At 74.3% G+C, this 49,619-nt stretch carries 44 protein-coding genes; 32 read left to right on the plus strand and 12 right to left on the minus strand.

Going from position 1 to position 49,619, the window contains the following annotated elements; all coding sequences use genetic code 11:
- Positions 1 to 185: 185 nt before the first annotated feature.
- The 3 genes from ACFU9E_RS28475 to ACFU9E_RS28485 all read right to left on the minus strand — a co-directional run bounded on the left by ACFU9E_RS28475 (position 186) and on the right by ACFU9E_RS28485 (position 3,092).
- Entirely contained in the window at positions 186 to 1,106 is a 921-nt protein-coding gene (locus ACFU9E_RS28475; protein WP_355370890.1) for a lytic polysaccharide monooxygenase, read from the minus strand.
- A gap of 269 nt (positions 1,107 to 1,375) precedes the next feature.
- Complete coding sequence (locus tag ACFU9E_RS28480) at positions 1,376 to 1,783, minus strand: hypothetical protein (protein WP_380687756.1); 408 nt, start codon at positions 1,781 to 1,783, stop codon at positions 1,376 to 1,378.
- A 79-nt stretch (positions 1,784 to 1,862) separates the two neighbouring features.
- Positions 1,863 to 3,092, minus strand: a complete 1,230-nt coding sequence (locus ACFU9E_RS28485; protein WP_380687754.1) for an amino acid deaminase/aldolase — start codon at positions 3,090 to 3,092, stop codon at positions 1,863 to 1,865.
- Between the two features lie 99 nt (positions 3,093 to 3,191).
- Here ACFU9E_RS28485 and ACFU9E_RS28490 point away from each other — a divergent pair, with 99 nt between their 5' ends.
- Positions 3,192 to 3,965 carry an SseB family protein gene (locus ACFU9E_RS28490; protein ID WP_380687752.1) on the plus strand — a complete coding sequence of 258 codons (774 nt, stop codon included), beginning with the start codon at positions 3,192 to 3,194 and terminating at the stop codon, positions 3,963 to 3,965.
- Positions 3,966 to 4,023: 58 nt separating this feature from the next.
- On the opposite strand, the gene ACFU9E_RS28495 is transcribed toward ACFU9E_RS28490, so the two are convergent.
- Positions 4,024 to 4,401: a DUF1844 domain-containing protein gene (locus ACFU9E_RS28495; RefSeq protein WP_380687750.1), complete on the minus strand. Its 378-nt coding sequence runs from the start codon at positions 4,399 to 4,401 to the stop codon at positions 4,024 to 4,026.
- Between the two features lie 460 nt (positions 4,402 to 4,861).
- Here ACFU9E_RS28495 and infC point away from each other — a divergent pair, with 460 nt between their 5' ends.
- The 9 genes from infC (at position 4,862) to ACFU9E_RS28540 (ending at position 14,353) form a co-directional block, all read left to right on the plus strand.
- On the plus strand, positions 4,862 to 5,587 hold the full coding sequence (infC, locus tag ACFU9E_RS28500) for a translation initiation factor IF-3 (protein WP_380687758.1): 726 nt from the start codon (positions 4,862 to 4,864) through the stop codon (positions 5,585 to 5,587).
- A 139-nt stretch (positions 5,588 to 5,726) separates the two neighbouring features.
- The gene (gene rpmI, locus ACFU9E_RS28505) at positions 5,727 to 5,921 is read left to right on the plus strand and encodes a 50S ribosomal protein L35 (RefSeq protein WP_030055648.1); all 195 of its coding nucleotides are present in this window, start codon (positions 5,727 to 5,729) and stop codon (positions 5,919 to 5,921) included.
- A gap of 109 nt (positions 5,922 to 6,030) precedes the next feature.
- The gene (rplT, locus tag ACFU9E_RS28510; protein WP_030395970.1) at positions 6,031 to 6,426 is read left to right on the plus strand and encodes a 50S ribosomal protein L20; all 396 of its coding nucleotides are present in this window, start codon (positions 6,031 to 6,033) and stop codon (positions 6,424 to 6,426) included.
- A 98-nt stretch (positions 6,427 to 6,524) separates the two neighbouring features.
- Complete coding sequence (locus ACFU9E_RS28515) at positions 6,525 to 7,385, plus strand: TrmH family RNA methyltransferase (protein ID WP_380687962.1); 861 nt, start codon at positions 6,525 to 6,527, stop codon at positions 7,383 to 7,385.
- A gap of 122 nt (positions 7,386 to 7,507) precedes the next feature.
- Positions 7,508 to 8,611, plus strand: a complete 1,104-nt coding sequence (locus ACFU9E_RS28520; RefSeq protein ID WP_355370872.1) for an ATP-binding protein — start codon at positions 7,508 to 7,510, stop codon at positions 8,609 to 8,611.
- Between the two features lie 248 nt (positions 8,612 to 8,859).
- A complete protein-coding gene (gene pheS, locus ACFU9E_RS28525) occupies positions 8,860 to 9,981 on the plus strand; it encodes a phenylalanine--tRNA ligase subunit alpha (RefSeq protein WP_355370869.1) in 1,122 nt (373 codons plus the stop codon).
- Complete coding sequence (gene pheT / locus ACFU9E_RS28530) at positions 9,981 to 12,482, plus strand: phenylalanine--tRNA ligase subunit beta (protein WP_380687960.1); 2,502 nt, start codon at positions 9,981 to 9,983, stop codon at positions 12,480 to 12,482. Before pheS ends, pheT begins: the two co-directional genes overlap by 1 nt.
- Before the next feature lie 186 nt (positions 12,483 to 12,668).
- Positions 12,669 to 13,514, plus strand: a complete 846-nt coding sequence (locus ACFU9E_RS28535; protein WP_380686333.1) for a chitosanase — start codon at positions 12,669 to 12,671, stop codon at positions 13,512 to 13,514.
- A 107-nt stretch (positions 13,515 to 13,621) separates the two neighbouring features.
- Positions 13,622 to 14,353, plus strand: a complete 732-nt coding sequence (locus tag ACFU9E_RS28540) for a hypothetical protein (RefSeq protein WP_380686332.1) — start codon at positions 13,622 to 13,624, stop codon at positions 14,351 to 14,353.
- Positions 14,354 to 14,765: 412 nt separating this feature from the next.
- Here the strand turns inward: ACFU9E_RS28540 and ACFU9E_RS28545 are convergent, their stop codons facing one another.
- Entirely contained in the window at positions 14,766 to 15,641 is an 876-nt protein-coding gene (locus ACFU9E_RS28545; RefSeq protein ID WP_380686330.1) for a 3-hydroxybutyryl-CoA dehydrogenase, read from the minus strand.
- Between the two features lie 294 nt (positions 15,642 to 15,935).
- On the opposite strand from ACFU9E_RS28545, the gene ACFU9E_RS28550 reads away from it, so the two are divergent.
- Positions 15,936 to 16,754 carry an SDR family NAD(P)-dependent oxidoreductase gene (locus ACFU9E_RS28550; protein WP_380686328.1) on the plus strand — a complete coding sequence of 273 codons (819 nt, stop codon included), beginning with the start codon at positions 15,936 to 15,938 and terminating at the stop codon, positions 16,752 to 16,754.
- Positions 16,755 to 16,812: 58 nt separating this feature from the next.
- Here ACFU9E_RS28550 and ACFU9E_RS28555 read toward each other — a convergent pair whose 3' ends face one another.
- Positions 16,813 to 17,811, minus strand: a complete 999-nt coding sequence (locus ACFU9E_RS28555) for a ketopantoate reductase family protein (RefSeq protein WP_380686326.1) — start codon at positions 17,809 to 17,811, stop codon at positions 16,813 to 16,815.
- 46 nt (positions 17,812 to 17,857) lie between these two features.
- Positions 17,858 to 18,754, minus strand: a complete 897-nt coding sequence (locus tag ACFU9E_RS28560) for a polysaccharide deacetylase family protein (protein ID WP_380686324.1) — start codon at positions 18,752 to 18,754, stop codon at positions 17,858 to 17,860.
- 274 nt (positions 18,755 to 19,028) lie between these two features.
- Between ACFU9E_RS28560 and ACFU9E_RS28565 the strand changes: the two genes are divergently transcribed.
- The 3 genes from ACFU9E_RS28565 (at position 19,029) to ACFU9E_RS28575 (ending at position 21,067) form a co-directional block, all read left to right on the plus strand.
- Positions 19,029 to 19,916 (plus strand): SAM-dependent methyltransferase, encoded by an 888-nt coding sequence (locus ACFU9E_RS28565; RefSeq protein WP_380686322.1) that lies wholly within the window; start codon positions 19,029 to 19,031, stop codon positions 19,914 to 19,916.
- Positions 19,913 to 20,452, plus strand: coding sequence for an HD domain-containing protein (locus tag ACFU9E_RS28570; RefSeq protein ID WP_380686320.1), 540 nt, complete (start codon positions 19,913 to 19,915; stop codon positions 20,450 to 20,452). The genes ACFU9E_RS28565 and ACFU9E_RS28570 overlap by 4 nt, the downstream gene beginning before the upstream one ends.
- A gap of 105 nt (positions 20,453 to 20,557) precedes the next feature.
- Positions 20,558 to 21,067, plus strand: coding sequence for an FBP domain-containing protein (locus tag ACFU9E_RS28575; protein WP_380686318.1), 510 nt, complete (start codon positions 20,558 to 20,560; stop codon positions 21,065 to 21,067).
- A 73-nt stretch (positions 21,068 to 21,140) separates the two neighbouring features.
- Here ACFU9E_RS28575 and ACFU9E_RS28580 read toward each other — a convergent pair whose 3' ends face one another.
- From ACFU9E_RS28580 to ACFU9E_RS28590, 3 genes are all read right to left on the minus strand, one after another.
- Complete coding sequence (locus ACFU9E_RS28580) at positions 21,141 to 21,392, minus strand: hypothetical protein (RefSeq protein ID WP_380686025.1); 252 nt, start codon at positions 21,390 to 21,392, stop codon at positions 21,141 to 21,143.
- 146 nt (positions 21,393 to 21,538) lie between these two features.
- Positions 21,539 to 21,913 carry an RNA-binding S4 domain-containing protein gene (locus ACFU9E_RS28585; protein ID WP_380686023.1) on the minus strand — a complete coding sequence of 125 codons (375 nt, stop codon included), beginning with the start codon at positions 21,911 to 21,913 and terminating at the stop codon, positions 21,539 to 21,541.
- A gap of 40 nt (positions 21,914 to 21,953) precedes the next feature.
- Entirely contained in the window at positions 21,954 to 22,358 is a 405-nt protein-coding gene (locus ACFU9E_RS28590) for a VOC family protein (protein ID WP_380686021.1), read from the minus strand.
- Positions 22,359 to 22,463: 105 nt separating this feature from the next.
- Between ACFU9E_RS28590 and ACFU9E_RS28595 the strand changes: the two genes are divergently transcribed.
- The 17 genes from ACFU9E_RS28595 (at position 22,464) to cobA (ending at position 44,058) form a co-directional block, all read left to right on the plus strand.
- On the plus strand, positions 22,464 to 23,687 hold the full coding sequence (locus ACFU9E_RS28595; protein ID WP_380686019.1) for a methyltransferase: 1,224 nt from the start codon (positions 22,464 to 22,466) through the stop codon (positions 23,685 to 23,687).
- A gap of 100 nt (positions 23,688 to 23,787) precedes the next feature.
- Complete coding sequence (gene argC / locus ACFU9E_RS28600) at positions 23,788 to 24,816, plus strand: N-acetyl-gamma-glutamyl-phosphate reductase (RefSeq protein ID WP_380686017.1); 1,029 nt, start codon at positions 23,788 to 23,790, stop codon at positions 24,814 to 24,816.
- Complete coding sequence (gene argJ / locus ACFU9E_RS28605; RefSeq protein ID WP_380686015.1) at positions 24,813 to 25,985, plus strand: bifunctional glutamate N-acetyltransferase/amino-acid acetyltransferase ArgJ; 1,173 nt, start codon at positions 24,813 to 24,815, stop codon at positions 25,983 to 25,985. Before argC ends, argJ begins: the two co-directional genes overlap by 4 nt.
- An 88-nt stretch (positions 25,986 to 26,073) precedes the next feature.
- The gene (argB, locus tag ACFU9E_RS28610) at positions 26,074 to 26,949 is read left to right on the plus strand and encodes an acetylglutamate kinase (protein WP_380686027.1); all 876 of its coding nucleotides are present in this window, start codon (positions 26,074 to 26,076) and stop codon (positions 26,947 to 26,949) included.
- Entirely contained in the window at positions 26,946 to 28,154 is a 1,209-nt protein-coding gene (locus ACFU9E_RS28615) for an acetylornithine transaminase (RefSeq protein WP_380686013.1), read from the plus strand. The genes argB and ACFU9E_RS28615 overlap by 4 nt, the downstream gene beginning before the upstream one ends.
- A gap of 17 nt (positions 28,155 to 28,171) precedes the next feature.
- On the plus strand, positions 28,172 to 28,720 hold the full coding sequence (locus tag ACFU9E_RS28620) for an arginine repressor (RefSeq protein ID WP_380686011.1): 549 nt from the start codon (positions 28,172 to 28,174) through the stop codon (positions 28,718 to 28,720).
- Positions 28,721 to 28,907: 187 nt separating this feature from the next.
- Positions 28,908 to 30,101, plus strand: coding sequence for an argininosuccinate synthase (locus ACFU9E_RS28625; protein WP_355370819.1), 1,194 nt, complete (start codon positions 28,908 to 28,910; stop codon positions 30,099 to 30,101).
- A gap of 89 nt (positions 30,102 to 30,190) precedes the next feature.
- Positions 30,191 to 31,624 carry an argininosuccinate lyase gene (gene argH / locus ACFU9E_RS28630; protein ID WP_380690288.1) on the plus strand — a complete coding sequence of 478 codons (1,434 nt, stop codon included), beginning with the start codon at positions 30,191 to 30,193 and terminating at the stop codon, positions 31,622 to 31,624.
- Between the two features lie 113 nt (positions 31,625 to 31,737).
- Positions 31,738 to 31,995 carry a hypothetical protein gene (locus ACFU9E_RS28635; protein ID WP_380715456.1) on the plus strand — a complete coding sequence of 86 codons (258 nt, stop codon included), beginning with the start codon at positions 31,738 to 31,740 and terminating at the stop codon, positions 31,993 to 31,995.
- A 403-nt stretch (positions 31,996 to 32,398) separates the two neighbouring features.
- The gene (locus ACFU9E_RS28640) at positions 32,399 to 32,899 is read left to right on the plus strand and encodes a GNAT family N-acetyltransferase (RefSeq protein WP_380688940.1); all 501 of its coding nucleotides are present in this window, start codon (positions 32,399 to 32,401) and stop codon (positions 32,897 to 32,899) included.
- A gap of 567 nt (positions 32,900 to 33,466) precedes the next feature.
- Positions 33,467 to 34,507: a methionine ABC transporter ATP-binding protein gene (locus ACFU9E_RS28645; protein ID WP_380688942.1), complete on the plus strand. Its 1,041-nt coding sequence runs from the start codon at positions 33,467 to 33,469 to the stop codon at positions 34,505 to 34,507.
- Positions 34,504 to 35,247 (plus strand): methionine ABC transporter permease, encoded by a 744-nt coding sequence (locus ACFU9E_RS28650; protein ID WP_380688944.1) that lies wholly within the window; start codon positions 34,504 to 34,506, stop codon positions 35,245 to 35,247. The genes ACFU9E_RS28645 and ACFU9E_RS28650 overlap by 4 nt, the downstream gene beginning before the upstream one ends.
- Before the next feature lie 59 nt (positions 35,248 to 35,306).
- The gene (locus tag ACFU9E_RS28655; protein ID WP_380688946.1) at positions 35,307 to 36,137 is read left to right on the plus strand and encodes a MetQ/NlpA family ABC transporter substrate-binding protein; all 831 of its coding nucleotides are present in this window, start codon (positions 35,307 to 35,309) and stop codon (positions 36,135 to 36,137) included.
- Between the two features lie 205 nt (positions 36,138 to 36,342).
- A complete protein-coding gene (locus tag ACFU9E_RS28660) occupies positions 36,343 to 37,008 on the plus strand; it encodes a GNAT family N-acetyltransferase (protein WP_380684308.1) in 666 nt (221 codons plus the stop codon).
- A gap of 221 nt (positions 37,009 to 37,229) precedes the next feature.
- Positions 37,230 to 38,516, plus strand: a complete 1,287-nt coding sequence (gene cbiE, locus ACFU9E_RS28665) for a precorrin-6y C5,15-methyltransferase (decarboxylating) subunit CbiE (protein ID WP_380684309.1) — start codon at positions 37,230 to 37,232, stop codon at positions 38,514 to 38,516.
- Between the two features lie 471 nt (positions 38,517 to 38,987).
- On the plus strand, positions 38,988 to 42,707 hold the full coding sequence (gene cobT / locus ACFU9E_RS28670) for a nicotinate-nucleotide--dimethylbenzimidazole phosphoribosyltransferase (RefSeq protein WP_380684310.1): 3,720 nt from the start codon (positions 38,988 to 38,990) through the stop codon (positions 42,705 to 42,707).
- Between the two features lie 97 nt (positions 42,708 to 42,804).
- A complete protein-coding gene (gene cobA, locus ACFU9E_RS28675; protein ID WP_380684311.1) occupies positions 42,805 to 44,058 on the plus strand; it encodes a uroporphyrinogen-III C-methyltransferase in 1,254 nt (417 codons plus the stop codon).
- 153 nt (positions 44,059 to 44,211) lie between these two features.
- Here the strand turns inward: cobA and ACFU9E_RS28680 are convergent, their stop codons facing one another.
- Complete coding sequence (locus tag ACFU9E_RS28680) at positions 44,212 to 46,983, minus strand: SpoIIE family protein phosphatase (protein ID WP_380684312.1); 2,772 nt, start codon at positions 46,981 to 46,983, stop codon at positions 44,212 to 44,214.
- Positions 46,984 to 47,081: 98 nt separating this feature from the next.
- On the opposite strand from ACFU9E_RS28680, the gene ACFU9E_RS28685 reads away from it, so the two are divergent.
- Positions 47,082 to 47,891 (plus strand): TrmH family RNA methyltransferase, encoded by an 810-nt coding sequence (locus ACFU9E_RS28685; RefSeq protein ID WP_380684313.1) that lies wholly within the window; start codon positions 47,082 to 47,084, stop codon positions 47,889 to 47,891.
- Positions 47,892 to 48,506: 615 nt separating this feature from the next.
- Here the strand turns inward: ACFU9E_RS28685 and ACFU9E_RS28690 are convergent.
- Positions 48,507 to 49,325 carry a hypothetical protein gene (locus ACFU9E_RS28690; protein WP_380715458.1) on the minus strand — a complete coding sequence of 273 codons (819 nt, stop codon included), beginning with the start codon at positions 49,323 to 49,325 and terminating at the stop codon, positions 48,507 to 48,509.
- Positions 49,326 to 49,619: the final 294 nt, after the last annotated feature.

The following is a 49,619-nucleotide window of genomic DNA, read 5'->3' on the forward strand; positions in this document are numbered from 1 at the left end:
CAGTCCCTCGGTGACGCCGGACTCGACGCACCGCTCTGGTGCGCCACCCGGGGCGGGGGCGGCCCCCCCCGGGGGGGGCCGGGCGTGTTTCCGGGGGGGGGGCCCGCCGCCGTTCTCACTGCCGGTGGATCGGCCGGGGCGGGGCCGAACGGGGGATGGAGCGGCCCGGCCCCGGCTTCCGGCGGTCAGCCGTCGTGTCGCACAGCCTCGACCCGACGGCGCCGGAGCACCATGCCGGCCCAGCCGACGCCGATCGCGGCGGCACCGGTCAGCAGCAGCGGGCCGGTGGCGGAACCGCCACCCACCGCCGCGCTGTCGGCCGCGACGACCTTGCCGGCGGGCTCCTCGGCGTTGCCGCCGTGCCCGTGGTGGGCGACGGTGGACTTGGACTGGCCGGCGGCGATCTGCGCCTCGCTGGGCGCGGCCGGGGCCTGGGCGGTGAGCGCCGACGCGGCGGCGGCGGTGCCGCCCTTGCCGAAGTCGACGTCGGAGCAGCTGTAGAACGCCTCCGGGCTGTCGGTGCGCTGCCACACCATGTAGAGCAGCTGACGGCCGGTGCGCTGCGGCAGGGTGCCGGTGTAGTTGTAGTAGCCGTTGTCCGAGGTGCGGGAGGTGGCCACCTGGGCGACCGGGACGGCGTCGAGGTCGGACCACTTCAGCGGCTGGGTCGGGTCCCAGCTCTGCTTGGTGATGTAGATGGTCTGGTTGCCCTGGTGGGCGGCGGTGACCCGGAAGTTGAAGTTGACCTTGCCCGCGGAGACCGGGCTGGCCGGCCAGTCGGCGCGCGGCAGGTCCAGCGCCTTGTACTTGTCGCGGCCGGCGGAGCAGAGCTTGCCGTCCGGGATCTGCGCCTGGTGGGCGCCGTTGACGCTGGGGAGGTTGACCTCGTTCCAGTCGTACAGCGGCTGGGTGCCGCCGAGCGCGACGACGTCCTTGCAGATCTGCGACTTGGGGGTCTCCGGGCCCTCCGCGTAGCAGGCCGCGACCCGGCTGACCGGGTTGGTGACGGTGCCGTGGGCGGAGGCCGTGCCGATGCCGACGGCCGAGACGGAGAGGAACGCGGCGCCGACGACGCCGACGGACATGGCGGTTCGCTTGATGGACATGGGGTGGGGACTCCTTGACCGTGAACCGGGTCGAGGCTGTGGGGGGAACTGCCGGGCACGTCTGCCCGAGGGGCCCGCCGACCCGGCGCGGCGCCCCTGGGGGGAGCGTATGATTGGACTAGACCAGCTGGCAATAGTGCGTCGTGGGCCACTTTTTGACGGAATGTGGCCCTTCGAGCAGCGCAAAGGCCCGACGGGGCGCCTGGGTTAGGCATCCCTTCGGGCCTGCTTAAGGTGGGACCAAGGTTCTCCGCAGCCCCCCGGGCGGTCTACTGCCCCCGCCTGATCTGCGCGCCGGTCTGGATGACGGTGCCGCGCACCGTCGAGTCGCGCACCGTGTTGACGGTGTGGTGCACCACGACCGACTGCGGCTGCCTCGGAGTGAACTCCTCCAGCAGGGCGCGCAGTTCCTCCGCCACCTGCGGGTCCTGGCGCAGCAGCCGGCGGATCCGGTTGCGCAGCTCGGCCCTCTGGTCGTCGACCAGCTCCTCGTCGCCGTCCGCCCGGACCACCTCGACCCGGATCTCCTCCAGCTCGGCGGACACCTCCTCGGCGTCCCGGCCGCGCCCCAGCAGTCCCGCGAGCCGGGAACGCAGCTGCGTCCAGGCCTCGGTGGCCATCAGTCCGACCACCGTCGTGGCGCCCGTGGTCACCAGCTGTGCGATCTCGGCCTCCACGGCCTCCCCCTTCGTCCGTTCCGGTCCGCTCTCCCACGGTAGTGGAACCGCGGCCCCGGGTGGAGTGCGGGCGCGCCGCTCAGAGGAAGGTCCGCCCCTCGCCCCGGTAGGTCGGTACGGTGCGCACCACCGCGTCGCCCTCCACCAGGTGCAACTCGGCGAACCGCTCGCAGAGTTCCCCCGCCTTGGCGTGCCGGAACCAGACCCGGTCGCCGATCAGCAGGTCGTCGGCGGCCGCGCCGAGCAGCGGCGTCTGCACCTCGCCGGCCCCCTCCATCGGGTCGTAGCGCAGCCCCGGCGGCAGGTAGGGCACGGGGGAGCGGTCCGGGCCGGCCGCGCCGGACGCCGGGTAGCCGCCGCCGAGCACGGTCACCACGCCCACCCCGGGGCGGCGCACCACCGGCTGGCCGAACAGCGCCGCCGGCCGGCCGCGGAACGCCCGGTAGTGGTCGAACAGCTGCGGCTGGTAGAGCCCGGACCCGGCCGCCACCTCGGTCACCGCGCGCTCGGCCACCGTCGACTCGACGCTGCCGGTGCCGCCGCCGTTGACGAACTCCAGCTCGGCCACCCGGCGCAGCAGCCGCACCGTGGCCGCCCGGCGCTCGGCCAGCTCGGCCCGCGCCCGGGCCTGCATCACCCGCACCAGTGCGGAGCGCACCGGGCGCCCGGGCACCGCGTCGCCCACCCCGGCGACGTGTCCCTCGTAGGCCATCAGCCCGACCACCCGGAAGCCCCGGCGGCGCTGCACCAGCTCGGCGAAGGCGGCCACGTCCTCGGGGGTGCGCAGCGGGGAGCGGCGGGCGCCGACCCGTACCCGGCCGCCGAGCAGGTGCAGTGAGGTGTCCAGCTCCAGGCAGACCCGCACCTCGGCGGGGCCGGTCCGGGCGGCGTCGACCAGGTCCAGCTGGGCGGGGTCGTCCAGCACCACGGTGACGGCGGCGGCGAGCTCCGGGTCGGCGGTCAGCTCGGCGAAGCCCGCCCGGTCGCTGGAGGGGTAGGCGAGCAGGACGTCGCGCAGCCCGGAGCGGGCCAGCCAGAGCGACTCGGCGAGGGTGAAGCTCATCACCCCGGCGAAGCCGCGCACGGCCAGCACCCGCTCCAGGAGGGCGCGGCAGCGCACCGACTTGCTGGCCACCCGGATCGGCTTGCCGGCGGCCCGGCGCACCAGGTCCGCCGCGTTGGCGTCGAAGGCCGCCAGGTCGAGGACGGCCACCGGGCCGTCCAGGTGGGCGGTGGCCCGGTCGTACCGGGCGCGGTCGGCGGCCGGCGAGGGGGCGGGGTGGGCGGCGGAGGCTTCGAGCGTGGCCATGCGCGCAGACTGCCACAGCGGGTCTACCCGCGGGTAGGGGACGGACGGGGGACCTTCGGTCCGTGTGGGGGCGCGGGGCCGTGGCATAGGGTCGGCCGGGTGGACCGCAAAGACTTCTCGAACCCGGCGTTCGTCGGCAAGAACATCCCCGACCCGGGTTTCTCCGGCGACGACGGCACCGCCGACCCGGCGCTCGCCGCCGCGCTCGCCCGTTGGGCGCAGGACCGCGCCGCCGAGCCCGAGGTGCTCGCGGCGCTGACGCCCACCCGGCTGATGGTGCCGATCGTCGCGATCCTCGGCGAGGTCGAGGTGGACGCGCACGGGCACCGCCACGAGAAGACCAGCGACATGGCCGTCCCGGTGCTGGAGGCCGCCGACGGCCGGCGCGCGCTGCCGGCCTTCACCTCGCTGGAGTCGCTGGCCCGCTGGCGCGCGGACGCCCGTCCGGCGCCCACCGCCGCCCCGCAGGCCGCGATGGTGGCCTTCTCCGAGCGGGCGGACACCCTGCTGGTGGACCCGGCCGGGCCGGTGCCGTTCCAGCTGTCCGGGGCCCGGCTGCGGGCGCTGGCGGAGAACCGGCCCTACCTGCCGCCGGCCGCCGACCCGCAGGTGCGCGAGGCGGTCCGGGCGCTGCTGGCGGCCGAGCCGCGGGTGACGGCCGGGCTGCTGGCGCCGGCGGAGGACTCGGACGGGGTGCTCGCGGTGCTCCTGGACCCGGCGCTGGACCAGGCCGGGATGCAGGCGGCCGCGCAGCGGGTCGGGCAGGCGGTGGCCGCCGACCCGGTGCTGCGGGTGCGGCTGGACCGAGGGCTGGACCTGGCGGTGCTGCCGGCGAGCGCCGGGCTGCCGGGCGAGCCGCTCTACCGGCGGTAGGAACGTCGCGGTTGCGTCTCGTGTGTCACGTGACACGCGAGACGCAACCGTCGGGGTCTCAGGAGTAGACCGGACCGGTGAACTTCTCGCCCGGCCCGGTACCCGGGGCGTCCGGGACGATCGAGGCCTCGCGGAAGGCCAGCTGCAGCGAGCGCAGGCCGTCGCGCAGCGGCGCGGCGTGGAAGTTGCTGATCTCCGGGGCGCCGGCGGTGACCAGTCCGGCCAGCGCGGTGATGAGCTTGCGGGCCTCGTCGAGGTCCTTGTCCTTCTCGCCGCCCTCGGCGAGGCCGCACTTCACGGCGGCGGCGCTCATCAGGTGCACCGCGACGGTGGTGATCACCTCGACGGCCGGGACCTCGGCGATGTCCCGGGTGAGGTCGTCGAAGCCGATCGCCTCGTCGTCCGCGGCGGGGTTCTGGGTGGGCTCGCTGCTCAAAGGTGGCTCGTTCCGTCGTGCCGGTGTCCGTACACAGGGAGCGTACAAGCCGGGGCGCGCGGGGGCGGAATAGCGTTCGACCCCCCGGCGCTGTATGCTTCGAGACTGACCGGCCAGACGTCCTCACGGAGGTCCGGCCAGCAAGTGGAGGCTCCACCCAGGAGGCCCGAGAGGGCAACCGCGAAAGTCTCCCACCTGATCGGCCTCACGGTCGACGGGTCCGGTCCGCGACGGGCGCCCAGTGTGCCGACGGTCGCCGCAGCGCCCCTCACCGGGTGCCGCCCCCGGTTGTGTGGAGCCCCGCTTGTACCGAGCGGGGCTTTTTTCGTGTCGCGGTGTGAACGGCCGAACGGAGCCGGGCACAGCGCAGCACGAATGAAGCCCCGCCCAGTGGTCGAGTCCACTACGTGCGACCGCCGTCCGACGGCCGCATCGCAGAAGGTGCAACCGAGGAGGCCCCATCAGCACCGAGCCCCGCATCAACGACCGGATTCGCGTCCCCGAGGTGCGACTCGTCGGTCCCAGCGGCGAGCAGGTCGGCATCGTGCCGCTTGCCAAGGCGCTGGAGCTCGCGCAGGAGTACGACCTCGACCTGGTCGAGGTCGCGGCGACCGCCCGGCCGCCGGTGTGCAAGCTCATGGACTACGGCAAGTTCAAGTACGAGTCGGCCATGAAGGCCCGTGAGGCGCGCAAGAACCAGGCGCACACGGTCATCAAGGAGATGAAGCTCCGGCCGAAGATCGACCCGCACGACTATGACACCAAGAAGGGTCACGTCGTCCGGTTCCTCAAGCAGGGCGACAAGGTCAAGATCACGATCATGTTCCGCGGTCGTGAGCAGTCCCGCCCCGAGCTGGGTTTCCGTCTGCTCCAGCGGCTCGCCGACGACGTCCAGGACCTGGGCTTCGTCGAGTCCTCGCCGAAGCAGGACGGCCGTAACATGATCATGGTTCTCGGCCCGCACAAGAAGAAGACCGAGGCGATGGCCGAGGCTCGCGCCGCCGCGGACGCCCGCAAGGCCGAGCGTCTGGGCCGCGCCGCCGGTGCGGACGAGGACATCGCCGAGTCCGACGAGCCCGCCGAGGCCCAGGACGCCGTCGAGGCCCAGGACGCCGCCGCCGAGACGGAGGCCGCCGAGGCCGCCGCTCCGGTCGAGCAGCCGGCCGAGGCCTCCCAGGGCGCCTGACCTCCCCAGGTCAGGAAGGTCCGGGAGACCGGCCACCAGGGTGACGGGGCGCCCCGCCCGGTCACCGCAGATCCATCCTTCACGCCCGCGCGGCGCACACCGCGCGGGCGTGGACGGACCGACGAGGAGATACGGCGAAATGCCGAAGCAGAAGACGCACAGTGGCGCCAGCAAGCGCTTCAAGATCAGTGGCTCTGGCAAGGTGCTGCGCGAGCGCGCCGGCCGCCGCCACCTCCTGGAGCACAAGCCCTCCACGCTGACCCGCAAGCTGGCCGGGACGGTCGAGCTGGCCCCCGCCGACGCCAAGAAGATCAAGAAGCTTCTCGGCAAGTGATCGCCCTCCCGCCCGGCGCGAGCCGCGTGCGGGGCAGCTGATCCTTCCCGACCCATTCGAATGACGGACCACGTGAAGTAGTCCGTGGTCCAACCCAAGGAGTAATCAAGTGGCACGCGTCAAGCGGGCAGTCAACGCCCACAAGAAGCGCCGGGTCATCCTGGAGCGCGCCAGCGGCTACCGCGGCCAGCGCTCGCGCCTGTACCGCAAGGCCAAGGAGCAGGTCACCCACTCGCTGGTCTACAACTTCAACGACCGCAAGAAGCGCAAGGGCGACTTCCGTCAGCTGTGGATCCAGCGCATCAACGCTGCGGCCCGTGCCAACGGCATCACCTACAACCGCTTCGTGCAGGGCCTGAAGGCCGCCAGCGTCGAGATCGACCGCAAGATGCTGGCCGACCTGGCCGTCAACGACCCGGGTGCCTTCGCCGCCCTGGTCGAGGTGGCCCAGAAGGCGCTGCCGGCCGACGTGAACGCCCCGAAGGCCGCCGCCGACGCCGCCTGATCTTCCGAGATCGGTTGAGCTCTGACCGGACCCGCAGGCTCGCCTGCGGGTCCGGTCCTGCTTTGCCCCCTCCTTCAGCGCCTCCGGAGAACGAGACCATGCCCAGCACCGACACCCCCCTGCTCACCTCGCTGCGTTCGCCCCGGGTGGTCGCCGCCCGGCGGCTCGCCAAGCGGAGCCAGCGCGGCAAGGAGCGCCGCTTCCTCGCCGAGGGCCCGCAGGCCGTGCGCGAGGCCGTCGCCTTCGGCAGGCTGCCGGGCACCGGTGAGCACGCCGTGGTCGAGGTCTACGCGACGCCGGACGCCGCCGAGCGGCACGCCGGCATCGTCGAGGCCGCCCTGGCCGAGGGGCTGCCGGTGCTGACCGCCACCGACGAGGTCGTCGCCGAGATCTGCGACACGGTGACCCCGCAGGGCATCGTCGCGCTCTGCCGCTTCATCGACACGCCCTTCACCGACGTGCTCGCCGCCCGCCCCAAGCTGGTCGCGGTGCTCGCCCACGTGCGCGACCCCGGCAACGCCGGCACCGTGCTGCGCACCGCCGACGCGGCCGGCGCGGACGCCGTGGTGCTGACCGACGCCTCCGTCGACCTCTACAACCCGAAGGCCGTGCGGGCCTCGGTCGGCAGCCTCTTCCACCTCCCGGTCGCCGTCGGCGTGCCGGTCGAGGAGGCGATCGGCCGGCTGCGCGAGGCCGGGGTGCGGGTGCTCGCCGCCGACGGCGCGGGGGAGCGCGACCTCGACCGGGAGCTCGACGAGGGCACCCTGGGCGCGCCGGGCGCATGGGTGTTCGGCAACGAGGCGTGGGGGCTCCCGGAGGAGACCCGCGCACTGACCGACGAGGTGGTGCGCGTGCCGATCCACGGCCACGCCGAGAGCCTCAACCTGGCCACCGCCGCCGCCGTCTGCCTCTACGCCTCGGCCCGCGCCCAGCGTTCGCCCGGCGGCTGCCGAGCCTAGGGCCGACCCGGGCGCCGACCCGCGGCGGCAAGTCGACGTGGGCCCTACTACCGGGGGCTGCGAGGCGCTAGGGTCTGCCTCGGTGGGGGGAAAGACACGGTGGGTAATCGGGGAGGACACCCATGGTCGGCAGCGGGGCAGAACTGGACCCGGACGACCTGCCGGACGGCCTGGTGGTCGCCGACGCCCTGGGCCGGGTGACCTGCTTCAACCGCGCCGCCGCCCGGCTGACCGGCGTGCTCCCGCAGGCCGCGCTCGGCAGCGAGCTGGAGGACGTCCTGCCGCTGGAGGACCTCGACGGCCGCCGCTGGTGGCAGCTGACCGACCCGTACGGCGGCCTGGCGGTGCGCACCGGCCAGCCGGAGCGCAACCTGCTGCTGCCCGGCGGCCGTGAGGTGCTGGTCTCCGCCCGCTACGTCCGCGCGCACCCGGGCGGCCCGCTGGAGCGGCTGGTGATCGCCCTGCGCGGCACCGAGGCGCGCCGGCGCACCGAGCGCAGCCACGCCGAGCTGATCGCCACCGTGGCGCACGAGCTGCGCTCGCCGCTCACCAGCGTCAAGGGGTTCACCGCGACCCTGCTCGCCAAGTGGGAGCGGTTCACCGACGGGCAGAAGCGGCTGATGCTGGAGACCGTGGACGCCGACGCCGACCGGGTCACCCGGCTGATCGCCGAGCTGCTGGACATCTCCCGGATCGACGCCGGCCGGCTGGAGCTGCGCAAGCAGGTCGTCGACCTGGCCGCCGCCGTGCGCCGGCACGTCGAGCGCAAGGTCGCCACCGGCATCCCCGAGGACCGCTTCGACGTCCGGGTCAGCGAGCCGCTCACCGTGCTGTGGGCCGACCCGGACAAGGTCGACCAGGTGCTCGCCAACCTGCTGGAAAACGCGGTGCGGCACGGCGAGGGAACTGTCACCATCGAGGTGGCACCGGCCAAGGAGGTCGTCGAGGCCCCCGTCTGGGAGCGCCCCGGCGCCCCGCCCCGCATCGTGGAAGGCACAGCGGTCACCGTGAGCGACGAAGGCAGCGGCATCCCCGAGGAAGCGGTGCCGCGCGTCTTCACCCGCTTCTGGCGCGGCTCCAAGCGCGGCGGCACCGGGCTCGGCCTCTACATCGTCAAGGGCATCGTGGAGGCCCACGGCGGCTCGATCCGCGTCGACCGCGCGCCCGGCGGCGGCGCCCGGTTCCGATTCATCCTGCCCGCCGGGATCCCCGACTTCATGCTCTGAACGAGCGTGGACGGCAGGCACCACCTGTCGCGGGCGGCCCACCGGGCGGGCTTGACGGCGGTCGCGCTACGCGCTGCGACTACACTCGACCTTTGGCGTTGTGGAACGCCCCGCGCGGCCGCGCCGCGGACACCCCGCCTCCCCGGTTCGGAGAACGGCTGCCCGTGCCCCGGCCACGCCGGGCGTGACGCGAAGGCACGAGCCCCTTTACCTGAGCACGGACGAGCAGGAGCACGGGAAAGATAGAGATGTCGGCACCCAACAAGTCGTACGACCCGGTCGAGGTCGAGGCCCTCAAGCCCGAGGTGGTGGAGGCGGCCCGGGACGAGGCCGTCGCCGCGTTCGCCGCCGCCACCAGCCTCGACGAGCTGAAGCAGGCCAAGGTCGCCCACACCGGCGACCGCTCCGCCCTGTCCCTCGCCAACCGCGAGATCGGCGCCCTGCCCCCGCACGCCAAGGCCGCGGCCGGCAAGCTGATCGGCCAGGCCCGGGGCGCCGTCAACCAGGCGCTCGCCAAGCGGCAGGCCGAACTGGAGGCCGAGCGCGACGCCCGTGTGCTGGTCGAGGAGGCGGTGGACGTCACGCTGCCCTACGACCGCACCCCGCGCGGCGCCCGCCACCCGCTGACCACGCTGGCCGAGCGCATCGAGGACACCTTCGTCGCGATGGGCTACCAGGTCGCCGAGGGCCCCGAGGTCGAGGCCGAGTGGCTCAACTTCGACGCCCTCAACCTGGGCCCGGACCACCCGGCCCGCTCCATGCAGGACACCTTCTTCGTGCAGGCCCCGGACGGCTCCGCCGACTCCGGCGTGGTGCTGCGCACCCAGACCTCCCCGGTCCAGGCCCGCACCCTGCTCGACCGCGAGCCCCCCGTCTACGTGGTCTGCCCCGGCCGGGTCTACCGCACCGACGAGCTGGACGCCACCCACACCCCGGTCTTCCGCCAGGTCGAGGGCCTGGCCGTGGACGAGGGCATCACCTTCGCCGACCTCAAGGGCACCATCGAGCAGCTGGTCTCGACCCTGATCGGCGACGGCCTGGAGCTGCGCTGGCGCCCCTCCTACTTCCCGTTCACCGAGCCGAGCGCCGAGATCGACCTGCAGTGCTTCGTGTGCCGCGGCGAGTCGGTCGGCAACCCGGACCGCCCCTGCCGCACCTGCGGCTCCGAGGGCTGGATCGAGCTCGGCGGCTGCGGCGTGGTCAACCCGCGGGTGCTCGTCGCCTGCGGCGTGGACCCCAACCGCTACAGCGGGTTCGCCTTCGGCCTGGGCCTGGAGCGGATCCTGATGAACCGTCACAACGTCGCCGACATGCGCGACATGGTCGAGGGTGACGTGCGCTTCACCCTCCCGTTCGGGATGGAGATCTGATGCGCGTCCCGCTTTCCTGGCTGCGCGAGTACGTCGACCTGCCGGCCGGTGAGACCGGCCGCGACGTGGCCGAGCGGCTGGTCCGCGCCGGCCTGGAGGTCGAGACCGTCGAGCAGCTCGGCGGCGACCTCAAGGGCCCGCTGGTGGTCGGCGAGGTGCTCTCCATCGAGGAGCTGACCGGCTTCAAGAAGCCGATCCGGCACTGCTTCGTCAACGTCGGCGACGCCAACGGCACCGGCGAGCCGCAGGAGATCGTCTGCGGCGCCAGCAACTTCGCCGTCGGCGACAAGGTCGTCGTGGTGCTCCCCGGCGCCGTGCTGCCCGGCCCGTTCCCGATCGCGGCCCGCAAGACCTACGGCCAGACCTCGGCCGGCATGATCTGCTCGGCCCGCGAGCTCGGCATGGGCGACGACCACAACGGCATCATCGTGCTGCCGCCCGAGTTCGAGCCCGGCACCGACGCCATCGAGCTGCTCCAGCTCGTCGACGAGGTGCTCGACATCGCCGTCACCCCGGACCGCGGCTACTGCCTGTCCATGCGCGGCGTGGCCCGCGAGGCCGCCGCCGCGTACGGGCTGCCGCTGGCCGACCCGGCGCTGCTCGACGTGCCGCCGGCCAACTCCTTCGGCTACCTGGTGAAGGTCAACGACCCGGCCGGCTGCGACCGCTTCGTGGCCCGCACCGTGGTCGGCCTCGACCCGGCCGCCAAGTCCCCGATCTGGCTCCAGCGCCGGCTCCAGAAGGCGGGCATCCGCCCGATCTCGCTGGCCGTCGACATCACCAACTACGTGATGCTGGAGGTCGGCCAGCCGCTGCACGCCTACGACAAGCAGCGCGTCGACGGCCCGATCGTGGTCCGCCGCGCCGAGGCCGGCGAGAGCCTCACCACGCTGGACGGCGTGAAGCGCACGCTGTCCGCCGAGGACCTGCTGATCTGCGACAACAGCGGCCCGATCGGCCTGGCCGGCGTCATGGGCGGCGCCTCCACCGAGATCCTCGACCCGGCCGCGGGTCCGGGCACCACCGAGGTGATCATCGAGGCGGCGCACTTCGACCCGGTCGCCATCGCCCGCGGCGCCAAGCGGCACAAGCTGCCCTCCGAGGCGTCCAAGCGCTTCGAGCGCGGCGTCGACCCCGAGGCCGCCCGCGCGGCCGCGCAGCGCGCGGTCGACCTGCTGGTGCTGATCGCCGGCGGCACCGCCGAGGCGGGCGTCACCGACATCGCCGCCCCGCACCCGGTGCGCACCATCACCATCGCCGCCGACCTGCCCGACCGGGTCGCCGGCACCGCGTACGGCCGCGAGACGGTCACCCGGCGCCTGCAGGAGATCGGCTGCTCGGTCGCCGGCGCCGACGTCCTGGAGGTCACCCCGCCGACCTGGCGCCCCGACCTCACCGACCCGTACGACCTCGCCGAGGAGGTCATCCGGCTGGAGGGCTACGACAACGTCCCCGCCCGGATGCCCACCGTCCCGCCGGGCAAGGGCCTGACCGAGGCCCAGCGGATGCACCGCCGGGTCGGCGTCGCGCTGGCCGGGGCCGGCTACGTCGAGGTCAACAACTACCCGTTCGTCGGCGAGGCCGCCTTCGAGGCGCTCGGCCTGGAGGCGGAGGACCGCCGCCGGCGGACCGTCACCCTGGTCAACCCGCTGAACGACGAGGAGCCGGGGCTGCGCACCACGCTGCTGCCGGGCCTGCTCGGGGCGCTGCGCCGCAACGTCGGCCGCGGCAACACCGACCTGGCGATCTTCGAGACGGGCACCGTGTTCCTGCCGAAGGACGAGCTGTCGGTCGCCCCGCGTCCGGCCGTCGACCGCCGGCCCAGCGACGAGGAGCTGGCGGCGCTGGACGCCGCGCTGCCGCACCAGCCGCGCCGGGTCGCCGTCGCGCTGGCCGGCGAGCGGCTGCCCTCCGGCTGGTGGGGCAAGGGCGCGCCGGCGAGCTGGGCCGACGCCATCGAGGCCGCCCGCACGGTGGCCCGTGCCGCCGGCGTCGAGCTGACCGTGCGCCAGGGCCGGCTCATGCCGTGGCACCCGGGCCGCTGCGCCGAGCTGGTGGTGGCCGGCACCGACCGGGTGGTCGGCCACGCCGGTGAGCTGCACCCGCGCGTCGTCAAGGCGCTGGGCCTGCCGGAGCGCACTGCCGCGATGGAGCTGGACGTGGACCTGCTGGCCGCCGACGGCGCCGTGCGGGTCGACGGCCCGGCGGTCTCCGGCTTCCCGGTGGCCACCCAGGACGTCGCGCTGATCGTCGACGACGCGGTGCAGGCCGCCGACGTGGAGGCCGCGCTGCGGGCCGGGGCCGGTGAACTGCTGGAGGCGATCCGGCTGTTCGACGTCTTCACCGGCGAGCAGGTCGGCGCGGGCAAGAAGTCGCTGGCGTACGCGCTGCGGTTCCGCGCCGGGGACCGGACGCTGACCGCCGACGAGGCGAGCGCCGCCCGCGAGGCCGCCGTCGCCGAGGCCGTCGCCCGTACGGGCGCGGTGCTGCGCGGCGCCTGACGCCCCGTCGGAAGGGCCCCGGCCGGATCGCCGGCCGGGGCCCTTCCGCGTGCCGTGCCGGTGCGATCGCGGACCGTCCCCTTGCGCCGCGCCGGGCGTGAACGCTTCAATCAAGTTAGGAAACTTTCCTAACTTCTCGTCGGGTCCGGCCACCCCCGTGCCCGGACCAGGGAAACGGAGCGTCAGATGCGTACCCAGCACCGCACCGCCCGCACCGCCCGCCTCGCCCTCGCCGCCCTGCTGGTCGCCGCCCCGGCCACCGTCGCGGCCGCCGGCACCGTCCACGCCGCCCCCGTCGCGGGCACCGTCCGGCTCGCCGCCGTCGGCCTGGACGACCCGCACAAGAAGGACATCGCCATGCAGCTGGTGTCCAGCGCCGAGAACTCCACCCTCGACTGGAAGGCCCAGTACAAGTACATCGAGGACATCAACGACGGCCGCGGCTACACCGCCGGCATCATCGGCTTCTGTTCCGGCACCGGCGACATGCTCGAACTCGTCGAGCACTACACCGACCTCAAGGCGGGCAACATCCTCGCCAAGTACCTCCCGGCGCTGCGCAAGGTCAACGGCACCGACTCGCACGCCGGCCTCGGCTCCGCCTTCGAGAAGGACTGGGCCACCGCCGCCAAGGACACCGTCTTCCAGCAGGCCCAGAACGACGAGCGCGACCGCGTCTACTTCAACCCCTCGGTCAAGCAGGCCAAGGCCGACGGCCTGCGCGCGCTCGGCCAGTTCGTCTACTACGACGCCATCGTGATGCACGGCCCCGGTAGCGGATCCGACAGCTTCGGCGGCATCCGCAGCGCCGCCATGAAGAAGGCGAAGACCCCCGCCCAGGGCGGCGACGAGGCCACCTACCTCAAGGCCTTCCTGGAGGCCCGCAAGGTCGTGATGAAGAAGGAGGAGGCGCACGCCGACACCAGTCGGGTCGACACCGAGCAACTGGTCTTCCTCAACGCCGGCAACTTCGACCTCAACCCGCCGCTGAAGTGGAAGGTCTACGGCGACAGCTACGCCATCAACAGCTGACCCGCCGCCGGGCGGTGGCGGGTGCGTCCGGCGCCCGGCCGGGCCTCCCGCCACCGGCCCGTTTATTCGGATGACGCCCGAACGGACGCGCTGGTAGCGTCCCCGACGTGGCAAAGCTGAACCAGATCATCGCCGTCGAAAAGGGCGTCAAGTCGAAGTCCTTCCAGGAGCTGACGCAGTCCCACCAGGATCTGCAGAAGCCCCCGCTGCTGGCCGGCATCTCCCGGACGTACCAGCCCAAGGACGAGGAGGGCGAGCAGCTGCCCCCCGAGTCCACCCGCGTCCAGGTCAAGGCCGAGGACGTGCTGCGGGCCACGGCCACCACCCTCACCCGGCTGTTCGACGTCACCGCGACGAAGGACTGGGCCAACACCGAGGCCCGCGCCGACGTCGTCGTCGACGGCCGCACGCTGGTCGCCGCCGCGCCGGTCACCTACCTGCTCTTCCTGGAGAAGCAGCTCACCGACCTGCGGACCTTCGTCCGCAAGCTGCCCGTCCTGGACGCCGCCGAGGCCTGGAGCCACGACCCGTCCACGGACTCCTGGAAGACCGAGGCGGTGCGCACCATCCGCACCAAGAAGGTGCCGCGCAACCACGTCAAGGCCGAGGCCACCGAGAAGCACCCGGCGCAGGTCGAGGTGTACTACGAGGACGTCGCGATCGGCTACTGGACGACCGTGAAGTTCTCCGGGGCCCTGCCCGCCCGGCGGGTCAACGAGCTCCTGGAGCGGGTCGAGAAGCTCCAGCAGGCCGTCCAGTTCGCCCGCGAGGAGGCCAACGGCGCCGAGGTCGACGACCGGCGGGTCGGCGACGCGGTCTTCGGCTACCTGTTCGGGTAGCCCCACGAGCCCCCCGGGTGAGACCGGGGGTGGCGCGAAAAGCGCAAGCTGACACTGAAGTCGAAGCTGATACCGGGGAGACGGTGGGGGTTCGAATCCCTCCTCCGGCACCACGTGCCGGAGTGGCCCAATGGCAGAGGCGCCCCGTAAGACTCAGACTCTCGCTCAAGTCTCAGCATTCGCCGCCGAGCGCCGGATCGACCGGGTGTGTGCTACAGCGTGGGATGCGGGTTCGACTCCCGTCTGCGCCTCTCCGCGGCGCGGTAGCTTCAATGGCAGAGCAACGCTGTGAAACTGACCCACACCCTTAAACGTGCCGGTGCGCAGCAATTGGGTGGCACACCAGGGGCCCGGGAGCTGGATACCGCTCCCGGGCCCCGTCACGTCCGCCCCGACCCTCGGGCGTCCGACGTCAGGCGGTGGCGGTCGCCGTGTAGTCGTAGAAGCCGCGGCCGGACTTGCGGCCCAGCAGGCCCGCGTCCACCATCCGCGACAGCAGCGGGGGAGCGGCGTACAGCGGCTCCTTGTACTCGTCGTACATCGACTCGGCGATCGAGACGACGGTGTCCAGACCGATCAGGTCGCACAGCCGCAGCGGGCCCATCGGGTGGGCGCAGCCGGCCTCCATGCCCTTGTCGATGTCGGAGGCGGTCGCCACCCCCGACTCGAACATCCGCACCGCCGACAGCAGGTACGGCACCAGCAGCGCGTTCACCACGAAGCCGGCCCGGTCCCGGGCCCGGATCGGGGCCTTCTGCAGCACCTCGGTGGCGAACGCCTCCACCCGGTCGGTGGTGGTCGCCGAGGTGGTCAGGGTCGGGATCACCTCGACCAGCTTCTGCACCGGCGCCGGATTGAAGAAGTGCAGGCCGATCACCTGCTCCGGGCGGGAGGTGGCGGCGGCCAGCTTCACGATCGGGATCGAGGAGGTGTTCGAGGCGAGGATCGCGTCCCGGCGCTCGACCACCCGGTCCAGGGTCTCGAAGATCTTCACCTTGATGTCCGCGCGCTCGGCGACCGCCTCGACCACCAGGTCGCGGTCGGCGAAGTCCGCCAGGTCGACGGTGAACGCCAGGCGGGACAGTGCCTCGTCCCGCTGCTCCTCGGTCAGCTTGCCGCGCTTCACGGCGGTGTCCAGCGAGTTGGTCAGCCGGGCGCGCCCGAACTCCAGCGCCTCCCCACTGGCCTCGGCGACCAGGACGTCCAGCCCCGCCCGGGCGAACACCTCCGCGATGCCCGACCCCATGAGTCCGCAGCCGATCACTCCGACGCGCGCGATGTCACTCACTCAGTTGCCCTTCGGTGGTGCTGGGGGTCGCCCAGCGACAGATGACCCAGCAGCTGCTGTTCGGCGGTGCGGGACACCGGTATGTGCGGACCGGTGCACCGTCCCGACGACGTTACTACTCCCTACCGGCGAGTAGGTCATCCCCTCCCCGGCCGACCCGGGGGCCGGCGCCTTCCCCCGAACGGGTGGGTCCGCCCGCGTCGCGGGGGCGCCCCGGCGACGCCCCGCCCGCCCGGACGACAGAATGCGGGGCCTGACCGCGGGTGGTCACCAACGGACGGAGGGAGCACGGGCATGCCGACGGGATCGCTCACGGGACAGGTCGGCCTGGTCACCGGCGCCGGCCGCGGCATCGGCCGGGAGATCGCCATCGGCCTCGCCGCCGAGGGCATGGCCGTCGGCCTGGTCGGCCGCACCCACGAGACCCTCACCGACACCCTCAAGGAGTGCGTGCGGCACGGTGCGCGCGGCGTCGCCGTCACCGCCGACGTCACCCGTCCCGGCTCGGTGCGCGAGGCCGTCCGGCTGATCGAACGCGACCTCGGCCCCGTCGACCTGCTGGTCAACAACGCCGGCCAGGTCGACCGCGCCGAGGTCCCGCTCTGGGAGACCGACGTCAACCAGTGGTGGCAGGTCGTCGAGGTCAACCTGCGCGGCCCCTACAACCTGCTGCGCTGCGTCCTGCCCGGCATGGTCCGGCGCCGGCGCGGGCGCGTCGTCAACCTCAACTCCGGTTTCGCGCTGCGCCCCGACGGCCACTACACCGCGTACGCCACCTCCAAGGGCGCGCTGCTCCAGCTCTCCGACAACCTCGCCGACTCGCTCGCCGAGCACCATGTGGTGATCCTCGACATCAGCCCCGGCGCGGTCGCCACCGACATGACCGCCGGGATGCCGATGTTCCGGGACACCAAGGACTGGGGCTCCATCCCGTACATGGTCGCCGTCACCGTGGACGCCGCCCGCGGGCGCTTCGACGCGCTGCACGGGCGCTTCCTGCACGCCGGGCGGGACGACCTCGGGGAACTCGTCCGCCGGGCCGAGGAGATCCGCGCGGCGGACGCCCGTACGCTGCGGCTGCGCCCCTACGGGCCCGGCGATCCGATGGGCTGACGCGTCGAACGGCCGGAGCGTCGGCGCCACCGGCCGACCGGTGCCGCCGACGATCCGGTCACAGCGCGGTGAGCGCCGACAGCTCCTCGGCGGTGAGCGAGCCCGGCGCCCGGCCGGTGCGGGCGAACTCCCCGGCCAGCCGCTGCAGTGCCTCGTTGAGCGGCGCCGGCACCCCGTGCAGCCGGCCCAGCAGCACGATCTCGCCGTTCAGGTGGTCGGCCTCGATCGAGCCGGTGCCGCGCGCCAGGCTCTGCCAGGACGACGAGCCGCTGCGCTCCTCGCCGGCCACCGGCTCCAGCCGCAGCGTCGCACGCGCCACGCGGACCTGCTCGGCCGGGTCCCGGTGGGCGATGCCGGCGGCCGCCAGCACCGCGACGCCCTCCGCGACCGCCCGCTCCCGCAGCGCCCGCAGCTCCTCGCCGTCGGTCCCACCGGCCACCGCGTCCAGCGCGTTGCCGAGGTTGCCGAGCAGCTTGGTGTACTTCCAGCGCATCACGTCCTCCGCCACCGGGGCGCTGAAGCCCGAGGCGGCGAGGTCGGCGGCGATCGCGGCGGCCCGGGCGCCGCCGGTGCCGGACGGATGGCCGCCCAGCCACAGCACCCCGCTCACCGGGGTGCCGCCCGCGCTCACCCGGCCGGGCGCCAGATGGGTGGACGGCATCCACACGCACATCGCCAGCACCTCGCGGAACAGCCGCAGGGCGAGCCGCTCGTTCTCCACCCCGTTCTGCGCGCACACCAGCGGCAGCCGCTCGGCGGCCGTGCCGCCCCCGGCCACCGGGCACGGTGCCCAGGCGGCCAGCGCGGCGGCGGTGTCCTGCGTCTTCACGGCCAGCACCAGCACGTCGTCCGCCCGCAGCGCCACCTCCCGCGGTCCGCCGACGGCCGGGATCCGCAGCGTCCGCACCCCCTGCGGGGTGCCGAACCGCAGGCCGTCCGCGCGCAGCGCCGCCAGGTGCGCGCCGCGCGCCACCAGCACCACGTCGTGCCCGCCCTCGTGCAGCCGGGCACCGATCGTGCCGCCCACCGCACCCGCCCCGATGATGATGTACCGCATCCCCGAAGCATCGCACGCGTCCCGGGTGCCCCACGGGCCCCGGGGGTCAGGCGCAGAGGCGGCTCGCGGTCACCGGGGTGAGGCCGGCCCTGCCGAGGCCGTCGAGGATGCCGGGCAGCGCGTCGACCGTGCAGCGGTGGCCCAGGTGCAGGGCGACCACCGAGCCGCCGCGCACCGAACCGAGCACCCGGCGCTGCAGTTCGGCGGCGCTCGGGTCGGCGTAGTCGCGTGGGTCCACGTCGAAGGAGAGCACGTGCTCGTAGCCGACCGCCCTGGCCTGCTCCCGCACCATCGGCGTGGCGTACTGGGCGGCCGAGGGGCGGAACCAGCGGCCGATCGAGCCGGTGAGCCGTTGCAGCCGTTCCGCGCACTCGGCGATCTCGGCGCGGGCCCGGTCGGGGGGCATGGTCGAGATGTTCTGGTGGTTCTGGGTGTGGTTGCCCAGCTCGTGGCCGCCGTCCAGGATCCGGCGGGCCATTCGGGGCTGCTGGTCGAGCCAGCTGCCGACGACCATCACGGTGAGCCCGACGCCGCGCTGTTCGGCGATCTCCAGCAGCGCGGTGGCGAGCGCCGGGTCGCCGCTGCCGTGGAAGGTCAGCGCGACGTTGCGGCCGGTGCGCGGCCCGTACGCGACCTCGACCGGGGTGCCGGGCGCCAGCGGCGGCAGCACCGGCGGGGTGGGCGGCGCGCCGGCGTCGGCGGTGGGCGGGGCGCTCGCGGCGGCCGTGGTCGCGTCGGGTGCCGGCGAGGCCGCTCCCTCGCCGGCGGCCCAGGCCGGGTCGACGGTGCCCGACGGGTCCACCGGGCCCGGACGCGTGGCGAACGTCCCCGGGTCGGCCCGGCGTCGGCCGGTGTCGCCGCAGGCGGTGAGCAGGCCGCCGACGGCGGTGAGGGCGGCCAGTTTGACGGTGGTGCGCAGGACGGTGCGCCGGTCGGCAGTCATCGGCAGCCAGCATAGAGACGGCGTCACCGGGTGGCGACCGCCGGCGCCGTCGGCCCGGAGTCGCGCGCGGACCGTCGTTGACGTGCCCACACGTCGCTGTTCGGATACTGCGGAAACCTGAACTTCCGCTGTTTTGGCGGCGTTTCGTCGGTTACGATCACGGCGCACCGCGCGGTGGGGGCGCCACCGGCCGCCGGCCGGCCGCGGGGCGAGGAGACAGCAACCGTCCGGCAGGGGACACTGCGGACGTCGTGGACACACCAGGGGGCGGCAGATGAGTGAGGACAGGACGGCGGCGCTGGGCGTCACCGGCACCGACTGGGAGTGGGCGCTCGCCGAGGACTGGCAGCCGCCGACCGAACTGGACACCGGGGTCCCGCACACGGCCCGGATGTACGACTACTACCTCGGCGGCAAGGACAACTTCGAGGCCGACCGCACGGCCGCCGAGGCCGCCATCGCCGCCTATCCGGCGCTGCGGCTGCTGGCCCGCACCAACCGCGAATTCCTCGGCCGCGCCGTCGAGTTCGCGGCCGACCGGGGCATCCGGCAGTTCCTCGACATCGGCACCGGCATCCCCGCCGTCGGCTCCACCAGCGAGGTCGCCCGCCGGGTCGCCCCGGACGCCCGGGTCGTCTACGTCGACAACGACCCGATCGTGGCCACCCACGCGCGCGCCCTGCTCGCCGGCCACCCGGCCGGCCACACCTCCGTCATCGAGGCGGACCTGCGCGAGCCCGGGACGATCCTCGCCCACCCGGCCCTGAGCGCGGCCGTGGACCTCGGCGAACCGGTCGCCCTGATGCTGGTCGCCGTGCTGCACTTCATCCGCGACGAGGACGGCGCGGAGCGGATCGTGCGCACCCTGCGCGACGCGCTGGCGCCGGGCAGCGCGCTGATCCTCTCGCACGGCAGCCCCGACTTCGCCTCCCGGGAGAGCGCCGCCGAGGGCACCCGCGTCTACCGCAGCGCCAGCGCCCCGCTGGTGCTGCGCCCGCGCTCGGCCGTCGAGCCCTTCTTCGGCGACTTCGAGTTCGCCGGCCCCGGCCTCGTCCAGCTCCCGCTCTGGCGCCCCGAGGCCGGCCACATCCGCACCGCCGACCTCCCCGACGGCTGGCAGGACGTCTCCGCCTACGCGGGTGTCGCCTTCAAGCGCGGATGACCGCCCCCACCCCGCCGTTGCCCGCGGCCGCCCTGCTGGCGGCCGTCGACGCCCCGCCCCGGCTGACGGCCCATCTCGGCCTGGTGCACGAGGTCGCCGGGACGATCCTCGACTGGTGCGCCGGGTACGGCGTGCCGGTGGACCGGGAGGCCGTGCTGTTCGGCGCGGCCACCCACGACATCGGCAAGGCCGTCCACCGCGAGGAGCTCTCCGTCCCCGGCTCGCTGCACGAGCGGGCCGGGTACGAGCTGCTGCTCGCCCACGGCGTGCCGCGGCGCCTCGCCCGCTTCGCCGGCACCCACGGCAGCTGGGGCGAGCCCGGCACCACCGTGGAGGACCTGCTGGTCAGCCTGGCCGACAAGGCGTGGAAGGACAGCCGGGTCCGCGACCTGGAGGACCGAGTGGTCGACCGGCTGGCGCGGGCGGCCGGGCGCGAGTCCTGGGAGGTGTTCCTCGCCCTCGACGACCTGCTCACCGGGATCGGCGCCGACGCCCCGCGGCGGCTCGCCGTCCAGGCCGCCCACCCGGTGGCCTGACCGCGGCGGTGGCGGCGTCGGCGGGCGGTTCGGGGCTCGGGGACGGTGAGGGGCGCGCGGAAAATCGGGAGACGGGTGCGGCGGGGCGGTGTTAGCTTGCCGGGCATGCGAGCGCTGACCGACCCCGAGATCCGTGCGTCCTTCGTCAACTGTTCCAAGGGCGAGGCCCGGCGGCTCAACCTGCCCCGAGGGCTGGCCGAACTCCCCTGGGACGATCTCGACTTCCTCGGCTGGCGGGACCAGGGCGCGCCCGACCGCGCCTATCTGGTCGCCGAGCACCGCGACGAGCTGGTCGGCGTCACCCTGCGGGTGCCCTCGTTCCGGCGGAGCATGACCAAGACCAACGTCTGCTCGCTGTGCGTCACCGCCCACGCGGGTTCCGGCGTGGCGCTGCTCACCGCCCGCCGGGCGGGGGCGGCGGGGCGGGAGGGCAATACCGTCGGCACCTACATCTGCGCCGACCTCGCCTGCTCGCTGTACGTGCGCGGGCGCAAGAACTCCGCGGCGGTCACCCGCCCCAACGAGTCGCTCCCGCTGGAGGAGCAGATCGCCCGGACGCTGGCCAACCTGGACGCCTTCCTGACCCAGGTCCGCACCGACACCCTGGCCGCCTGAACCCCGGCGACGCGCCCCGTCACCGCCGGACCGGTCGGCGACGGGGTGCGTCGCCGACCGGTCCGCGGCGCGATCAGGCCCAGATGGAGAGGCGGGCCGTGTACGGCGGGAAGTCGAGGACGTCGCAGAAGTACGAGACCGCCTGGCCCCGGGCCACGTAGGCCTTGCCCGCGGCGTGGCACGCGTCACCGCTCGGGTACATGCCGACGTAGACGTAGCCGGTCGTCTTGGTGGTGGACGCCTGGGCGGCGGGGGCGGCCATCAGACCGCCCGCCGCGAGCAGGCCGGCCAGGGCCATGGTGGAAACCGCCTTGCGCATTGCCATGCCGGTGCTTTCCTTCCTCGGACACGAGCGCCGGACTGCCCGCCCGGCGCTTCGCAGCGAGCCTCCTCCGCCGCCGGGTCCAGGGCAATGGTCGAGACCAATTCGGCAGGAACCTGCCGTGGCCTGTGCGGCTGCCGGGGCAGCTGCTACCGCCGCCGCAGCTCGTCCATCTCCCGGCGGTCGCGCTTGGTCGGCCGCCCGGCGCCCCGGTCGCGCACGCCGGGCGCGGCGACGAACTCGCGCGCCGGGCGCGGCGGGCTGTTGTCCACCAGGCACTCCGCCGCGACCCCCGCGCCGACCCGCTTGCGGATCAGCTTCGTCACCACGACGACCCGCTCCCACCCCTCCACGCGCACCCGGACCTCGTCACCCGGCTTCAGCGCCTGCGCCGGCTTGGCCCGCTCGCCGTTGACCCGCACGTGCCCGGCCTTGCACGCCGCCGCCGCGGCCGACCGCGTCTTGGCCAGCCGCACCGACCAGATCCAGCTGTCCACCCGGACGCTTCCCTCGTTTTCGACCATCCTCCGAGCTTAGGGCCTCTCTTTCGGACCACGCCGGGCGTCAGCGCCGGCCGGGCGCCTCCTGGACGGCCCAGCCGTTGCCGTCCGGATCGCTGAAGAAGACGAACGAGTTCCACATCTCGCCCCGCCCGTCCACCCGGTCCCCGTCCTCGAAGTGCTGCACCGGGCTCACCTCCACGCCCCGCGCCACCAGCTCCGCGTGCGCCCGGTCGATGTCCGGCACCACCAGCTGCAGCCCCTTCAGCGAGCCGGCCGGCGCGTCCGTCAGCCCCGTGCCCACCACGATCGAGCAGCTGGAGCCGGGCGGCGTCAGCTGCACCACCCGCACCCCGTCCCGGATCCGGCTGTCGTGGTCGACGGTGAAACCGACCCGTTCCTCGTAGAAGAGCTTCGCCCGGTCGACGTCCGTCACCGGGACCACCACCACTTCGAGCTTCCAGTCCATGGCCGCGCCCCTTCCGTCGGGCCCTCCCAGTATCGACCGCCGCCCCGGTCCGCGCTCGGGCGCCGGCCGTCCGGCCCGCGGCCCGGTCGGCTAGCCTGGGCGGCGATGAACCACCTCGCCACCACCGCCGCCGCGACCCCCTTCCCGACCCCGTGGGGCGGCCTCGACCTCACCCGCCACCCCGAGGACCCGCGCGAGCGGCTGCGCGCCTGGGACGCCGCCGACGAGTACCTGCTGCGGCACCTGGCCGGCGAGGCCGACTCCGCCGAGGGCCGGCCCACCGCCCTGGCCGGCCGCGCCGTCACCGTCCTCGGCGACCGCTGGGGCGCGCTGACCACCGCGCTCGCCACCGCCCCCGCCGAGCGGGCCCCGGCCCGGATCACCCAGATCAGCGACTCGCACCTCGCCCAGCGCGCCACCGCGGCCAACCTCGCCCGGGCCGGCGCCGGCGAGGGCGCCGCCCGGCTGCTCACCACCCGCGACACCCCGCCCGGGCGGACCGACGTCCTGCTGGTGCGCGTCCCCAAGAGCCTCGCCCTGCTGGAGGACCAGCTGCACCGGCTCGCCCCGGCCCTGCGCCCGGACACGGTGGTCCTCGGCACCGGCATGACCACCGAGATCCACACCTCCACCCTGGAGCTCTTCGAGCGGATCCTCGGCCCCACCCGCACCTCGCTCGCGGTCCGCAAGGCCCGGCTGATCCTCTGCACCCCCGACCGGACGCTCGACCCCGGCCCCAACCCCTGGCCGCACCGCTACGCCCTGCCCGGCGACATCGGTCCCGCCTCGGGCCGCACCGTGGTCAACCACGCCGGCACCTTCTGCGCCGACCGCCTCGACATCGGCACCCGCTTCCTGCTCGCCCACCTGCCCACCGCCGCCCCCGGAGCCCGGGTCGTCGACCTCGGCTGCGGCAACGGGGTGGTCGGCACCGCCGCCGCCCTGGCCGCCCCCGGCGCCGAGCTGGTCTTCGTCGACGAGTCGCACCAGGCGGTCGCCTCCGCCGAGGAGACCTTCCGCGCCAACCTCGGCCCGGACGCCCCCGCCGAGTTCCTCACCGCCGACGCGCTCGCCGACGCGGGCCTGCCGGCCGGCTCGGTGGACCTGGTGCTCAACAACCCGCCGTTCCACTCCCACCAGGCCACCACCGACGCCACCGCCTGGCGGATGTTCACCGGCGCCCGCCGCGCCCTGCGCCCCGGCGGCGAGCTGTGGGTGGTCGGCAACCGCCACCTGGGCTACCACGTCAAGCTGCGCCGGCTGTTCGGCAACTGCCGCACGGTCGCGGGCAATCCGAAGTTCGTGGTGCTCAGGGCCGTCAAGCGCTGAGCGGCGCCGCACCGGTCCGGCCCGAGGGCCGCCCTGCGCATACTCCTTGCATGAATGTTCCGTGCTGCGTATATTCATGCCACGACGAAGGAGGAACGCCATGGCATTGCGAGTCGCCGTCGCCGGCGCGAGCGGGTACGCGGGCGGTGAGGTGCTGCGCCTGCTGCTCGGCCACCCCGAGGTGGAGATCGGGGCGCTGACCGGCGGCTCGAACGCGGGCACCCGGCTGGGGCTGCTCCAGCCGCACCTGCTGCCGCTGGCCGACCGGGTCCTGGAGCCGACCACCCCGGAGGTGCTGGCCGACCACGACGTGGTGTTCCTGGCGCTGCCGCACGGCCAGTCCGCCGCCGTCGCCGAGGCGCTCGGCCAGAACGTGCTGGTCGTCGACTGCGGCGCCGACTTCCGGCTGAAGGCCGCCGCCGACTGGGAGCAGTTCTACGGCTCCGCGCACGCGGGAACCTGGCCCTACGGCCTGCCCGAGCTGCCCGGCCACCGCGCCGCGCTCAAGGGCAGCAACCGGATCGCCGTCCCCGGCTGCTACCCGACGGCCGTCTCCCTCGCGCTGTTCCCCGCCTACGCGGCGGGCCTGGCCGAGCCCGAGGCGGTGGTCGTCGCCGCGTCCGGCACCTCCGGCGCCGGCAAGGCCGCCAAGACCCACCTGCTCGGCAGCGAGGTGATGGGCAGCGTCAGCGCCTACGGCGTCGGCGGCGTCCACCGGCACACCCCGGAGATGGCCCAGAACCTCACCCCATTGGCGGGCGAGCCGGTCACCGTCTCCTTCACGCCCACCCTCGTCCCGATGCCGCGCGGCATCCTCGCCACCTGCTCCGCCAAGGCGAAGCCCGGGGTGGGCACCGAGGAACTGCGCGCCGCCTATGCCGAGGCGTACGCCGACGAGCCGTTCGTCCACCTGCTCCCCGAGGGGCAGTGGCCGCAGACCAGCAGCGTCTACGGCTCCAACGCCGCGCTGGTGCAGGTCGTCCTGGACCCGGCCGCCGGGCGGATCGTGGCGATCAGCGCGATCGACAACCTGGTCAAGGGCACCGCCGGCGGCGCGGTGCAGAGCATGAACATCGCCCTCGGCCTGCCCGAGGAGCTGGGCCTTCCCGTGAACGGAGTCGCACCGTGACCGACCACCAGAACGTCGGCGTCACCGCCGCCCAGGGCTTCCGGGCCGCCGGCGTGACCGCCGGGATCAAGGCCTCCGGCACCCCCGACCTCGCGCTCGTCGTCAACGACGGGCCCTCGCTCGCCGCCGCCGGCGTCTTCACCTCCAACCGGGTCAAGGCAGCCCCCGTGCTCTGGTCCGAGCAGGTGCTCAAGGGCGGCACGGTCTCCGCCGTCGTCCTCAACTCCGGCGGCGCCAACGCCTGCACCGGCCCGCTGGGCTTCCAGGACACCCACGCCACCGCCGAGAAGGTCGCCGAGGAGCTGGAGCTGAACGCCGGCGAGGTCGCCGTCGCCTCCACCGGCCTGATCGGCGTGCGGCTGCCGATGGACATCCTGCTGCCGGGCGTCGGCGCGGCCGCCGCCGCGCTCAGCGCCACCGGCGGCGAGCGGGCCGCGATCGCCATCAAGACCACCGACACCGTGCACAAGACCGCCCAGGTCACCAGCCCGGCCGGCTGGACGGTCGGCGGCATGGCCAAGGGCGCCGGCATGCTCGCCCCGGGCCTGGCCACCATGCTGGTCGTGCTGACCACCGACGCCGAGGCGGACGCGGGCGTCCTGGACGCGGCGCTGCGCGGCGCCACCCGCACCACCTTCGACCGGATCGACTCCGACGGCTGCATGTCGACCAACGACACCGTGCTGCTGCTCGCCTCCGGCGCCAGCGGCACCGTCCCGGAGCGGGCCGAGTTCGACGAGGCCGTGCGCACCGTCTGCGCCGACCTGGCCCGCCAGCTGATCGGCGACGCCGAGGGCGCCAGCAAGGACATCCGGATCGACGTCACCGGCGCCGCCACCGAGCAGGAGGCCGTCGACGTCGCCCGGGTGATCAGCCGCAACAACCTCCTCAAGTGCGCGATCCACGGCGAGGACCCCAACTGGGGCCGGGTACTGGCCGCGATCGGCACCACCGACGCCGCCTTCGACCCCGACCGCCTGGACGTCGCCATCAACGGGGTCTGGGTCTGCCGGGACGGCAGCGTGGGGGAGGACCGCGACTTGGTCGACATGACCGGCCGCGAGGTCGTCATCACCGCGAACCTCAACGCCGGCGAGGCCGGGGCCAGCCTGTGGACCAACGACCTCACCGCCGACTACGTGCACGAGAACAGCGCCTACTCCACCTGACCGTCGCCAGCAGAGCCGGGGAAGCAGAACAGTGCAGATCGCACCCAAGGGCGAACAGGCCCGCAACAACACCGCGTTGCCCAAGGCCATGACGCTCATCGAGGCCCTGCCGTGGCTGGAGCGCTTCCACGGCAAGACCGTGGTGATCAAGTTCGGCGGCAACGCCATGGTCGACGAGGAGCTCAAGGCGGCCTTCGCCAAGGACGTCGTCTTCCTGCGCTTCGCCGGCCTGCACCCCGTGGTGGTGCACGGCGGCGGCCCGCAGATCAGCGCCCAGCTCGACAAGCTCGGCCTGGAGTCCTCCTTCACCAACGGCCTGCGGGTCACCACCCCCGAGACCATGGACGTGGTCCGGATGGTGCTCGCCGGGCAGGTGCAGCGCGAGCTCGTCGGCCTGCTCAACCAGCACGGCCCGTTCGCGGTCGGCCTGACCGGCGAGGACGCCCACACCATGACCGCCGTCAAGCGGTACGCGGTCGTGGACGGCGAGCAGGTCGACATCGGCCTGGTCGGCGACATCGTCAACATCGAGGCCGGCGCGGTGAAGGGCCTGATCGCCGACGGCCGCATCCCGGTGATCTCCTCGATCGCCCGCGGCGCCGACGGCCACGTCTACAACATCAACGCCGACACCGCCGCCGCCGCCCTCGCGGTCGCGCTCGGTGCCGAGATGCTCGTGATCCTCACCGACGTCGAGGGCCTCTACAAGGACTGGCCGCACTCCGACGACGTGATCAGCCAGCTCGACGCCTCCGAGCTGGAGGAGCTGCTGCCCACCCTGGCCAGCGGCATGCTGCCCAAGATGGAGGGCTGCCTGCGGGCGGTGCGCTCCGGCGTCGGCACCGCCCGCGTGCTGGACGGCCGGGTGCCGCACAGCCTGCTGCTGGAGATCTTCACCGACGAGGGCATCGGCACGATGGTCGTGCCGGACGACGAACCGACCGTGACCGGGGGACTCGCATGACTTCCAACGCCCAGCTCACCGAGCGGTGGCAGCACGCCTTCACCGACAACTACGGCACCCCGCGGATCCCGCTGGTCCGCGGCGAGGGCAGCAAGCTCTGGGACGCCGACGGCAAGGAGTACACCGACCTGCTCGGCGGCATCGCCGTCAACGCCCTCGGCACCGCCCACCCGGCGGTCGTCGAGGCCGTCACCCGGCAGATCGCCACCCTCGGCCACGTCTCCAACCTGTTCATCGCCGAGCCCACCGTCGCCCTCGCCGAGCGGCTGCTGCACCTGGACGGCCGCCCCGGCCGGGTGTTCTTCTGCAACTCCGGCGCGGAGGCCAACGAGGCCGCCTTCAAGATCAGCCGCCGCACCGGCCGCACCCACCTGGTGGCCCTGCAGGGCGGCTTCCACGGCCGCACCATGGGCGCCCTGGCGCTCACCGGCCAGCCCGCCAAGCAGGACCCGTTCCGCCCGCTGCCCGGCGACGTCACGCACGTCCCGTTCGGCGACGTCGAGGCGCTGCGCGCGGCCGTCACCACCGAGACCGCGGCCGTCTTCCTGGAGCCGATCCAGGGCGAGAACGGCGCGATCCCGCTGCCCGACGGCTACCTGGCCGCCGCCCGCGCGATCACCCGCGCCACCGGCACCCTGCTGGTCCTGGACGAGATCCAGACCGGCGTCGGCCGCACCGGTCACTGGTTCGCCCACCAGGCGTTCGAGGGCATCGAGCCGGACGTCGTCACGCTGGCCAAGGCGCTCGGCGGCGGCCTGCCGATGGGCGCGGTGCTGGCCTTCGGCGAGGCGGCCGAGCTGCTCACCCCGGGCCAGCACGGCACCACCTTCGGCGGCAACCCGGTGGCCGCGGCGGCCGGTCTCGCGGTGCTGGACACCATCGCGTCGCAGGGCCTGCTGGAGCACGCCCGCAAGATCGGCGACCGGCTGCGGCACGGCGTCGAGGCGCTCGACGACCCGCTGGTCTCGCACGTGCGCGGGGCCGGGCTGCTGCTGGGCATCGTGCTCACCGAGCCGGTGTCGGCGAAGATCCAGGCGGGCCTGCAGGAGGCCGGGTTCCTGGTCAACGCCGCGGTGCCGGACGCGGTGCGCCTCGCGCCGCCGCTGGTGCTGACCGAGCAGGAGGCGGACGCCTTCCTGGCGGCGCTGCCGGCCGTCCTGCGGGCCGTCCGCGAGGACGCCCCGGACGATGCGAACCGAGCGTAGTCCGGGAGAATAATCACATGACCGTACCCAACTCTGAGCAGTCCGCCACCGGCCCGACGCCGCAGGTCCCGCAGACCCGCACCGCGCGCCACCGGAGGATCGTGGACCTGCTCACCCGCCAGCCCGTGCGCTCGCAGAGCCAGCTCGCCAAGCTGCTCGCCGACGACGGACTCGTGGTCACCCAGGCCACCCTCTCCCGGGACCTGGACGAGCTGGGCGCGGTGAAGATCCGCAACCGGGACGGCGCGCTCATCTACGCCGTCCCGGCCGAGGGCGGCGACCGCACCCCGCGCGCGCCGATGGGGGAGTCCGCCACCGAGGGCCGGATGGCCCGGCTGGCCGGCGAGCTCATGGTCTCCGCCACCGCCTCGGGCAACCTGGTCGTGCTGCGCACGCCGCCCGGCGCGGCGCAGTTCCTGGCCTCGGCGATCGACCAGGCGGAGGTGTTCGAGATCATCGGCACCATCGCCGGCGACGACACCGTCCTGCTGATCAGCCGCGACCCGGCCGGCGGCCAGGCCCTCGCCGACCACCTGATGCAGCTCGCCCAGGCGAAGGCGCAGTAACCCCGCTCCACCCCCTGCCCCACTTCCTGCTCCACCCTCTGTTCCACCCCGGTGGGCCCGGCTCCGGCCGGGCCCACCGGCGTATCCGGAACCCGCCCGTTGGACCGGGTTTTGAGTTTCATACGGAGTAGTGCATACTTATGCCTATCGCCGTAAGCCTGTTCGCACAGTTGTGAAGGAGAAAGCCGTGACCGAGCGCGTCGTACTCGCCTACTCGGGCGGTCTGGACACGTCCGTCTGCATCGGCTGGATCGCCGAGGAGACGGGCGCGGAGGTCATCGCCGTCGCCGTCGACGTCGGCCAGGGCGGCGAGGACCTGGACGTCATCCGCCAGCGGGCGCTGGACTGCGGTGCCGTCGAGGCCGAGGTCGCCGACGCCCGCGAGGAGTTCGCCGACGAGTACTGCCTGCCGGCCCTCAAGGCCAACGCCCTCTACCAGGGCGAGTACCCCCTGGTGTCGGCCCTCTCGCGGCCCGTCATCGTCAAGCACCTGGTCGCCGCCGCGCAGAAGCACGGCGCCACCACCGTCGCCCACGGGTGCACCGGCAAGGGCAACGACCAGGTCCGCTTCGAGGTCGGCATCAACTCCCTCGCCCCGGGCCTCAAGTGCATCGCCCCGGTCCGCGACTACGCGATGACCCGGGACAAGGCCATCGCCTTCGCCGAGGCCAAGGGCCTGCCGATCGCCACCACCAAGAAGTCCCCGTACTCGATCGACCAGAACGTCTTCGGACGGGCCGTCGAGACCGGCTTCCTGGAGGACATCTGGAACGCCCCGATCGAGGACGTCTACGAGTACACCCAGAACCCGGCCGTCCCGCGCGAGGCCGACGAGGTCGTCATCACCTTCGAGGCCGGCGTCCCGGTCGCGATCGACGGCCGCAAGGTGACCGTCCTGCAGGCCATCGAGGAGCTCAACAAGCGGGCCGGCGCCCAGGGCATCGGCCGCCTCGACATGGTCGAGGACCGGCTGGTCGGCATCAAGTCCCGGGAGATCTACGAGGCCCCCGGCGCGATCGCGCTGATCACCGCCCACCAGGCGCTGGAGAACGTCACCGTCGAGCGCGAGCTCGCCCGCTACAAGCGGCAGGTCGAGCAGCGCTGGGCCGAGCTGGTCTACGACGGCCTGTGGTTCTCCCCGCTCAAGCGCGCCCTCGACGGCTTCGTCAACGAGGCCAACCAGCACGTCTCCGGCGACATCCGGATGGTCCTGCACGGCGGCCGGGCCGTCGTCAACGGCCGCAAGTCCGAGCAGTCGCTCTACGACTTCAACCTCGCCACCTACGACACCGGCGACACCTTCGACCAGTCGATGTCCAAGGGCTTCATCGAGATCTTCGGCCTCTCCTCGAAGATCGCCGCCCGGCGCGACCAGGGCTGATCCGCCCCCGGCCCCGGCCGCGCCCCCCTTCCCGGGGGCCGGCCGGGGCCACCCCCTCCACCTTCCCGCACGTCAGTAAGGAGCCGTCGATGTCCGCCGACCAGCCCGCAACCGGTGGCGACGTCCGCCTCTGGGGCGCCCGCTTCGCCGACGGCCCGTCCGAGGCCCTGGCCAGGCTCTCCGCCTCGGTGCACTTCGACTGGCGCCTCGCCCCCTACGACATCGCCGGCTCCAAGGCCCACGCCCGCGTCCTGCACAAGGCCGGCCTGCTCACCGACGACGAACTCGCCGCCATGCACGACGGGCTCGACCGGCTGCTCGCCGACGTCGAGGCCGGCACCTTCACCGGCACCATCGCCGACGAGGACGTCCACACCGCCCTGGAGCGCGGCCTGCTGGAGCGCCTTGGCCCCGACCTCGGCGGCAAGCTGCGGGCCGGCCGCTCCCGCAACGACCAGATCGCCACCCTCTTCCGGATGTACCTGCGGGACCACGCGAAGACCATCGGCGGCCTGCTGCTCGACCTCCAGCACGCCCTGGTCGGCCTCGCCGAGGCCCACCCGGACACCGCGATGCCGGGCCGCACCCACCTCCAGCACGCCCAGCCCGTGCTCTTCGCCCACCACGTCCTCGCGCACGTGCAGGCCCTCGGCCGCGACGCCGAGCGGCTGCGCCAGTGGGACGCCCGCACCGCCGTCTCCCCCTACGGCTCCGGAGCCCTGGCCGGCTCCTCGCTCGGCCTGGACCCGCAGGCCGTCGCCGCCGACCTCGGCTTCGAGGGCGGCTCGGTCGGCAACTCCATCGACGGCACCGCCTCGCGCGACTTCGTCGCCGAATTCGCCTTCGTCACCGCGATGATCGGGATCAACCTCTCCCGCATCGCGGAGGAGGTGATCATCTGGAACACCAAGGAGTTCGGCTTCATCACGCTGCACGACGCCTTCTCCACCGGCTCGTCGATCATGCCGCAGAAGAAGAACCCCGACATCGCCGAACTCGCCCGCGGCAAGTCCGGCCGGCTCATCGGCAACCTCACCGGCCTGCTCGCCACCCTCAAGGCCCTCCCGCTCGCCTACAACCGCGACCTGCAGGAGGACAAGGAGCCGGTCTTCGACTCCTGCGACACCCTTGAGGTCCTGCTGCCCGCCTTCACCGGCATGATGGCCACCCTCACCGTCCACCGCGAGCGGCTGGAGGAACTCGCCCCGGCCGGCTTCTCCCTCGCCACCGACATCGCCGAATGGCTCGTCAAGCAGGGCGTGCCGTTCCGCGTCGCGCACGAGGTCGCCGGCGCCTGCGTCAAGGAGTGCGAGGCCCACGGCATCGAGCTCGCCGACCTGACGGACGCGCAGTTCGCCGCCATCTCCGCGCACCTCACCCCGGAGGTCCGCACCGTGCTCAGCGTCCACGGCGCCATCGCCTCCCGCAACGGCCGCGGCGGCACCGCCCCCGACGCCGTCGCCGTCCAGCTCACCGAGGTCAAGGCCGACCTCACCGCCCAGCAGGAGTGGGTGACCGGCTGACCACCGGAGGTCCACCCGGAGGAGGGGCGCGGCGGACGAACCGCCGCGCCCCTCCCGCGCGCACGCCACCGGACGGCCGTAACCGGCGGAGCCCCCGCCGGGTCAAGCACGGCATGTGCACCGAGCTCCCGCTCCACCCGTCCGCCGAGGACGAGGTCCTCGCCGGCCTGCGCCGCCGTCTGGTCCGCGAGGCCGTCGCCGCCCTGCCCGGACGCTGCCCGCAACTGGTCGCCGCCCTCGCCGAGGACCCACCGCCGACCTACCGCGAGCTCGCCGACCGCCTCGGCATGCCGCGCGGCTCCATCGGCCCCACCCGCGCCCGCTGCCTCGCCTGCCTGCGCGCCCTGCTGCGCACCGAGCGCCACGCCTGACCCGGCCGGCCGTGACCCCGCCCGCCCGCGCCCCGCCGCCGCGCCGCCGTCACCCCCGCGCCGTCACCCGCCCGGCCGGGCGTGACCCTCGCCACGTCCGCCCCTCCCGTCACCCGCCCGGCGGGGCGTGACCCTCGCCACGTCCGGCGGCCGCGAGGTTGAGCTGAGCTGACACACGGGTAAGGCGCTGGCGAACGCCGCTCTTGACGGTGACGTGCCCGCCCCGATACTGACCGTGGGCGCGTTGCCGCCGACACGGCCCCACCAGGGCCGTGCGGACCGGTACGTTCGTGCGCCACCCCGGTCTGGGCGGATCCCCGGCCGGGACAACACCTCCGGCAGGGAAACCGGTGCGACACCCTCACGACCGCGCGCCGGAACAAGGATGGGGAGGCCCCCGCACATGGGCATGAGCGTCATCATTTCGACCGCCGACACGGACGACGCGGAGCAGATCCTCAAGCTCCAGTACCTCGGCTACCAGAGCGAGGCCGAACTCTACGGGGACTGGGCCATCGAGCCGCTGACCCAGACCCTGGACAGCATGCGCACCGAGCTGACCGAGCAGCACGTCCTGGTCGCCCGCCTCGGCGACGAGGTCGTCGGCACCGTCCGCGGCCATGTCGGCGCCGACGGCGTCGGCCGGATAGGGCGCCTGGTCGTCCACCCCCGCATGCAGCGCCACGGCCTCGGCGGCCGGCTGCTGGAAGCCCTCGAACAGCGGCTCGCCGAGCACGGCGCGGTGACCTCCTACCGGCTCTTCACCGGCCAGCGCAGCCTCGGCAACCTGCGCCTCTACGCCCGCCAGGGCTACCGGCAGACCACCGTCGAACGGGTCAGCGGCCGGCTCACCCTGGTGCACCTGGAGAAGCCCGCCACCGCCGCGCTCGCCGCCACCGCCTGAACCCCGTCCGGACTCCGCCCGGGCCCCCCGACCGTCGCGGTCCTCGTCGGCGCCGCCACCATCCGGACCACGGTGGCGGCGCCGAGCCGCATCACCGCAGCTCAAAGCCAGTGCTGTCCGAATTGCGGACAGCCTTGCCAAATAATTGGGGTTCCCCCGGCCCATCTGTTTTACTGGCTCACATGACTGCGACGACGAAATGGACCCCCACCGGCACACTGCCGGCAGGTGAGCGTGCCATGTGCCGTCGAATGTGTCACCGCTGAGGGCCACCGCCCCCGGCACCCGTTGAGAGTGCCAATCCTCGCGCCCCGAAGCGAGAACCCCGCGCCGCTCCCGTCCGTGTGAGCGCGCCCACTCCCGCCGCACCCGTCACCCCCCATCCGTCCGCCCGCCCGCGGACACGGTGAACCGCCAGGGCCGCGCCGTCGCGCGGTCCGGCCGCCCGACGGCCGCGACCGGGGGCGGCGGATCGCACCCCCCAGGCGTGACGCCGTCGCGCGTCGCCGACCGCACCCCCCGGTGCGGCGGCCGCCCGCCGCCCGCCCCCGACTTACGGAAGCAGTTGTGATCACCACCACGGACCTCACCAAGGTCTACCGATCCCGCGGCCGCGAGGTGACCGCCCTCGCCGGCGTCGACCTCCACGTCCGCCCCGGCGAGGTCTACGGAGTCGTCGGCACCAGCGGCGCCGGCAAGTCCACCCTCATCCGCTGCGTCAACATGCTGGAGCGCCCCACCTCCGGCACCGTCACCGTGGACGGCGTCGAACTCACCGCCCTCTCCGGCGGCGAGAACCGGGCCGGCAAGGAACTGCGCGAGGCCCGCCGCCGGATCGGCATGGTCTTCCAGCACTTCAACCTGCTCTCCTCCCGCACCGTCCAGCAGAACGTCGAACTCCCGCTGGAGATCATCGGCCTGGACCGCACCGAGCGCCGCCGCAAGGCCGCCGAGCTCCTCGACCTCGTCGGCCTCGCCGACAAGGCCCGCAGCTACCCCGGCCAGCTCTCCGGCGGCCAGAAGCAGCGCGTCGGCATCGCCCGCGCCCTCGCCGGCGACCCCAAGGTGCTGCTCTCCGACGAGGCCACCTCGGCGCTCGACCCCGAGACCACCCGCTCCATCCTCAAGCTGCTGCGCGACCTCAACCAGCAGCTCGGCCTCACCGTGCTGCTCATCACCCACGAGATGGACGTCATCAAGTCCGTCTGCGACTCCGCCGCTCTGATGCGCGGCGGCCGGGTCGTCGAGTCCGGCGCCCTCACCGACCTGCTCGCCCGGCCCGACTCCGAGCTCGCCCGCGAACTCTTCCCGCTCGGCGAGTTCGGCACCGGCCACCCCGGAGCCACCGTGCTGGAGATCACCTTCCAGGGCGACACCTCCGCCCAGCCCTTCGTCTCCCAGCTCGCCCGCACCTACCAGATCGACATCAACATCCTCGGCGCCGCGGTCGAGACCATCGCCGGACGCATGGTCGGCCGGATGCGGGTCGAACTGCCCGGCAGCCACCAGGACAACGTGGTGCCCATCGGCTTCCTGCGCGAGCAGGGCCTGCAGGTCGACGTCCTCGACGCCGCCCGCACCGCGAGCACGAAGGGAACGGCGGCATGACCTGGGACCAGATGCAGGAACTGATGGGGCCCGCCACCTGGGAGACCCTCCAGATGGTCGGCGCCGCCACCATCGGCACCGTCCTGTTCGGACTGCCGCTCGGCGTGCTGCTGGTGCTCACCGACAAGGGCGGCCTGCTGCAGAACCGGCCCGTCAACAAGGTGCTCGGCGCCGCCGTCAACGTCGCCCGCTCGGTGCCGTTCATCATCCTGATGATCGCCCTGATCTCCTTCACCCGCTGGCTGGTCGGCACCTCCATCGGCTGGCAGGCCGCGACCGTGCCGCTCACCATCGGCGCGATCCCCTTCTTCGCCCGCCTCGTCGAGACCTCCGTGCGCGAGGTCGACCGCGGCCTGGTCGAGGCCGTCCAGGCGATGGGCGGCTCCACCTGGACCATCGTCCGCAAGACGCTGATCCCCGAAGCCCTGCCCGGCCTGGTCGCCTCCGTCACCACCACGGTCATCACCCTGGTCAGCTACTCCGCGATGGCCGGCGCGGTCGGCGGCGGCGGACTCGGCACGCTCGCCATCAACTACGGCTACTTCCGCTTCGAGACCGCCTTCATGTGGATCATCGTCGCCGAACTGGTGATCATCGTCACCGTCGTGCAGCTGATCGGCGACCAGGCCGTCCGCTCCCTCGCCCACCGCGGCCGCACCGGCGGACGGACCCGCCTGCTGCGCCCCCGCGTCCCCGCCGCCCGGACCGCCGCCGACGAGAACGAGCTCGTCGCCCCCTAGACCTCCCGGCGTCCGAACCCGGACCCGGCTCCCCGGTACCACGCAGAAAGGCACTTTTCGTGCGCAACGTTCTGAAGTTCACCAGCGTCCTCGCCACCGCCGGCATCGCCCTCTCCCTCGCGGCCTGCGGCAGCAACGGCGACTCGAAGTCCTCCTCGGACCCGAACGCGCCGCTCACCGTCGCCGCCACCCCCACCCCGCACGGCCAGATCCTCAAGTACGTCAAGGACAACCTCGCGGAGAAGGCCGGCCTCAAGCTCACCATCAAGGAGGTCACCGACTACGTGACCCCCAACACCGCGGTGCAGGACGGCTCGGCCGACGCCAACTACTTCCAGCACGTGCCGTACCTGGAGGACTTCAACAAGAAGCACGGCACCCAGATCGTCTCCGTCGAGACGGTCCACCTGGAGCCGCTCGGCCTCTACTCCAAGAAGGCCAAGGCCATCGGCGACATCAAGGACGGCGCCACCGTCGGCCTGCCCAACGACGCCACCAACGAGGGCCGCGCGCTCAAGCTCCTCGCCGACAACAACCTCATCACCCTCAAGGACGGCGTCGGCACCGCCGCCACCCCCGCCGACGTCACTGGCAACCCGAAGAACCTCAAGTGGAAGGAGCTGGAGGCCGCCCAGCTGCCCCGCTCCATCGACGACCTCGACGCCGCCGTCATCAACGGCAACTTCGCCCTCGACGCCGGCCTCAAGCCCACCAGCGACTCGCTCATCCTGGAGAAGGCCGAGGGCAACCCCTACGCCAACATCCTCGCGGTCAAGCAGGGCAAGGAGAACGACCCCCGGGTCAAGAAGCTCGCCGAGCTGCTGCACTCGCCCGAGGTGAAGAAGTACATCGACGACACCTTCAAGGGCGCCGTCATCCCGGCGTTCTGATCCACGCCGACCGCGCCACCGACCCGTCCCGCCGGACACCACCGGGCCCCCGCCGCAAGCAGGCGGGGGCCCGGTCGGGCAGTATGCACCAGTGACGGTCCGACAGACCCACTTCTGACGTACCGTCGTCCGGTCCGTGCACCGCGTGACAACCCGGCACCGGCGAGGCGTACGGTGTGTCCACGACCCGGCGAGGAGAGACGGCATGGCAGCGAGCTTCCCCGAGACCGCCATCAGCACCGAGAGGCTGCTGCTGCGCCCGCTTGCGGAGGACGACGCCCCCGGACTGGCCGCCATGATGGCCGACGAACTCGTCCTGGCCTGGACCGACCAGCCGCACCCCTGCACCGAGGCCCACGCCGTCGAGCTGGCCCGCACCCTCGCCCCCGCCCACCGTGCCGCCGGCCGCGGCATCGTGCTCGCCGTCACCGAGCACCTCACCCAGCGCCTGGTCGGCCTCGTCGAACTCCGCAACACCGACTGGCGGCTGCGCTCCACCGAGATCTCCTTCATCACCGCAGCCTGGGCCCGCGGCGAGGGCTACGCCCCCGAGGCCGTCCTCGGCGTCGCCCAGTGGCTCTTCGAGGACCGCGGCTTCCTGCGCCTGGAACTGCGCACCGCCGCCGGCAACACCGCCGCCCAGCAGGTCGCCCAGAAGATCGGCGGCATCAGCGAGGGCGTGCTGCGCAGCGCCTGGATAGTGCGCGGAGAGGTGAGCGAGGTCGGCTCCGGGGCGCCCGCCGGTCAGCGGGCCGGGGGAGAGAGCCGCAGCGACCTCATCCTGTGGAGCCTGCTGCCCGAGGACCTCGAAGCGCCCGAGGCCCCGGCCCCCGCCTGGGCCGGGGGCGACCGCTACGTCCTGCGCGACTGAACCGTCCCCGCCCGGCCCCGGCCGTCCAGTCCCCGTCTGCCCGTCTGCCCGCTTGCCCGCCTGCCGGTCCGGGACCCGTCCGGTCCGCTCCGTCCGCCGCGCCCGTCGTGCACAGGTGTGCGAGATGTCCACGCCGAGGGGATCGCACCCGGTAGCCTCTGACCGGCGCCGCACACCGGCGCCGCCTGTCGGCGCACGGATGGCGAGGGAGACGGCCGCAGATGGCTGACCGGATCACGGTCATCGGGTGGGACGGAACACCGCTGACCGAGGCCGCCGCCGCGGCCCTCGCCGCGGCCACCCTGGTGGCCGGCGCCCCCTACCAGCTCAAGGCCCTCCCGGTGCCGTCCGGCGCCGAACGCCTCGCCCTCGGCAGCATCCAGCTCGCCGCCCGCCGGATCGCCGAACACCGCGGCGCCGCCGTCGTCATCGCCGAGGGCGACCCCGGCTTCTTCGGCGTCGTCCGCACCCTGCGCCGCCCCGAGTACGGCCTCGAACTCGAAGTCCTGCCCGCCGTCTCCTCCGTCGCCGCCGCCTTCGCCCGCGCCGGCATGCCCTGGGAGGACGCCCAGGTCGTCAGCGCCCACGGCGGCCGGCTGCGCCGCGCCGCCAACGTCTGCCGCGCCCACCCCAAGGTCGCCGTCCTCAGCGCCCCCGGCGCCGGACCCAGCGAACTCGCCCTGATGCTCCGCGGCGTCCATCGCACCTTCGTCGTCTGCGAGGCCCTCGGCACCCCCGACGAGGACGTCACCGTCCTCACCTCCGACCGCGTCGCCGACCACATCTGGCGCGACCCCAGCGTCGTCCTGGTGATCGGCGGCAGCAGCGCCGGCGGCCCCGGCGGCGGACCGCAGAGCGGCGCCGCCGGCGAAGCGGCCGGCTGGATCGCCGGACGCCCCGTCGGCTACCCCGGCCCCGACCGCGGCTGGGCCCTGCCGACCGACACCTACACCGGCACCGGGCGCACGCCGGGCGCCACCGACACGCTCCCGGCGCACGTCCGCGCGCTCGTGCTCGCCCGCCTCGGCGCGCGCCCCGGCGACCTCGTCTGGTCCGTCGGTGCCGGCAGCGGCGCGCTCGCCGTCGAGGCCGCCCGCTTCGGCGCCGCCGTCGTCGCCGTCGAGGCCGACGCCGCCGCCTGCGCCCGCCTCGCCGTCAACGCCCGCCGCTACGGCGTCGAGGTCGAGACCGTCCACGGCCACGGCCCCGACGTCCTCGGCGAACTCCCCGAACCCGACGCCGCCGTCGTCGAGAACGGCGGACCGCAAGCCGTGCGCGCCGTCCTCTCCCGCCGCCCCGAACGCGTCGTCGCCGTCGCCCGCACCCTCGCCGAGGCCGAGGAGGTCCGCCGCGCCATCGCCGAGGCCGGCTACCGCGCCGACGGCGCGCTGCTCCAGTCCGCGCCCCTCCTCGCGCCTTCCGGCACCCCCGGCGACGGCGGCCACGGATTGCGCCTCGGCGTGGGTGACCCCGGCACCTTCCTGCTCTGGGGTGAGCAGAAAGCGTGAAGGCCCTGTTCCGCCCGCCCCGGCCGGACGGTGATCCAGGTCGCATCCGGACACCGATTCGAGAGGCGGCCCCGCCGGGCCGGTAGTGTGGCGTCCGGGACGGCTGCGGCCTCCGCCGGCCCGCCCGATCCGGCCTGTTCGTCGCCAATCCGACGCGGTACGGACCGGTACGGCTCGAAGTGTGGGCAATTCGACGGGCCGCCCGCCGGACCTGGAGAATGCCGTAGGGTCCGGTGCGGTCGTGCCGGTTGCCCCGGCTTGTCGTTGTTTCAGATGACGCGCCATCCCCCGCGGGTGGTGCGCGGGCCGGGGTGCCGCAGCGCGCCGGAAGGACTTCGGCCGCAGCGCCTCGGCGCGGCGGCCGTGTGTGGTTGAGGGGCGGGCCGGTGCAGGCCCGACCCGTGCGGATGGGCGCTGCGGTCGTTGATCGCGTCGCCGAGGGCGCGGCAGCGGCCTGGAAGGAGCTTTGACATGACCGATGGCGGCCACGTCCCGAACGAGGGACTGCCGGAGCACCTGCTCGCCGGGCCCGACCCGCTCGGCGGCCCCGAGGGCGCCGCGGCCGTCGCACCCGGACAGGGCGTCGCGACGGACGGCACCGGCCTGCCCGGCACCCTCCCGCCGCACGGCGTCCCCGCCCAGGGCACCCCGCTCGGCGCGCCCGGCGTCCCTGGTACCCCTGGTATTCCCGGCGGCGTCGGCGTCGGCGTCGGCGACGGCTGGACCGTCGACCCGGGCGCCCAGCGCCCCGCCTTCCACTTCGTCGACCAGCCCGACGGCCTCGACGACGAGGACGACGTCCTGCTGATGCCCGGCCCGCAGGGCTCCTGGGGCGAGCCGGCCGCCGACCAGCAGACCCCGCCCGGCACCCCCGTCGAGCCGTCCTGGCCCCCGCTGGACCCGCCCGTGCTCGGCGCCGCCCACGGTGCCGCGCACGCCCAGGCCCCGCAGGTCCCGCCGCACGCCCAGCCCGCGCCCGGCGCCCAGACCGTCCCCGTCCAGGGCCAGGGCCCCGACGCGATGACGGCCGCTCAGCCGCCGCGCCGCCCGCTGCACGCCGGCCCGCCGATCCCGGACCCCTCCCTGATGACCGGCCAGGTCCCGGTCCGCTCGCTCGCCGACCGCGGCCCGTCGACCGGCGCCACGCCCGCCCACGGCATCCCGGTCGTGCCGGCCGGCCTCCAGCCGGAGCCGCAGGCGGTCCCGGTGGCCCCCGCGCCCGGCGTGCCCGCCGCGGTTGCCGCCCCCGGTGCGCCCGTGGCCCAGCCGGTGCCGGCCGCCCAGCCGGTCGAGACCGCCGCCCAGCCGGCCGCCGCGCCCGTCGAGGCTCCGGTCCCCGTGGCGGAGGCCGTCGCCGCGTCCGCCGAGCCGGTCGAGAACGCCGAGGCCGTCGCCGTGCCCGCCGCGCCCACCGAGGCCGCGGTGCCCGTCGAGGCCGTCGCGCAGCCCGTCGCCCCCGCCGGGGTGCCGGAGACCGCCGAGCCGGCCGCCGCCCACGCCGTCCCCGTCGCACCGGTCGCCCACGCCGAGCCCGTGGCCGTGCCCGCCGCCGAGGCCCCGGCCGAGGCGGTCGTGGAGCAGTCCGAGCAGCCGGTCGAGGTCGTCGCCGAGCCGGTGCCGGGGGAGACCTCCGCCGCCCCGGCCGGCCCGCCGCGCCGGATCTCCGCCTTCCTCGCCGCGCCGACCCCGCACGGTCTGCCGCAGGTCGAGGCCGTCGCGCAGCCCGCCCCGGCCGCCGCGCCCGTCGCCGTGCCGGAGACGGAGCAGTCCGCCCCCATAGCGCCCGCCGCCGAGGCCCCGGCCGAGCCCGTCGTCGAGGTCCAGGCCGAGCAGGCCGCCCAGGCCGAGCCCGCCGTGCCCGCCCAGGCCGAGCAGCCCGTGGCCGAGCCGGCCGAGCCCGCCGCCGAGCCGGCCGAGTCGGTGGCCCCGGTCGCCGAACAGGCCGTCACCGAGCAGCCCGTCGTCGAAGCCCCGGCCGAGCCCGTCGTCGAGCCCGTCACCGAGGCGGTTGCCGAGACCGCCGCCGGAACCGGCGAGATGCCCTCGGGCCGGCCCGTCCCCGTCGCCGTCCCGGTCGCCGAGGCCCCCGCCGAGGAGCAGCCCGTCCCCGAGGCCCCGGTCGCCGCCGAGCAGCCCGTCGTCGAGCAGCCCGGCGTCGAGCCGACCCCCGCGGAGCAGCCCGCCGAGGCCCCGGTTCCCGCCGAGGCCGCGCCGGCGACCGAGGCGCCCGCCGAAGCCGAGGCCACCGCGCCGACCGCAACCGCCGAAGCGGCCGAGGCCGCCACGCAGCCCGCCGAGCCCGCTGCCGCAGCCACCGAGGCCACCGAGGCCGCCGAGGCAACCGAGGTCGAGACCGGAGCCGGGTCCGAGACCGAAGCCGAGTCCGCGCCCGACTCCGAGGACGCGGAAGCCGCCGCCGAGCCCGCCGAACCGCGCGGCCCGGCCGCCCCCGGCTACGACGACGCCGGCCGCGAGGCCGTCCACCAGGTCATCCGCGAGCGCCGCGACGTCCGCAACGGCTTCCGCCCCGACCCGATCCCGCACGAGGTGCTGATCCGCGTCCTGGAGGCCGCCCACACCGCCCCCAGCGTCGGCTACTCGCAGCCCTGGGACTTCGTGGTCATCCGCTCCGCCAAGACCCGCCGCAAGATGCACGAACTGGCCGAGCGTCAGCGCGAGGCGTACGCGGACACGCTCCCCAAGGGCCGCGCGAAGCAGTTCAAGGAAATCAAGATCGAGGCGATCCTCGAAACGCCCGTCAACATCGTGGTCACCGCCGACCGCACCCGCGGCGGCCGGCACACCCTGGGCCGCCACACCCAGCCGCAGATGGCCCCGTACTCGTCCGCCCTCGCGGTCGAGAACCTCTGGCTGGCCGCCCGGGCCGAGGGCCTCGGCGTCGGCTGGGTGAGCTTCTTCGACGAGGAGGAGCTGGTCCGCGAGCTCGGCCTGCCCGAGCACCTGGAGGTCGTCGCCTACCTGTGCGTCGGCTTCGTCGACGCCTTCCCGGACGAGCCCGAGCTCCAGCAGCAGGGCTGGGCGAAGAAGCGCCCGCTGTCCTGGGTCGTCCACGAGGAGCAGTACGGCAACCGCGCCCTGCCGGGCGAGGAGCCGCACAACGCGCTCTCCGAGACCCTGCGCGGCATCCGCCCGCTGGACGCCAAAGCGCTCGGCGAGGCCTGGGACCGTCAGAAGCGGATGACCAAGCCGGCCGGCTCGCTCGGCATGCTGGAGATCATCTCCGCCCAGCTGAGCGGTCTGTCCCGCAAGTGCCCGCCGCCGATCCCGGAGCCCGCCTGCGTCGCGGTCTTCGCCGCCGACCACGGCGTGCACGCCCAGGGCGTCAGCCCCTGGCCGCAGGAGGTCACCGCCCAGATGGTCGGCAACTTCCTCGCCGGGGGAGCGGTGGTCAACGCCTTCGCCAAGCAGATCGGCACCGAGGTCTGCGTGGTCGACGTCGGCGTGGCTGCCGAACTGCCGGACGCGATCCAGCAGGGCCGCACCACCGGTCTGCTGCCGCGCAAGGTCAAGCCCGGCACCGACGACATGACGCAGGGCCCGGCGATGACCCGCGAGGAGGCTCTCAAGGCCCTGGAGGTCGGCATCGAGACCGCCCGCGACCTCGTCGCGGCCGGTAACAAGGCCCTGATCACCGGTGACATGGGCATCGCCAACACCACCGCCTCCGCGGCCCTGATCTCGGTGTTCACCGGCCTGGACCCGGCCGAGGTCACCGGCCGCGGCACCGGCATCGACGACGAGACGCACGCCCGCAAGGTCGAGGTCGTCCGGGCCGCCCTGGCCCTGCACCAGCCCGACCCGGCCGACCCGATCGGCGTCCTCGCCGCCGTCGGCGGGCTGGAGCACGCGGCTCTCGCGGGCTTCCTGCTCGGCGCGGCCAGCCTGCGCACCCCGGTCATCCTGGACGGCGTGATCGCCGGCTCGGCCGCGCTCGTCGCCAAGGCGATCGCCCCCGAGGTGCTGGCCGCCTGCATCGCCGGTCACCGCTCGGCCGAGCCCGGCCACCAGGCCGCGCTCGCCAAGCTCGGCCTGCGCCCGCTGATCGACCTCGACCTGCGGCTCGGCGAGGGCACCGGCGCCCTGCTGGCCCTCCCGCTGGTGCAGAGCGCGGCCCGTGCGATGCACGATGTAGCCACCTTCGACTCCGCCGGGGTCACCGAGAAGGCCTGACGCTCGTCCGAACCGCTCCGCACACCGGCCCGAGGGCGCGCCGGTGCGCGGAGCGGCGCCGTACCCCCGCACCCTCACCGATCCAGGAGCACCACCGATGACCGCGCCCACCCCTCACCCCAGCACCGAGGGCCGCACCCCGTACCCCGTCGGCCTGCTGCTGGCCGGCCGCCGCGTCGTGGTGGTCGGCGGCGGGCACGTCGCCCAGCGGCGGCTGCCCGCCCTGCTCGCCACCGGCGCGGACGTGCACCTGATATCGCCGGCCACCACCCCGGCCGTCCAGGCGATGGCCGACGCCGGCGAGCTGACCTGGCACCGCCGGCCCTACCAGGAGGGTGACCTCGCCGACACCTGGTACGCACTGGTGGCCACCGACGACCCGGCGGTGAACGCCGCCGTCAGCGCGGAGGCGGAGCGCGAGCGAGTGTTCTGCGCCCGCAGCGATGACGCCTCCGCCGCCACCGCGTGGACGCCGGCCAGCGGGCGGGACGCCGGGGCGACCGTTGCCGTCCTCACCGGCGACCCGCGGCACTCGGCCGCGCTGCGCGACTCGATCGTCGAGGGACTGCGGGACGGCTCGCTCGCCGCCCGCCAGTACCGCGCGCACGGCGCGGGGGTCGCGCTGGTCGGCGGCGGCCCGGGCGACCCGGACCTCATCACGGTGCGCGGCCGGCGGCTGCTCGCGGACGCCGACGTGGTGGTGGCCGACCGGCTGGCGCCGCGCGAGCTGCTGGCGGAGCTGCCGGAGCACGTCGAGGTGATCGACGCGTCGAAGATCCCGTACGGGCGCTTCATGGCGCAGGAGGCGATCAACCGGACGCTGGTCGAGCACGCCAAGGCCGGCAAGTTCGTGGTGCGGCTGAAGGGCGGCGACCCGTACGTGTTCGGGCGCGGCGGCGAGGAGCTGCTGGCCTGCGCCGAGGCCGGGCTGCCGGTCACGGTGGTGCCGGGCATCTCCAGCTCGATCAGCGTGCCGGCGGCGGTCGGGGTGCCGGTCACCCACCGGGGGATGACGCACGAGTTCACAGTGGTCTCGGGGCACGTCGGCCCGGACGACGAGCGGTCGCTGACCGACTGGGGGGCGCTCGCCCGGATGACGGGCACCGTGGTGCTGCTGATGGCCGTGGACAAGATCGGCGCCATCGCGGCCCGGCTGATCGCGGAGGGACGCGCCGCCGACACCCCGGTCGCCGTCGTCCAGGAGGGCACCACCGCCGCCCAGCGCCGCGTCGACGCCACCCTGGCCACCGTCGCCGCCACCGTCGCGGCCGAGGGCATCAAGCCCCCGGCGGTCATCGTCATCGGCGACGTCGTCAACGTCCTCGCTCCCGCCACGGCCGCTGGCGCCTGACCCCTCGGCTTCTTCCCTCTTCCTTACGCCAGCACTTTGCAAACAGCAGCTGTTTGCAAAGTGCTTGGCGCGTCGTCCCAGCTCAGCGCCCTCGATGCTCGCGTTGCATGGCCGTGCAGCTAAGCGCTTGAGCGGCCGAGCGCCCACGCCCGGCTACTCCAGCGGCTGCTCCGTCCAGATCACCTTCCCGGTGGCCGTGTACCGCGTCCCCCACCGGTCCGCGAACTGGGCGACCAGGAACAGCCCGCGCCCGCCCTCGTCCGTGGTGGCCGCGTACCGCAGGTGCGGCGAGGTGCTGCTGCCGTCCGACACCTCGCAGATCAGCGACCGGTCGAGCAGCAGCCGCACCTTGATCGGCCCCGTGCCGTACCGGATCGCATTGGTCACCAGCTCGCTCAGGATCAACTCGGTGACAAACGCCGCGTCCGCCAGCCCCCAGTGCTCCAGCCGCTCCGCGACCGCCGCCCGCACCCCGGCGACCGCCGCCGGGTCCGACGGCACCTCCCACTGCGCCACCCGGTCCGCCGACAGCCCCCGGGTCCGCGCCACCAGCAGCGCGATGTCGTCCTGCGGCCGCTCCGGCAGCATCGCTCCCAGCACGTCCGCACAGGTCTGCTCCGGCGTCCGTGCCGGCCCCTCCAGCGCCGCCCGCAACAGCTCCAACCCCTCGTCGATGTCCCGCTCGCGGTCCTCCACCAGCCCGTCCGTGTAGAGCACCAGCCGGCTGTCCTCCGCCACCTCCAGCTCCACCGTCTCGAACGGCAGCACCGCCAGCCCCAGCGGCGGCCCGGTCGGCAGCTCCGGGAACACCACCGACCCGTCCGGGCGCACCAGCGCCGGCGGCGGATGCCCCGCACTCGCCACCGTGCACCGCCGCGCCACCGGGTCGTAGATCAGGTACAGGCAGGTCGCCCCGGTCACCGCCGCCGACGCCCCGGTCGCCGACTCCTCCAGGTCGATCCGGTTCACCAGCTCGTCGAGGTGCCCCAGCAGCTCGTCCGGCGGCAGGTCCAGCGTCGAGAAGTTGTGGATCGCCGTCCGCAGCCGCCCCATCGTCGCCGCCGCGTGCAGCCCGTGCCCCACCACGTCCCCCACCACCAGCGCCACCCGGGCCCCGGGCAGCGGGATCAGGTCGAACCAGTCCCCGCCCACCCCCGCCTGCGCCGGCAGGTACCGGTGCGCCACCTCCAGCGCGTTCTGCTCCGGCAGGCTGCGCGGCAGCAGGCTGTGCTGCAGCGTCACCGCCATCGCGTGCTCCCGGGTGTACCGGCGCGCGTTGTCGATGCACACGGCCGCGTGCGCGACCAGCTCCTCCGCCAGCGCCAGGTCCTCCTCCTCGAACGGCTCCGGCCGCTCCGAGCGCCAGAACCGGACGATCCCCAGCAGCACCCCGCGCGCCTTCAGCGGCACCCGGACCAGCGAGTGCACCCCGTCCGCCAGCACCCGCGCCGCCGCCTCCGGATCCTGCTCGCGCCACCCCGCGGCCTCCGTCAAGCGCGGCTCCAGCCCCGGCAGCCCGCTGTTCAACGCCCCCGCCAGCGGCGTCGACGGCCCCACCTCCAGCACCGTGCCGACCGGGTAGAACGGCACACCCTCCCGCACCGCCGACAGCGCCGCCCGCCGCATCCGCAGCAGCGCGGGACCGGACGGCGGCTCGTCGCCCTCCAGCACCTGGTCGGCCAGGTCCACCGTGACGATGTCGGCGAACCGGCCCACCGTCACCTGCGCCAGCTCCTCCGCCGTCCGCGTCACGTCCAGCGTGCTGCCCACCGTGACCCCGGCGTCGTACAGCAGCCGCAGCCGCCGCTGCGCCACCTCGGCCCGCCCGGACAGCGCCAGCAGTTCCGTGGAGTCCCGCAGCGTCGCCACCGACCCGGGCGGTCCGCCGTCGCGGTCCGTGGGCCGGATGTTCACCGCCAGCAGCCGCTCACCGGCCAGCACCACCTCGTCGCTGACGGCCCGCCCGTCCGCCAGCAGCTCCAGCGGCGCCGGCTCCAGGCCCAGCTCGGTCAGCGGACGGCCCTCCGCGTCCGGCGGCAGGTCCAGCAGCCGGCGCGCCTCGTCGTTGCAGAGCAGCAGCCGCCCGTCGTCGCCGATGATCAGCACGCCCTCGCGCACGGAGTGCAGCACCGCCGCGTGGTGCTCGTACATGCGGGTCATCTCGGCCGGCCCCAGCCCGCGGGTCTGCCGCTTCAGCCGCCGGCTGATCAGCGCCGTCCCGCCGGTCGCCAGCGCGAGCCCGGCGGCGGCCGTACCGAGCACCACGGGCAGCTGCCGCTCGCTGGCACTGCTCACATTGGCGATCGTGATGCCCGCCGAGACCGCCCCGACCACCTGCCCGTCCGGGGCGCGCACCGGCACGATGGCCTGCACCAGCGACCCGAGCGTGCCGGTGACCTGCTCGGTCACCACCTGTCCGTTCAGCGCGGGCTGGTAGTTGCCGATGATCTTGTGGCCGATCCGGGCCGGGTCGGGGTGGGTCAGGCGGATGCCGTCGGTGTTGATCACGACGATGAAGTCCACACCCGCGTTGATCCGCGCCGACTGCGCGGAGGGCTGCAGGATCGCGGTCGGGTCGGGGGAGCGCAGCGCCGCGACGATGCCCGGCGAGTTGGCATAGGTCTGCGCGACCGCCACCGAGCGGTTGGTGGCCTCCTGCCGGGCGTCGTTGCGGGACTGCACCAGCAGCGCGACCACGGCCGCCACCACCAGCATCAGCACCACCACGACCTGCAGCGCGAAGACCTGCCCGGCCACCGACCGGACCCGGGCCGGTGCCGGCCGGGCCGTTCGTGATCGCTGGTGCCGACCGTGTGGGCGCCCGCCGGGCGAGCCGGCGCCGGTACCGGTGGACCGGGAGGCGGAGGTGGAACCGGCCGCACCGGGGTCCGACGGCGCCCAAGATCGACCCGGAAAACGGGCCATACGTCATATTTGCACTCCACACGGCGGCGGGCCAAGGACGACCACGCCGCCCATTGGGCCGGTTGGCCTTCCCCGGCCCGACTTGGCAAGATCGCAGGGTGTCCGAACCCCGCACCATCACCGACCCCGCCGACCCGCGCCTCGCCGACTACACCGGCCTGACCGACGTCGAACTCCGCCGCCGCCGCGAACCCGCCGAGGGCCTGTTCATCGCCGAGGGCGAGAAAGTCGTCCGCCGCGCCCTGGCGGCCGGCTACCGGATGCGGTCGATGCTGCTGACCCCCAAGTGGCTGGACGTGATGGCGGACGTCATCGCCGAGGCCGACGCGCCCGTGCACGTCGTCGAACCCGCCCTCGCCGAGGCCGTCACCGGCTACCACGTCCACCGCGGCGCCCTCGCCTCGATGGAGCGGCAGCCGCTGCCGGACGCCGCCGAGCTGCTGGCCGGTGCCCGCCGGGTGGCCGTGCTGGAGGGCCTGGTCGACCACACCAACCTGGGCGCGATCTTCCGCAGCGCCGCCGCCCTCGGCATGGACGCCGTGCTGCTCTCGCCCGACTGCGCGGACCCGCTGTACCGGCGTGCGGTGAAGGTCTCGATGGGCGCCGTCTTCGCCGTCCCCTACGCCCGGCTGGACCCCTGGCCGGCCGCCCTGGACACGGTGCGCGCCGCCGGCTTCAGCCTGCTCGCGCTCACCCCGGCCGAGACCGCCGTCGACCTGGCCGACCTCGCCCCGCACCGCCTCCCCAAGGCGGCCCTGATGCTCGGCGCCGAGGGCGACGGCCTCACCCGCCGCGCCCTGGCCGCCGCCGACCACGCCGTGCGCATCCCCATGGCCCACGGCGTCGACTCCCTCAACGTAGGCGCCGCCGCAGCCGTGGCCTTCTACGCGGTCACCGCCACCGCCTGACCCCCCCACCCCCACAAGAAGTCGGCCCCGCCGACTTCCCACTCCGGCGTGCCCCGCCGCCTCCGGCGAAGCGCCGTGCTGCGGCAGAACAGGTCGGCCAGGCCTCGGGCTGCCCGTCGTGGGCGCCCCCGGAGAGGCGCCTGCTGCCGCACGGAAAGTCGAGCAGAGCGACTCTCCGTGCTCAGGCGTGCCAGTCGCCGCCGACCGGGCGCGCCGCGCACCAAGAGTCGGCCCGGCCGACGTCCTGCTCCGTAGTGCCCGCCCATCACGGGCGCCTCCGGCGTGGCTCGGTGCTGCCGCACGGAAAGTCGGGCTCGCCGACTTCCTGCTCCGGCGTGCGTGCCCGTTCCGGCCGCCTCCGGTTGTGCCACCGTCGACGCGGCGCCGTGCTGCGGCGCGGGAAGTCGGATCCGCCGACTTCCTGCTCCCGGCGCGCTTGCGTGTTCTGGTCGCGGCTTGCCCGGGTCCGCCGCCTCCGACCGGGCGGGCTGCGCACCAAAGGGCGGCCCGGCCGACTCCCTGCTCCGGAGTACCTGGCCGCCCTGGGCGCCTGCGGCGAGGCGCCGGCTGCTGCACCAAAAGTCAGCCCGGCCGACTTCCTGTGCCCGCCCCGGGTCAGCCGACGGGGGCGGTGGGGGGTGCGGGGGCAGCGGCGGGGGGTGGGGTGGTGATCGGGGGCGTCATGGTGGGGGAGCCGGGCCAGGACTCCTCCAGGGTGCCGTCCGCGCGCAGCGTGTAGCGCGTGGATGTGGTGGCCCCGGTCTGGGCGACCCGCTCCTCCCGCACCAGGGCCCCGGCCTCCAGCCGCCAGGCCGCAGCCGCCTGCGGGTCCGCCGCCGAGGAGCGAGAGGTCAGCGCGACCGGGGCGTCCCCGTTGAAGGCGAACAGCTGCACCAGGTCGACCGGCACCGACCCCTCCGAGCGCCGCAGGACGACCAGCGCCGCCGGTGCGCCCTTGTACCGCGCCGGGAGGACCGCGCTGAGCACGACCTGCGGCCCCGCGCCCGCCGAGCGGCCGTCGTGCAGGGCGATGGCCGGACCGCCCGCCGGATCGGCGTAGGAGCGGTTCGGCCAGTCGACCGCCGGGCCCGCACCCTGGGCGGGGGCCAGCGCGCCCTCCGCACCGCCGCCCGTTGGGGCCCCGTGGGCCGCGGCCGCCAGCGGAGCGGTCGACGGCGCTGTGGTCGACGGCGCTGTGGTCGACGGCGCTGTGGTGGACGGCGTCAGCCCGTCCGCCGACAGCCCCGCCCCGGTCGACGCCTCCGGAGCCGGGGCGGTCGCGGGCGCCGCGCCGGCCGTCGGGCCCGCCGCAGCGGCGGAGCTCGCCGGTGGCCGCATCCCCTGCTTGTCCCGGTTCTCGCACCCCTGCGCCGCCGCGATGGCCAGCGCCACCCCGACCGTCACGGTCACGAACACCACCAGCCGCTGTCGCATCAGCCGCTGCCGCGCCGTCCCGGGGCGCCCCCCGGGCGCGGGCGTGTGCTGCCGGTCTCCCGCCCGGCCGCGCGGCCCGCCGGGCCGCTGCCGGGTCGGCCGTGCGGGCGGCGGGGTCTGCTGGCGCTCGCGCATCGGCCGGGTGGCCTGGAGCGCGTCGGGACGGGGGAGCGGCGCGGTGGCCGCCTGCCCGTCGCTCGGGGCGGGGGACCGTCGCGGCGCACCGGCGGGCGCGCCCGCCCCCCGGGCCCGCGCTCTTATAAAAAAAAACGAACCCACCAGACAACGAAAAAA

Source organism: Kitasatospora sp. NPDC057595 (assembly GCF_042800875.1).
GTDB lineage: Bacteria > Actinomycetota > Actinomycetes > Streptomycetales > Streptomycetaceae > Kitasatospora.

Bases quoted from the DNA above. Each gene is read 5' to 3' on its own strand.
- ACFU9E_RS28475 (WP_355370890.1), bottom strand. From the start codon at position 1,106: ATGTCCATCAAGCGAACCGCCATGTCCGTCGGCGTCGTCGGCGCCGCG.
- ACFU9E_RS28485 (WP_380687754.1), bottom strand. From the start codon at position 3,092: ATGGCCACGCTCGAAGCCTCCGCCGCCCACCCCGCCCCCTCGCCGGCC.
- rpmI (WP_030055648.1), top strand. From the start codon at position 5,727: ATGCCGAAGCAGAAGACGCACAGTGGCGCCAGCAAGCGCTTCAAGATC.
- ACFU9E_RS28515 (WP_380687962.1), top strand. From the start codon at position 6,525: ATGCCCAGCACCGACACCCCCCTGCTCACCTCGCTGCGTTCGCCCCGG.
- ACFU9E_RS28520 (WP_355370872.1), top strand. From the start codon at position 7,508: ATGGTCGGCAGCGGGGCAGAACTGGACCCGGACGACCTGCCGGACGGC.
- pheS (WP_355370869.1), top strand. From the start codon at position 8,860: ATGTCGGCACCCAACAAGTCGTACGACCCGGTCGAGGTCGAGGCCCTC.
- pheT (WP_380687960.1), top strand. From the start codon at position 9,981: ATGCGCGTCCCGCTTTCCTGGCTGCGCGAGTACGTCGACCTGCCGGCC.
- ACFU9E_RS28535 (WP_380686333.1), top strand. From the start codon at position 12,669: ATGCGTACCCAGCACCGCACCGCCCGCACCGCCCGCCTCGCCCTCGCC.
- ACFU9E_RS28550 (WP_380686328.1), top strand. From the start codon at position 15,936: ATGCCGACGGGATCGCTCACGGGACAGGTCGGCCTGGTCACCGGCGCC.
- ACFU9E_RS28555 (WP_380686326.1), bottom strand. From the start codon at position 17,811: ATGCGGTACATCATCATCGGGGCGGGTGCGGTGGGCGGCACGATCGGT.
- ACFU9E_RS28560 (WP_380686324.1), bottom strand. From the start codon at position 18,754: ATGACTGCCGACCGGCGCACCGTCCTGCGCACCACCGTCAAACTGGCC.
- ACFU9E_RS28565 (WP_380686322.1), top strand. From the start codon at position 19,029: ATGAGTGAGGACAGGACGGCGGCGCTGGGCGTCACCGGCACCGACTGG.
- ACFU9E_RS28570 (WP_380686320.1), top strand. From the start codon at position 19,913: ATGACCGCCCCCACCCCGCCGTTGCCCGCGGCCGCCCTGCTGGCGGCC.
- ACFU9E_RS28575 (WP_380686318.1), top strand. From the start codon at position 20,558: ATGCGAGCGCTGACCGACCCCGAGATCCGTGCGTCCTTCGTCAACTGT.
- ACFU9E_RS28580 (WP_380686025.1), bottom strand. From the start codon at position 21,392: ATGGCAATGCGCAAGGCGGTTTCCACCATGGCCCTGGCCGGCCTGCTC.
- ACFU9E_RS28585 (WP_380686023.1), bottom strand. From the start codon at position 21,913: ATGGTCGAAAACGAGGGAAGCGTCCGGGTGGACAGCTGGATCTGGTCG.
- ACFU9E_RS28590 (WP_380686021.1), bottom strand. From the start codon at position 22,358: ATGGACTGGAAGCTCGAAGTGGTGGTGGTCCCGGTGACGGACGTCGAC.
- ACFU9E_RS28595 (WP_380686019.1), top strand. From the start codon at position 22,464: ATGAACCACCTCGCCACCACCGCCGCCGCGACCCCCTTCCCGACCCCG.
- argC (WP_380686017.1), top strand. From the start codon at position 23,788: ATGGCATTGCGAGTCGCCGTCGCCGGCGCGAGCGGGTACGCGGGCGGT.
- argB (WP_380686027.1), top strand. From the start codon at position 26,074: ATGACGCTCATCGAGGCCCTGCCGTGGCTGGAGCGCTTCCACGGCAAG.
- ACFU9E_RS28615 (WP_380686013.1), top strand. From the start codon at position 26,946: ATGACTTCCAACGCCCAGCTCACCGAGCGGTGGCAGCACGCCTTCACC.
- ACFU9E_RS28620 (WP_380686011.1), top strand. From the start codon at position 28,172: ATGACCGTACCCAACTCTGAGCAGTCCGCCACCGGCCCGACGCCGCAG.
- argH (WP_380690288.1), top strand. From the start codon at position 30,191: ATGTCCGCCGACCAGCCCGCAACCGGTGGCGACGTCCGCCTCTGGGGC.
- ACFU9E_RS28635 (WP_380715456.1), top strand. From the start codon at position 31,738: ATGTGCACCGAGCTCCCGCTCCACCCGTCCGCCGAGGACGAGGTCCTC.
- ACFU9E_RS28640 (WP_380688940.1), top strand. From the start codon at position 32,399: ATGGGCATGAGCGTCATCATTTCGACCGCCGACACGGACGACGCGGAG.
- ACFU9E_RS28650 (WP_380688944.1), top strand. From the start codon at position 34,504: ATGACCTGGGACCAGATGCAGGAACTGATGGGGCCCGCCACCTGGGAG.
- ACFU9E_RS28660 (WP_380684308.1), top strand. From the start codon at position 36,343: ATGGCAGCGAGCTTCCCCGAGACCGCCATCAGCACCGAGAGGCTGCTG.
- cbiE (WP_380684309.1), top strand. From the start codon at position 37,230: ATGGCTGACCGGATCACGGTCATCGGGTGGGACGGAACACCGCTGACC.
- cobT (WP_380684310.1), top strand. From the start codon at position 38,988: ATGACCGATGGCGGCCACGTCCCGAACGAGGGACTGCCGGAGCACCTG.
- cobA (WP_380684311.1), top strand. From the start codon at position 42,805: ATGACCGCGCCCACCCCTCACCCCAGCACCGAGGGCCGCACCCCGTAC.
- ACFU9E_RS28680 (WP_380684312.1), bottom strand. From the start codon at position 46,983: ATGGCCCGTTTTCCGGGTCGATCTTGGGCGCCGTCGGACCCCGGTGCG.
- ACFU9E_RS28690 (WP_380715458.1), bottom strand. From the start codon at position 49,325: ATGCGACAGCGGCTGGTGGTGTTCGTGACCGTGACGGTCGGGGTGGCG.